This is a genomic window from Alterotamlana spongicola, from assembly GCF_035818475.1.
In the GTDB taxonomy this organism is placed as follows: domain Bacteria; phylum Bacteroidota; class Bacteroidia; order Flavobacteriales; family Flavobacteriaceae; genus Cognatitamlana.
In genome coordinates this window covers 57672-115342 of the sequence record NZ_JAYMGV010000003.1, presented here as the reverse complement: position 1 = coordinate 115342, position 57671 = coordinate 57672, and the positions used below count along the sequence as shown (strand labels likewise).

Sequence of the window (57671 nt, the reverse complement as noted above, 5' to 3'; positions counted from 1 at the left end):
TGTTTTAAAAATTCACACAAAAGAAAATATTGGACACGCTTCATCAAAAAAGATAATGGTAAACTTTAAAGATATTTCAAGTATCATTTCTACGAGTGGCAGTGATGTTTATTCAACAAATACTATTACAGCTGATCATTTGGATTTGAAATCCACCAGCGGAAGTGATATGAGGCTTGCCGTAAACACAACATCTTTAAATTGTAAATCAACCAGTGGGAGTGATTTAAGATTATCTGGAGAGACCTCTAAATTAATTGCGCAAGCTACAAGTGGTAGTGATATTAAAGCTGCTGACCTAATGGCCGAATCCAGCCAGGTTAAAGCTAGCAGTGGTGCAGATATTACTGTTAATACTTCAAAGGAATTGACGGCGAGTGCTAGTAGTGGTGGAGACATTAAATATTATGGAAATCCTGAAAAAGTAGAAAAAAATGATAGCCCTTCAGGAAGCATAAAGCAAAAATAAACCTGGCATACAACAAACAACAACCAACTGAAAATTAAGTCGTTTCAAGTTTTTACCAATTTGAAATGGCTTTTTTTATATATGTTTGTAATATTAATTAATTCACCATTATAAGAATGAAAAGCGTATTTTCCCTTATTACATGCCTTTTGTTTACCTGTTTTTTGGGTTTTTCTCAAAACCTTGAAAAAATAAAAGGTAACAGAAATGTCACTATAGTAGAAACTCAAATTCCTTCTTTTAATACTATAGCCCTTGATGAAGATTTTAACATCGAAATCATTTTTAACAGCACGCCTTCAGTTGAAATAGAAACAGATGAAAACCTCCATGATTTTATTAAATTTGAGGTTATTGACAGTGTACTCACCTTTAATAAAACTGCCAGAATAACCTCTAAGAAAAGACTAAATATAAAAGTGAAATATGACCGGTTTCTAGAGCGAATTGAAGCTACAGATAATTCTGAAATATTATCTCTTACTACCATGGATCCTAAAGTATTTAGCTTAAAAGCCAGTGGAGCTTCTAAAGTGGGATTAACCATTAAATCTGATCATTTTAGTCTTGAAGGCAATGATAAATCCAGGATAAAGCTCAATTTAACCAGCAAAAACTGTACTACTACCTTGAGTGGAAGCAGTAAACTGGAAGCACTTATAAACGCCTCTCAATTCTCAGCTACTATTTTTCAGCGTGCCACAATGACTATTGAAGGCTCCAGTGATACCAGTACTTTAGATCTAGACAACAATGCCCGGTTTGATGGTAGAAACTTTACAATAAACACCTGTAATGTGATCTGTGAAATTAATAGTGATGCCTATCTTGAAGTATTAGAAAACATCACCATAGAAGCTTCAGGAACCAGTACGGTTTACTTATATGAAAATCCAAAAATTACAATCAATAAATTTACTGATACGTCCAGACTTCTTAAAAAAGTAAAGTGAATTTTACACCTACTCGCTGATAACTTTATAGCGGATTTTAATTAGTTTTTTCATTATTTCATAGATATTCCCTGAATAGCCTTTCCTCCCAAAAGCATCATGTAACTCACTATAAAGTTCAAAGAGTTGCTTATAAATATACGTTTCATTTATGTTGGGAGTGTATACTTTTTCTGAAACTACAGAAAGCTGCTCTACTATGTCATTTGTGTTTAAATGCCCTTTAGCTTTCTTTTCTACAGCAATAGCAGCCATTATAGCAGCTCCAACAGCTACTGTTTGCGGGTTTTCAACTAATTTCACAGGAACCCCGAGAACATCTGCATAAATTTGCATGAACATTTCATTCTTGTGACCAATACCTCCGGTAACTATTATTTCATTGATTTCTACTCCGTGACTTTCAACTAAACGAATTATTTTCAAAGCTCCAAAAGCTGTTGCCTCTATTAACGCTCTATAAATTTCATAATCTTCTGTTGCTAATGTCTGCCCTATTATTAATCCTGACAATTGTTGATCGCTCAAAATATTCCGGTTCCCATTATTCCAATCAAGTGATAATAATCCACTTTCACCGGCTTTAAGTCTGGAAGCTGCTTTTGTAAGTACATCATGATATGAACTATCTTGCTTCAATACATGTTGAACCCACCAATTAAGCAAGTCCCCTACAGCCGCTTGTCCAGCCTCAATACCAACATATCCGGGTAATACAGATCCATTAACAATGCCGGCCACTCCAGTAATATTATCCGGAGACTTTTCCGGAGGAAACACCATAATATCACAGGTAGAGGTTCCAACTATCTTCACAAACTTTCCATTTCCTACACCTGCACCTATGGCTCCTACATGAGCATCCAAGGCTCCTACTGCAATGGGTATCCCCTCTGGAATACCTAACAATTCAGCCCAATACCCTGATAAATACCCTATAATTTCATCAAAAGTATAAGCCTTATCATATAAATTATCTCTTAACTCTGCCAATGCCGGGTTCAATGTGGCTAAAAATTCTTTGTCGGGCAACCCACCCCATATATCAGAACACATAGCCTTATGGCCTGCAGCGCAAATATTACGCTTTACCTTTTTAACATCATCAATACCGGCCAAAGTAGCTGGAATAAAATCTGACTGTTCTATCCAGCTATGTGCAGCAAAAAATACTTCCGGATCTATATTTAGGCAGTGCCACACTTTAGCCCAAAACCACTCGGATGAATACGTACCTCCACACTTTGCTATATATTCTGGCCTATTTTCCTTAGCCTGTCGTGTAATCTCTAATGCTTCCTTAACAGAAGTGTGATCCTTCCAAAGCCATGCATAAGCATTTAAGTTATTCTCAAATTCGGGAAGTGATGCTAACGGTTGCATTTTTTCATTTACCGGTATTGGAGTAGAACCGGTTGCATCTACTCCAATTCCAATAATATCATTTACCGAATATCCACCGGCAACAAAATCACTTACCGCACTTTTTACCGCAATTTCCAAGGCTCTCATATACCCCATTGGAGATTGTCTAGCAACTAACGGATTGTTGTCATCCGTAAAAACTCCATTAGTTCCTCCTTCATAACCACAAACAGCTGTAGCAATAACCTGTCCTGAACGGACATCTAATATACAGGCTCTACCTGAGCTCGTTCCAAAATCCAGTCCAAGTGTATATTCCATTTTTTCTATATTTACCAGATTATTTTTAAATATAAGAGAGCTTCAAATCTCCCTTAATTATTACGTTTCATCTTAGCTTGATCTTCTCCTCCATTAATTACGTACAATAACGGTATAGGCCTATCTACCCCCTCTTCAAACACAGGTTTTGCTGCCCATGGTGTTACCGAAAGCACATTTGCCATATCCATCCAAAACTGTAGTCGCGACCTTTTAAGGTTCCAGGTCATATGAAAATGGTTTGCAGGAGCATAATGCTTATACTCTTCCATAGTAGCATATTTGGGCATCACAAAAGTATGCGGCCAGGTAGGATTAGCGGTTTCACATACAGCCTTAGCTAATTTTTCCGGCGGAAGTACCGTTTCTGTTTCATCCCATACCATTGAGAACATTCCTGATAAAGAACTATAGGCTAAACGGGCAGCAATTCCTTTAATGCCACTGGGAGAAATAAAATGAACCGAATTACCTAAATAAGAGAAATACTCTACCGCTTTGGGGAACGTGATTTTCTTCAATATCTCATTAGGAGGTGTTCCGGGAAGTGCTGCCCAATCAAAGGATGCAGATCCGGAATTAACACCATCTACAAAGCCTTTTTCCTCCCAGGCTGTATCCCCATTTAGTTCTATTCCTTTTGCTGTGGCAAATTCATTAATTTCCTCCGGAGCCCAAACTTTTCTAAAATCCATAAATAAAGGTGGGTTGCCTCCCGATAACCATGTCATAAACAACTGGGTTAATAACGCCTGAACATCAGCTTCTGTAGCATATGGAATAACGGCTTTAGGCCCATTGTGATCAAATGTGGAGTTGAATAACGATTCCATAATATCTGCAACGGGTAAAGGAATACCTCTTGCATCTGACCCCCATTCTAATTGACTCATAAATCCCCCTCCTACAGCATTCAGGTCCTTCATTAAATCCCGGACAATTAAATATAAAGCCAGACTTTTGTCTAAATTATCATTATCAATTCCTTCTGGAAGTTCAATACCTGCAGAGCCTTCTTCCAGCCAACCTCTAAGTTGTTTTAACTCGTCTTTATCATAGGCTTCCTTTTGTAAGAGGTCCGCCAGTAGTTTCATATCAAGACGGGTAATTTCTATTCCAAATTGGTTTCTCGTGGCACCAACATGAGGTAGTGCTGTCTCCATCCCCATTGAATCATGACCAAAAACTACCACGCGTTTACCTTTGAGACCTTGAATTGTTGCAGCTGAATAACACCAATCTATTAAAGCATTTTTTGTGTTGTCTGTCATTTCCGGGTTAAGCCCGGTATCTTCCCAACTTCCAACATTTATATGTACCAGTCTTCCGGATTGTGCCAGAGCCCCGTTAGTGGCATGTGTAAATACCACTCCCGGTCTTGGCCCACTATTCCCAGTAGTAAAATTAAAAGGTGTATCCTTGGGAAAATGACTTAATAAAGATAAGACAGTTAATTGAGGAAAGGCCCAGGTATCCGGAACGCAAACAATTATATTAACCCCTGCTCTTTTAAATTGTGAAGCTACTATATCTGCCTGTTTTTCTCCATCTACTAAAACATCGGTATAAACCACTGCTATTTTTTCTTTATTCCCGGTGAGAACTTTACCAGAAACTTGGTTTGCGGTCATTTTTACAATATTAATAGCCCGGGTTCGGGAATCCTGATCAATTCTCGGATCACATGTAGCAAATACCCCAATCACAGGAAGCCCTGTATTTTGGTCAATATCATTGTTTAATTTTAAAGCTGCCATATCATTTCTTATATTTTATATTATGATTAAAATCTATTTTAAATTTTCAGTAAGACGGTGATGCTCAAACGGCAGAAGCCCTTTCATCCTTAACTTTTCGTTTCATTGATCTATAACTATATAAACCAACTACAACCAAACAAATCAAAGGCAGTATAAACGAAAAATTAACCTCCGGAATGAACCCTAAAATTTTAATATCACTAAGTCCGGTTCCTCCAACATCAATAATACGCCCTTGTAACGGAGGCATTAAAGCTCCTCCAACAATACCTAAAATCAGTCCGGCAGATCCCAATTTAGCTTCATCTCCCATGCCTTTCAGAGCAATTCCATAAATAGTGGGAAACATAAGAGACATAGCAAAAGAAACGCCCACTAAACAATATAGACCTGCAATCCCGTTAATTAATATAGCACCGGAGCAGAATGCCACACCCATAACTGCAAAAATCAGCATCAGTTTTGCAGAATCTATATACCTTATTAAAAAGGTACATACCCATCTTGCCGTTAAGAACAATATGGTTGATGCAGCTACATAAACTACTGCGTTTAACTGTTCATCTTCTCCTCTGGAAGCATTCAAGTTTGTAACATATTGATAAATAAAGGTCCATACCATAATTTGAGCGGCAACGTAAAAAAATTGAGCTAAAACACCTTCGTAATATGCTTTATTTGAAAAAAGCTTTCTAAAGGTCGTCTTTAAGCTTAGTTTTTCAACCGTTTTATTTTTGCTATCAATCTTCATAAAGAGAAATAACACCATAATAACTAATACGACCGCTCCCAAAATTATGTAAGGTGTACTGATGATGCTAAAATCATGTTCAATAATCTGTTGCTTTTGAACTTCAGATAAAACTTGAGTTTTATCGCTATCTGCCCCTATTTTTGTTTCTAACCTGTCTACAACAAAAAAACGTGCTACTAACTGCCCGGTTAGAGCTCCCATAGGATTGAATGCCTGAGAAAGGTTTAATCGTTGGGTTGCCGTTCTTGAATCTCCTAATTCCAGAATCATTGGATTAGCTGTTGTTTCCAAAAAAGCCAACCCAAATGTCAAAATATAAAGGGATACCAAAAATAGATTATAATTTACCAGAGTAGCGGAAGGGTACATCATAAATGCACCAATCATAAACAGAAAAAGTCCAAAAATAATTCCTGATTTATATGTATATTTTCTAATAAATAAAGCAGCAGGTATAGCCATAGTTCCATACCCTCCATAAAATGCCAATTGAACATACGAGGCTTTTACATTTGAAATATTCAATACATTCTTAAAAACCTCTACCATAGGATTTGTGAGATCATTAGGAAATCCCCACAGAAAAAAAAGTGATGTTACGGCTATAAAAGGTAATAACAAACTAGCCTCTATTAATTTAGGCCCATCTTCTTTTTTGATTTTCATAGATTAACTTTCAAATTTTATTAAACCTTATAAATCTTTTATATACAAAAGACTTTCTTGCAGATATCAGATAAAAAAACATTCTGTATTTTACAAAGTAATGAAACCGTAATGTTTTTTGAAATGTCAAGTTTCCGTAATTTTGTGTATATTTTCAAAAAATGCTTATAACCAATAAAATATCAAATAGTGGAGATCCTTCATTAGATATCCAAAAATTTAATCGGTTAAAACCAACTATTCTCTGTTGCCGGTATTGGTGGTTTGAGATCTGGAAAGGGCAGCAAATGTCCTTCCCTTTTTGGAGGTTATACTGGAATAAAAATACCGGAGCCTATATCGTTTATAAGAAAAAGATCTTTTTGGTTCCAAATCAAATTTATTTAATCCCTCCGCATACGTCATATTCTACAGGCATAATTGATCAAAAGCAAATTCCTAAGTCTGATTATTTTTTCAAGTGTTCCAGAATAGAATCCAAACAGGATGAAAAAATCCAAATGGAACGTCAGAACATTTTACATTTCTTTTTACATTTTACATTAGGAACAGATTATGACAATATTGAACCGGGAGTTTATTCGTTCGATTTGAACTCTGATCACCAGAAAATGCTCACTCAAATAATAGAGTCGCTATTGGAAAACCCTAAAGAGTTTTCACTAAATACCAGCTTTACTATTTATAGCTTAATCCTTACTGCGGTTAATAAAATTACTCCAGAGATAAAACCATCCAAAGTTCTACACGATAAAACCTACTTAGCTATAGACTTTATTGATAAAAACTTAGGTAATAAAATTACAGATACTATAATAGCTGACGTATTGGGAGTTTCTTCAACTTTTCTTTACAATTTATTTAAAAAGGATATGCGTTTAAGCCCCAGTAAATATGTGGCTAAAATTAGAATTGAAAAGGCCGGAAACCTTTTACTGTATTCTGATTACAGTATTGAAAAAATTGCAGGCCTATGTGGTTTTTCTGATCGTTATCACTTAACCAAAATTTTTAAAAAGGTAAAAGGTACTCCTCCTGCTGCTTTTAGAAAAACTTATGGATATTTCTAACAACTATTAAATTAAGCGACATTCTGTATCAGCCCCCTTTCACTCAATATTTATACGACACACCTAATAAAACTTAACTAAGCGTATGCTGCTAACCCATATAAAATTACCGGAGTTTGATCATCTGGTTTAGAAAAAACCACAGTCAGAGTATCTGTTACCAAAGGCTCTTCAAAGTTTATAATATTGACAGCTTGATGATTATTTTCTTTTTTATAGATTGCGTTATTATCTCCATCAAAAACCTCATAATGATTTACTACAAAAGGGGTTACTGCATTTGGATGTTGCATCAAAACTGACTCCAAAGCATTATCAAAATCTGCATCAAAAGATAATCTTAGTGTTTTAATCTTCTTCGGAGCTTCCCATCTGCACATTACTTTAGGCTGTTTATCTTCTATACTGGCAGTCCAGGCATTAACATCTCCGTTTGATGTTGGCCGCTCCTCTAAATTAATTATGTTTTTTAAACTGAATTTTTGTATTGGAGGCATTATTTGCATTGCAATATTTTCACCTCCGGGTTTACGTTCCGGAGTCCAGAAGTCAAAAGCATCTATCCCAACATTATCAGGCGGATCCTGCCTTCCAAAATTAGAAACAGCTTTATTAACTTTTTGTTGAACCGACATTACCCCCGGGTAAAGTTCATCTGATAATGGTATTTGAACAGCTTCATTTTTCATAAAGCACAAATAGACATAACAATCCTCATCAAAGGGTTTATTCAAAGTAAACGTAATATCCTGAGTTCCTTTTTCTAATTTAAAGTCATTTGACTGCAGATCAACATCGGGCGTAAAGTGTTTTTTAGAACTACTTCTTTTTAATATGAGTGATAATGTAGTTGCTTTTGAAGCTTTAACCATAATTGTTACACTATACGTTTGATCAGCTATAAGCGGTAATAATTGTGCCGTATTTGTATCTAATGTTTTCCATGCTCCGGAAGCAGATAGTGTACTAAGTTTTAATTCTGATGAAGCTGTTATTTTTGCTTTTGCAATAAGGTTCTTGTCATCAGTTAAAGCTAACCTTGGAATCCCTTGCCCATCTCTATTCAAAGTTAATTGTAATTGCTGAATGTTTTCTTCTCTGGCTAATTTTCGGGGTTGCCAATGATTTTTAATGCATAAAGCAGCAGCTTTTCCTACTACCTGTCCTCCATGAGCACAGGTTAACATGACACGAGATGAGCCAAAAGCAACATGTGAAGCGCTTATAATTCTTCCGGCTAAAAACAGGTTTTCAATATCTTTACTGTAATAGCATCTAAAAGGAATAGAATACACCCCCTTACCATGCCACTGAGTACAAGAATTATGCTTGCTATATACTCCATCAGCAGGGTGCAAGTCCATAGCCCATCCTCCAAAAGCCACACGATCATAATAATCTCTTTGCTCTACAATATCTTTTTGAGATAACATAAAATCACCCTCAAACCTTCGGCTTTCTCTTTTTCCTGGAATAGTTCCCACCCATTCTAATGTTAGACTTTCGGCTTCCGGGTATTTTCCGCTATTTTTAATATAGTCCCATATCCCATACACTACTTTCCATAATTCAAATTTAATATCTTCAGATTGATGAATAGTATCAAGCCTTCCTCCATACTCTACCCACCAAAGTTTACAGCCATGGTCTCCAAGTTGATAATTTTTAATTCTGGGCAAATCTGCTGCATTATCAATAGCAAATGATGGCGCTTTATAGCTTACCGGTTTACCTACATCTTTAGTGTAGAAATAAAGGGAATGCCCTAACAAATTACCATAGTCTTCAATATTAGGAGCAAAACCTTCATCAAACTCATCTGAGGGCTCTGCCCCCATTCTAAAGGATGCTCCAGACTGAAAAGCCACAATACCATCACCAGAAGCATCACAAAAATAAGGTGCTTCTAAGCGATATGTTGTTGAATTTTGACTACAAAATGCCATAACGCTTTTTATAGTTTTATCACTTGATTTTTGTGTCTCATATACAGCTGTATTTAACAACAAAGTAATATTGTCTTCTTCGTATACTTTTTCTAAAAGAACAGTATCAAAAAGAAGCGGATTCCCTTCTTTATTTCGATTTAAATTATCCAAAAGGATTTCATTGATTAAACCACCTTCTCTGGACCATCTGTTATTATTTCCCATATGAGATGTAGCTCCTAAAGCCCACAATCTGACTTCACTAGACGCATTTCCTCCTAACACAGGCCTGTCCTGCACTAATACTACTTTTAAATTTTCTCTGGCTGCCGTCACGGCTGCACATACTCCTGCTAATCCGCCCCCTATTACAACAAGGTCAGTATTAAGTGTTACAAGTTTGTTTGCTCTTACTCTATTAAATTCACTTTTAATCATTATACTTTCAATAGGTTTTATACCCTTAGCGCTCCACGCATCAGGCCGTATTCTTTATTTGGTTAAATCAAAGATCATTTCTTATTCTTTTGATACTCTAAAGGGTAATTTTGTTTTAATTTCCGGATGAATTATCAATGCCATTAATAAAACAATACTTCCCATTATTAAGACAATTCCACTGGAGTCTTTTGCTATGATTCCTAAAATCAGTATTAAAATCCCTACTGCAATTAGGGTCATTGCCAAAACTTTAATTCCAAATGTATTTTGCTCAACTGTTTCGGTTTCTTCTTCTTCACCGGCATTTAATAACGTGCTTTCCTGATAATTTTTATAGTCCTCACTTTCTTCTATCGTTTTAAATTTAGCGTACAGTTCATATGTAAATAATAAAGCAAAAGGCAGTATCGCTCCTAAAAGCATTTCATTGGCCCGGGATAAGTTTTCACCTAGTACAGGTTCTGCAAAAAACTTAAACATTAAATTAATGGCAAGGCTTAACAGGGTGATTCTCAAAATAGATTTCCCTGTATGTCTTTTAGAAAATAGTGCCCATATTGGCGGACCATATAGTGAGCATCCTGTGACAGCTCCTATACTTAAAACCATATTCACAATACCTCCGGCTGCCGGAACCAATAATGCAACCACAATGGTTCCTAAACCAAATAAAAGTGTAGAAAGCTTAGCTACATTCATGGTTTGTTTTAAACTTGCCTGTGGCTTTAAAACTTTAAAAATATCATTGGTTATAACTGAGGCTGCTAAGTTTAAAGTCGTATTAACAGAGCTGGCCGTTGCAAATACCATACCTCCTAACATAAGCCCTAGCATACCCAACGGTAATACTTCTTTACAAACTAATAAATAGGCCCCTTCATTATCCAATCCTCCTAATGTTGGATTCAAAACCTTGTAAATCATTGGTGGCAGCATCCAAATAAACGGACTTAGCAAGTATAACCACCCAAAAGTCAACCCTACCTTTTTGGCACTTTTAGCATCTTTTACACTGGTATATCGTTGTACATACGCCCAATTACCTCCAATAAAAATGGTATTATAAATAGCAAAGGCCACGATAAACCACCAGGAGTATTCGGCAGTTGCCCAATCAAAGAAATTCTCAGGAGCTTTATCAATAAAAGCACTTAGCCCCCCTACTTCTTGTAAAGCCAGATACACCACAATACATACTGCAGCTGTTAAGATTACAAATTGTAATACATCAGTAATAATTACAGCCCATAAGCCTCCTACCACAGTATACAATAAAATGAGTAGCCCTAAAGCTATAACACATGCATTGATGGAAAACCCGGTAGACACATTAATGATTTTAGCTACAGGGTATAAAAACGCTCCGGAATACCCTAGGGAAAGAATAAGTATTAAGTAGGTATAAAACTTTTGGGTTCTGTCTCCCAATCTGTTCCTTACAAATTCTGCTGCAGTCAGGCTATTTGTATTACGCCATTTTGGAGCGATTAAGTATGCAACCAAAAAGCCTCCTAAGCACATGCCTAACTGAATAGTAATAGCTACCCAACCTAACTCATAAGCAATAGACCCCCATACCACAAAAGTCCCTGCTGAAAAGAAGCTCATAAACAATGACAGCCCACTCATTGACCATGGCACAGCACCCCCTGCCGCAAAATACGACTTCATATCACCGCCTCTTTTTCTAAAGGACAAGCCAGCCAGTACTATTAGTAAGGAAAAAGCCAATATGGTTATGTAATCTATATTACTCATAATTTATAAGTTTAAATATTGTTCCTGATACTATTTTATTTAGGCATTGCCTTGTTCATTATTATTGATGTGCTCTTCTCAAAATATCCTAAACCATAGCTTGCATGTACAGTATCATTCTTTTTTATTTGTAAAATATTATCTCTTATTCTACTTTTTTCATATTCATATTCTACAGTTCCCTTTAAATATTTAGAATAAGGACCTTCTTCAGTAAGTGTAGTCATTACTGTATCTCCTCCCGAAGACAGCACTTTAATAGCTAATGCTGTCACTTTATCTTCATCAAAATTTAAAGGGACTTTCAACCTTATTTCAATGGTTTTATTCTCTTTTTGTGTCAGACTAATTTTAGTATCACTATGGGCTAAATATGCCATACTCACATTAAATGCCGTATTGTGCTGCACCCAACCTTCTGTCCATCCTAGGTTTCCAATTTCAGGATGGTTAGGATAGTGATTTGTTTTTGGTGAGCCATCAAACACAAAAGGCACTTCTTCTAGTAAACCCACCCCTCCGTGATGAAAAGAATACCATCCTAAATCTACACCCTCTATTTCTCTGGGACCATCATAAGAAAAGTGACGTCCTGTAGGATTTCTGCCAAAGGCATTATCAAAATGGGACCATATAATTCTATCTAACTCTTTCTTTAAAACCTCATCTTTAATCATGCTTTTTGCTGCTAATGCACTGGCAGGAAAACCTAAAACATTGCCTGTTTCATTCCATCCATTAGGAACCCAATCCCCATCATCAGTATACTTTCTAAAATCCCACATATTGTTTGAGCGGTTTATCATAATTTTAGCCCATGCTTTGACCTTTTGCTCCAGTCCTTTTGGTGCTTTATCCGGATATTGATGATAGAAATAGGCAAAAGCACGCAGAGTAATATGCTCTGACATCCGTTGTCCTTTTGTTGTCAACGGATCTCTCCAATCCAAATTAGCAATCATCCACTCCATTTGGTTGTATGCAGCTTCAAAATATTTATTAGCGTCTTCTCCCCCGTGGTTTTTAACAACTTCATACAGCATTAAGTTAGGTATAACGGAATACCCCGGAGGCAATTCTCCTTTGGTTGTTCCCATTTTTGTTTTTAACGCCAACAAATTGTGCTCCGGGCTTTGATCATACCTTGTAGACCCATTAGATACTGATGGTTTTTCCCAGTTCTCTACCGCATATTTATAAACAACATCAAAATTTTGTTGTGGTAACCAGTCTTTTAGATACTGGAAAGCATAGAGAAAATGCGCCAGTTCTGCCTTTTGCATTTCGTGGTCTAACTGTTGTGAAATTTTCACATCTGCATCCCAATGAATCAATTTTACAATATCTGGGGCATTCTCTTTATAAGGTTCTAATTTTCCCCACTTACCGTTATATTCTTTTGAAAAACTGTCATTAGGTACATATTCTATTTTATTCGGTAAACGTTTATAAGCTTCTGGATTGGAAAGGTATTGCGCCACTAAAGTTTGCATGGACCAATTAAAAAAATCGCCATCTCGCCATGCCCATGAAAGACTTCTAATTTTATCTGTCGTACCGGTATAATGCCTGACTCCTGTCATAAAATCTATTATATTCTGATAAGTGACACGCTCCAGCCAATAAGGTGCTACCCTAAAGGAATAGGAAACCAATGAATCAACAACTACCTCATATTCATCAGAGGTCAAAGGATTAAACGCTGAAAAGTCCCCTATGTGATTTACAACCTTACCCTGAAACTCCGGTTTTGAGGTTCTTATATTTTTTATGTAAAAAGTAGTATGATCTGGTATTTTAGGCGCTGTAAACCGTTTTGGTTTTTCTAAGTTATACCCACTTTGATTGACCACTATTTTTTTAACCGGCGTAGCATCTTTTGAAACATACTCTTCTCCATAAATTTCAAACTCGTTTACCTTTACCTGCCCTGTATCATGGATCGCTAATCGAATTCTATCAGTTAAAACCGGTTTTTTAAACGCTATTGATATTATTTTCTCCTGGTTATCAGTAGTTTTTTTTAAATCATTATAGTACCCATTAATAAACGTTTGAACAGCATAAGCTTCTATTGCTTCTCCTTTCCCGTTCTCCATATTTAATACAACTTTGACAACTTCAGTTGCTCCCGGTAAGGTTACCAAAATCCACTTAAGCTCATCTGTCTCATTACTCATCCAACCTGTTTTATGGTTACCATCTATACTAAGTTTAGAACTAACATCTTTTTTTCCATTACCAGATATTGCTTTTCCAGTAAGTGATAAATTGTTTTGGGAGCTCACAACATTGCAAAACAGCACCAGTACTATCAGGGCAGTTATAGTTATAGATTGATTTGTAATTTTTATTATCATTTATAATTCTTTATCAAAGTTGTTGCTTACTTTTCCAGGTTCACCAATGACATATGGACATTTACAGTTTCTCCATTATACATAGCTGCACAGTATAACATCTTTGGACTTCCATCTTCTAAAAGAATTTGTGGACGCTCTAAACGGTTTAGCTTTTGAAGCGTTCCATCTTCCCATTCAATTTGAATTTTAGAAACCAATGCATTTTCTGCCGGCTGCCAGTCAAATCCATCATTTGATTTAAATAGCGCTAAAGAGGTTCCTGCATTGGTAAACGCCCCTTCCATATCTTTAACAATAGCATAATATTGATCTGCACTCTCCTGATACCATATATAGGGATCCTCTGCCGGAAACTTTTCGCCTTCTTTATAAAAAATGGGGGCTTCAAACTTTTTAAATGTTCCGAGCGGATTATCTGAAACAGATGCCAAATGTGTTACCGGACCTCCAAAAGGTAATGGGTTATGCCTGGCAACAGCTTTGTATATTAATAAAATTCTGCCATCCTTCATTTTTGTTACGGAAGGATTACTCACCATTAACGCATCATAAGCCTGTGGATCTTCCGAAACATCAATGACTGGCTTGTCAAAACGATTCCATGGACCATTAGGACTATTAGCCCATGCCACTCCGATTCTTTGGTTATTCCTATGTATAAAGTTTAACGTTGGCATTACTTTACCATCACCTGTGGTTCCCATATAATACAGGTAATATTTACCTTCAAACTTATAAACTGTAGGATTGTGAGTTGTTAACCCATCCCAATATGTTTTTCCTCTTGCTTGTAAAGCCACATCTACAAAGGTGAAAGGGCCTTCTGGTGTTTTTGATATGGCATGAGCAATTTCTGAGTGGGTCACCCAAGCTTCAAAACCATAGCTTTTTAACCACCTGGAATATAACATATGATAAAACCCATCATCTCCTTTTACAACAGATCCTCCCCATACATAATATCCTTCTTGTGCAAGTATTGATTGCTTAGGCACTCTTTTTAATAGCTTTGAAAAATCATCTATAGACTGAGTTTTAATTTTATTTTTGTCAACACTCGCGTTTTGAGCTTGCTTGCATGTTGTGAATAGTAGTATTAAAGCTAAAAAGAGTACTCTCATAGTTACCAGATTTATTTATTCAGCTATTTGATAGTTATGATTCGGCCTTATTTCAAAACTTATACTACCACTGGCAGCATCATAGTCATAAGCTATCTCCTTGTTATCTGTAATATCTTTAACTTTAAGAGTATTAATTGACCCCCAACCATTATAGGTAATTATATTTACGCCCTTATTATCCGGGTAAATAAACTTATAGATTTGAGATGATCGTGATACTGGGTAAACTTTTGCTTTTAAGGGCATGTTATCAGATGTTCTTTCTATAACGATTCCTTTACCCCCTATAAAAACCGGTGTTTTATCCAAGGGGATTTTATAGTCATTCAACACTTGCTTCCCGTTATATTTTTTCCCGGTCTCATAGTCAAACCAAACACCTTCAGGAAGGTATACATCCATTTTTCCTGTTTGATAGTTCTTTAATAATGGCGTTGCCAGAATAGATTCTCCTATCATCCATTGAAAATTATTAAGTTCTGAGACCTTAGAATCATTTGAATATGCTATGGTTAAAGGAGTTAATGTAGTTGGGTAGCCGGACTCATAGCCTTTTAATGCTTCGCTGTACATATAGGGTGCTATTGCATAATGAAAATCAATTGCCTTTTTGAACACTTTTTGCTTTTCTTCCGGCCACTTGTCAGGGAAAGCTCCAACCGCCAACCCCGATGTTAATGAAAGCAACCAGGCATGCCTAATATTAGCATCTACAGATCTTATATTGTGTATATTATGCACTCCTGCTACATCTGAATACACATTTGGAAATCCACAGGCAGCATATTGCATATAATTAATTGGTATTCTTTTTGTCAGCTCACCAACACCGGTATCATTAATTCTTAAAAGTGTTCCCGGGGCAACAAACTCTCCATTACGCGCCATTACGTTTGCCCCTTTATCTGCTATTTCACGCATGGGTTTATTGTATATATTTGTTAAGGTATCAAGATTCATCATAGTATCTTCCTTAATACCATCAACATCCCATTTGGCATATTGTTCTTGAAACCATGCTGCGGCTCCTATAGCATCACCATTTATTAAATAAGCAGGTACAATAGGAAAAATATCAGAGGTAATTGTCAATATTTGATTGTTTGTATCACGAACTAAAATATCTTTTTTCTTTGCTTCGGTCGTTAACGCATTGCCATAAAACGTTTTAACTTTTAAGTTTTTATCTCTCTTCTTTGTTTTTGGATAATAGGGACCTCCTTCCGGAATAAGATTAGTACGTAACCCTATCATCCAGGCCATATCATTTTTATTCATCCATGATTTAAATGTAGTAGCATCCGAGAATTTCTCACCCCATCTTCCAAAACTGGTTGTTGTACCACCCTCATCCCAAAACCCGGAACCGGTAACTACCCAACGGATAGGGTAGTTATTATCATGAAACTTCTGAAGTATGTCCTGTACCGTAACCTGATTTGTATTCCACCCCAAAGCATCCCATGATTCCCAGCCTAGTTCAAACAACCTGAACTTTGGCTTTACACTTTTATAACCATGTGCCTCCCTTACCTTTTTATAATTGGAATACATCGTTTTAGGGTTTCCAAGAAAATAATAAAATGTTGCATTATTTGCTTTGGTTAGATTCATGCCATATTGATTCTTATCAATAATGACCGTTTTTTTTCCTTTATCGAAAAATACTCCTGCAAAATTATTTTGCGGAAAAATTGAAAATGTACTTACCCACCGTCTACCACCGCCATCATTTTTAATAACATAAGTGTTTTTGGCATTTTCAACTATATTAAATGATTCTTCAAAAGCAGCTACATCACCCAGACCATGCGCTACCGGCATACCTCCTAATTGTAGCGCTATGTCTCCATCTTTTTCCTGTTTGAAGTTTACTGTAAACCGGGCAATACCTCCCTGAAAAACAATTTCCACTTCAGCATTTTCGCCATTCTCATTGGACACTATAAAACTCTTCTCGGAATCAGACGCTTTCAGGATATTTGTTTGAACTATCGGTTTACCATTCAAAAGAAGCCCTGTGTTTTTATTTTGAGGCACTACAATGTTCCCTTCTTTATTTTCAAATCTGAATTGAAATGATTCCGGATTAATTATTAGTTTATAATCATGATCTACAATTTCAATTTCCTTAGTATTTGTATTTTTTACCCCAGTACACCCTACAACAAATAATAAAATTAAAAACCTGTATAAATTTCTCATGATCATCTATTTATTTTTTAGAATTGGAACCTTGGATTTCTTCATCTAATTCATCATTCCAATATAATGGTGCTATTCTAAAGTCTCTACATTGTCTCCCGGTTGAAAGCGTCATATACCACTGCCCATCCAAATCCTCTACAAGCTCTGCTGCATGCCATGGATTAACCCGTTGAACATGATCTTTTGCATCCCACTTATAGGGTGTGGTGCTTCTAAAAACATCTTCCCCTCCAATTTCCCAGGGCCTTGCTGACAAAAAAAGATAGTAGTACTTCCCTCTTTTAACAACAAAGGGAGATTCTACGGCCGGTGATGTAGTATGTTCATCAAAACAAATCTTCATTTTTGTCCATTCTCTTAAATCTTTACTTGTGCTATAGCCTACCACCCAATGTTTTTCATCTTTCATAACACTGTAATACATGATCCATTGCGCTTCCTTTTCATCCCAAAACACCATAGGGTCTTTGTTTTTCAAATTTTCCGAAAATTCATTTTTCTGCGCCAGAATTGGAGTTTCTGATGTGGTCCAATTATATAAATCCAATGATACTACATGGTGTAATTCTCTTGGAACACCAATTTGAGTATAAAACATATGATACACACCTTCATGAAAAATTATATGTGGTGCCCAAATAGCTGACCCGTCAGTTGAAAAGTCTTTTTCTCTTTTCCATTCTCGCTGATTTAAAGAATCGGCTGTTAAGTGAATGAACACATTATGGGGGTTTACAATCCCATATAAATGCCACTTTTTTTCATTAGCATTATAAATTATTGAGTGATCATTAAAATAAGGGATTTCATAAGCTGTAAAGATCTCCCCCAACTCAAATAGTTCTTTTCCAATGGTATATCTATCTTCCATAGCAATATTACATGAGTCTATAGTATATTGAGCAACCTCTTTAAGCGTTTTCTGTTTTTGAGCACTCATAACCACTGAAAAACATCCCGTTGTAACACAAGCCATATATTTCACAAGAAACTTTATCATTCACTATATTTTTTTAGAGAAGAATCTTAATTGACTCCCCCTCTTTAATTTCTAATTTCTTTTTATACTTTCTTAGCGTATCTCCTTTCAAGGTAAAACAATTCAATTGAATATCACCTTTTAAAACAGTGAGCTTTACTTTCTTTTCAATTTCAGACCCTGAAATTTCTACTGTACCATATTGATAACCATTTGACCAAAAGAACTTCCCTTTTTGATCCTTAAACTTCATCGTTCTTTCTACAGCAGAATATTCAAAACCCGTGTAAGCTAATATTCCGGACCAAGCGGCCATTGAGCGCGCATAGCGATGACCATATTCAATTTCATCAAAAGGATTACGGTTAGAACCATTATAGCGCCCACGAACCGCCTCAAATATTTTAAGTCCGTTTTTTATTTGCCCTTCATAAATCATGTGTGCTGCAGTACTATACTCAACACCACTCCAAACTTCAGTGTAATAAGGTGTTGGCGAATCTAACAAAGCGCCTTCTATCGGGTAAGTTAAAATCTGCAACCCTTTTTCGTCGCCAATAGCATAAGTTCTAAAAGACGTATAGTGGTCATGAAAGTTTTCTTTAAAATTATACTTCATCACACTATTTAAGGTAGTCTTAATATTGTTCTCATCTAAAACATACCCTAATCCTGCTGTATGGGCTAGATATTGCCCTACCAACTGGTCTGCTAAACAGCCCCTACCAATTTGTGCTACTTTTGACTTGCCTGGGGTAATGTGATGCTCATAAAATTCTTTATTAAATAAATTAGCATCCACCCATTTACTTCCTGACTCAAATAAAGTATTACATTCTTTTGCAAACTTTTTATCACCTACATGCTTAGCCATCTTTCCTCCTGCTTTTAAGGCTGCCAAATACCATGATGCCATTTGAGGGTTTGGCCCCTCATAATTTACATCAGCAGTATTGTGTTGTGACCCTTCCATCACACCATCTTTGTTGGCATCCCAATACCCAGTCCATGCAAAAGCCAATGATTTTTTAATATTAGGCCACAAATACTTTAACATGTCGTCATCACCAGACATATTCCATTCCCGGTACATTTTAACAATGGTTCCCATTTGGCCATCAGCCGCTTCACTTCTCATTTTTGTAGCATTAGTTGCTAGCGGCAAACCAACTCTATGTGACTGAGCACCATTTTTTCTCATCATATGCATGAATTCAACTTCACGGAATCGTTTTGCTATATCACCATACAGAAAAGGCACAGTACTTTCATAATTCCAAACGTGCGTTAATGATCCAAATCCCCATCCTGCAGTTTTTTGTTCACCAATCACAGTTCCACCAATACTTCCAGTTCCTTCCCAACCAAAAGGACGTCCATCTTCAGTAACAAACAATGTTTGAGAACGCATAATAGACGCATTAAACAACCCTGCTTCTACAAGAATTTCAGGAATATCACTATCAACTAAAGCTTTTACATATTTAACCGTTTCATCTTCAAGATAATTCAGCTTGTTAGTTACTTGTTCTGCAACATCCCAGGCATCTTTATAAACAGTACAATAATGATTCCCCATATGACTACCATCACCCTGGCACCAATGCCCGGGAACTCCGGTTTCCCATGCTTTTCGGTTTGGAAAACGCCATGTTAACATAAATGTAAACGCTTTGGTCTCATTTGGTGCTAGTGTTTGTTTTAAAGACAATGTTGCTGGAGGGGTTTTTACTTTCCCGTTGGAATTAGAGTGATCAACTAAGTTTCCATCATTTAAAAAATCATCATAAAATTCGCGAAAATTCCAATTCCAGATTTCTTGCCCCCAAGCTGTACGGTAACTTACTTCTCCGCTAGAAACAGTTGTTAACGCCATAGTACCATAGCTATGATCATCTTTAGGAACATCTTTAGATTGCATATACAACCCTCTTATCCCGTTTACTTCTTTGTATATATTGAAATTGCCTTCCGGGCTTCCACTCCAGCCATCATAACCGATAAAGTTAGGCACCATCCCTGCTACGGAAATATCAAGAGGCTCATTACTAGTGTTCTTTACAACATAACGTAATACAGCCACAGGAATCGAGCTATTAGCCTCATCTCCCGGAATCATGGGGTTAAAAGCTTCCAAACGCACTTCAAATGGCAAATTATCATTTTTAAAACTCACCTGCGCCAACGGATAAGCTGCTGCAAATGTTGTTTCTTTGAATCTTGGAAAACCACTGTTTACTTCTTCTGCTCCCCAATCGCCAATATATTTTTTTTGATCTATTGACCCCTGTAATGCTTTTATCCTGGGAACTTGTCCTTCTTGCGCATATCTTATAGCAAAAAACGGCCCCATAGCGGTGGCTGGTTTTGAAAACCTGAAAGCCGGAAGAAATCCCATAGCACCACGGTTCATAATTTCCCAGTCTTGCAAGGCTCCTTTTCCACTTATACCAACTGTTCCCGTTCCTATCCCTCCTATTGGCATTGAAACTTCATTTATATTTTCTCCGGAATATGTTTTAACAACAGACCACTGTTCATTCCATTGTTGTCCATGTGCCACATACACTATTAAAAACCCAGTTATTATTGAATATATATATTTCATTATTTTTAAAATATCATAATAATTACTTAATTCCATCATTCCAATAAAAAGGAGCCAGTCTAAAATCACTCTCATTCCCTGAAGAACGTGACAAATACCACTTCCCATCTAAATCCTGTATTATTTCAGCTGCATGCCAGGGATAAATGCTTTTTACCAAGTCTTTTACTTCCCACTTAAGTGGGCTTTTGCTTTTAAAGAACTCCTGAGCTCCGTGTGGCCATGTATTTCTTGCTGATAAGGTTAAATAATAATACTCACCTCTTTTTACCACAAAAGGAGATTCTACTCCCGGTGATTCCGTATTTTCATCAAAGCAAATTTTATACTCCGACCAATTCTTCAAATCTTTACTCACCGTATAGCCAACCGCCCAATGCTTATCATCTTTCATCATAGTAACATACATTATCCACTGATTGTTAACGTTATCCCTGAACACCATTGGATCTTTGTTCTTCAAATTGTGGTTAGCAGCATTACTCCAAGCAAATAATGGCTCTTTTGAAAAATGCTCCCATTCAAACAAGTCTTTTGATATTGATAAGCGTATTTCTCGTGGCACACCTATATTGGTGTAAAACATGTAATACAGCCCCTCATGTTCTAAAATATGCGGCGCCCAAATTTCCTCATCCTGATAAGTGAACGGCTTGTGCTTTTCCCAGCCTTCCTGAGTTAAGGAATCTGCTGTTAAATGAATGAATGATTTATTGCCTGCTTCAATACCATATAAATGCCATTTTTTATCAACACTGCTATAAATAATAGTGTGGTCATAAGCATATGGAAGCTTATATATGGTGAACATTTCACCAATAGAAATTGAGTCAGGAATCTTACTTCGGGCGTTATCCTCTACTGAAATATTTTCATTGGTTTTCTCTTCTCCTTTTGTTTTGCATTGGATTAACATCATAATTAATGAGACCACAAAAGATAGTTTTATTATATATGCTTTCATTGGAAAATATTTCAATTATCATTAAACGGTTCAGGTCATAAGTTTTAGTTAAAGGAAACTGATTGCTTACTAAGAAAGAGCAATTAATTAATTGCTCTTTCTTTAACTAAACAAAAACTAACTAATACAAAGCAATTTAATCTTTTTAATAACCCGGATTTTGTTCCAGAGTAACACCGGATTGATTAAATAAATTTATTTCTTTTAACGGAATTGGTAATAAATAATCCCTGGGCGCAGTAAAACCTCTATTTAAAAAGTTTGTCCAAAAAATGTTCTGCCAATTACCATCACCCGTCGTACCGTCTACTCTAATGTATTCGTGTAGATTAGGATCGTTTATAGGATTTCCATTACTATCTATAGCCTGATTACTGCCAAAAGAAGCAACTCTCACCCCAAAGCTTCCGTCATAAAAAAGATCTGGATCTGTGTTCCCCGTATAAATTGTAACCCCATCATTGTCTATCACAGGTACAGTAGCTACACCTGCACTAGGAAGATCTAAAACCCTCCCTTTTAAAGGTTCGTTTCTCACTTTTTCTGTGGCTTGCCATCTATTCAAATCTACCAATCTAAAGCCTTCTAAGGCTAATTCTATTCTTCGTTCAATTCGCAATAAACGTCTCATTTCCGCTTGAGATGCAACTTGTACAACAGGAGCCGGAACACCTGAACCAATATAAGCCCTGTCTCTTAACTGTTGCAATGCGTTTGCCGCTGCCTGTAAATCGCCTCCGGATTCAATTTCTGCTTCGGCACGAATTAACAGAATCTCTGCATAACGCATTAAATGATAATCTACGAACGTATCGGTGATACCATCTGTAATTAGCGGTTCATCTGAATATTTCTTCCAGGCATACCCCATACCTCCAAGAATACGATTAAAAGAAGGGCATTGTCTATTCGCAATTCGTTCTCCATTAACATCAAAGGTATTTAAACTATCTAAATGAGATTCATAAACCACACCGTAGCGCGAATCGCCTGGAGTTAAAATAGTAGCCTTTAATCTGGGATCTCTATTTTCCCATGGGGTTGTAGGATCATAAGCAGGATCCTCATCTATTGTTAATCCATTTATCGTTGGATAAGCGTCTACTAAATTTTGTGAAGGATGGCATTGGAAAAACCCTCTAAATTGCCCTCTAAAGGCTGTACGTAAAGCTATTTGATGTGACCTGAAATCCGGTTCAAACGGCATGGTTAACATCACCTCTCGTACAGCACCGCCCACTATACCTTTTTCTCCGGCTTCCTGAAACATATTATAGTAGTTAGACGATAAACCATAAATTCCAGCTGAGGCATCCATAGCATCTTTAGCTGCCTGAGCAGCTACAGCAAACATACTTGAGTTATGTTGTCCTTCATAAAGCGCTACTCTTGCCTTTAAACCTAAAGCTACAGCCTTTGTTATACGGTTGTGTTCTCTAGGTGAGGCATTCAATAAACCTGCCGCTCTATCCAGTTCTGCTAAAATTTTATCTACTACTTCTGCTCTGGGGCTCCTAGAGATAAATCCATCTGCAGGATCAATAATAAACTTATCTATATAAGTTATGTCACCAAAATACTGTACCAGCATACTATGATAATACGCCCTAAGCACTAAAGCCTGCCCCAATAGATTGCCATATCTATCAGCTTCAATCAAATCCTGATTAGCTTCCATATTATCTATAACAAAGTTAGCACGCCCTAAACCTCTATACAGTGGAGAATAATATGGATTCACATCATCATTAGCCTCATTAGTTCCTAAGCTAATCTGTTCAATCTGACCTGCATTTCTATCTCCTCCGGAAAATCTGTAATAACCATTATCTGTAAGTGTTACTTCTTCATAAAATTTTTGCGGCATACCATCTCCTCCCATAAGAAATAAAGACCTATACGCCCCTGTTAATGCTACTTCAGCCTCATCTGCATTGTTAAAGAACGCACTTGTATTGGGTTGATCTAAAGATTCTAAGTTCAATACCTTATCTTCACAAGAAGCTAACCCCAACACTAGGATTAAAAAGCTAATTTTGAAAATACTGTTAGATTTAAATATATTTTTCATGTTTAACATTTTTTTTAATTAAAAAGATATGTTTAACCCAAAAACAAACTTTTGCGTTAAAGGATAATACGTTCCATTTGTTCCATTAGGCGCTGTAGGGTTTACACCTTCCGGAAGGTTTTTATCAAACTTAATGGTAAACAAATTCTGTGCAGACACATACATTCTAAATTTATTTATAAAGATATTATCCAAAAAGCTATCAGGTAATGAGTATCCTAATGTAGCATTCCTCAACCTAAAGTAACCACCGTCATAAACGTAATGCGAACTGGTTTGTCCGTTATTATCTCCTAAAGAGGTTACCTGTACACGTGGATAGTAAGCTCCGGTGTTTTCAGGGGTCCATGCATTATCTAAATGAAACTTTTTAACATTACCTGCAAAGAACAAAGGATACACTAACCCTTCTGTTAAACGAAAATCTCTATTAGCAACTCCTTGACCGGAAAATGCTAAATCAAAGCCTTTGTATTCTAAACCAATATTTAAAGCAAAGGATTGATTTGGGAACGGGTTACCTATAATGGTTCTATCTGCATTATTAACCACACCATCCGGCACGCCTTCTATTATATTACCATCATCATCAAAACTGTTTATGTCAGCATATCTAATGTCTCCCGGTTGTGGTGAAAAATTAAATTGAGGTGGTGCATTATCAATTTCTTCCTGAGTTTGAAACAACCCTTCAGATACTAAGCCCCAAATGGAACCAAATGGGTCTCCAACGCGGTTAATCGAAGCTCCTGTTCCTCCTCCTAAGAACTCCAGGCCTTCTCCTAAACTTAACACTTCGTTTTTAAGTGTTGAAAAATTACCTGAAATACTATATTTTAATTCTCCTATTGCATCAGTCCACCCAATACTAAGATCTATTCCGGAATTCCTCATACTTCCAACATTGGCATCTCCTACACTCAAACCTACTGTAAAAGGCACCAAATCTTGTCTGGGGCCAATCAGATCTTTGGTATCTCTTCTGTAATATTCAATTTCAGCATTTAACCTATTATCAAAAAGCCTTAAGTCCAAACCTATATTTGATGATTCAGATGTTTCCCAGGATATTAACGGGTTTGGTAATACATCCACACCAGCTCCAACAAACAAGTCGTTTCCAAATATAAAATTGGTATTTCCTCCAATTAGGAGGTTAGACGTATATGGGAAATTAATAGTATTCCCATCACCGTCTCTTAAATCTTGGTTTCCTAATTGCCCCCATGAACCTCTTAGTTTTAAGAAATCTATAAAACCAACATTGTCAAAAAATGATTCTTTAGACACTACCCAACCTGCAGAAATTGAAGGAAAATATCCTGTTCGCTCGCCTGGAGCAAAACGCGAAGTCTGATCAACACGCAACACCCCTTCTAATAAATACTTGCCTTTATAATCATAATTTATTCTGGAGAAATAAGACTGTAATCCTCTCTGTGTAGCACTGTTACTTATATTATCATTATCTAAATTGGCATTACTGAATGCAGCAAATTGATCTGTTACAAAATCATACACACGTGCACTTAACGATTTAGATGTATATTTTACATACTCAAAACCTACTAGGGCAGTTATATTGTGATCACCAAAACTCCTATCATAATTAGCAGTGGCAGTAAATGTTTGATTAAAACCTCTTGAGTTTGATTGAGAAAGCTCAACCTGACTATCTGTACCGTAACTCCATAACACGGGAGTGTCACTATCCACTTCAGGATATTGTAACCATTGCTTAGAAAACACCTGTCTAAAAGAATCTAAATACTGTGGAGAATATAATGCAGAAAGTGTCAAGCCTTCTACGGGTTTAAAATTAACTTTTAATCGCCCGGTAAAAAAATTAGATTCCGTTTCATCATTACCAGCTTCAGATAAACGAGAAATTGGGTTACCTCCATTAAAGGCATTGGACCAAAGTCCGTTGCTATACTGTGCCGCATATATGGATGGGATAGCATAAGCATCCTTCACAATTTCAGCTAAACCAGCTCTGGATGCATATGAATTACTACGTCTAAAATTAACATCTAATATAATATTAAATCTATCATTTACCTTAACATCCGTATTAATTCGGCCATTAATTCTATCAATCCCAAAACCTTTTATATTACCTTGCTCTTCCTGATAAGAGAGTGAAGATGCGACCCTAACCGTTTCATTACCAGAAGTTATCCCTATTTGCTGGTAATTCAATAGCCCGGGCTCAGAGAATATGAGGTCTACCCAATCAGTATTAGGAAATCTATCCGGGTCTACAGCATTATTAGCTCTGTATTCAGCTATTGCATCCGCATCTGACCCCGTAGCTTCTAAATATTGAAACGCGTCTGCATTTTCAATTTTATCCGTAGTTCTATTAAATCCTATAAAAGAATTATATGTAAACTCTGTTTTCCCCTCTTTACCTCTTTTTGTAGTTACTAAAATCACACCATTAGACCCTCGATTACCGTAAATAGCAGCAGCCCCGGCATCTTTTAATACTGAAAAGCTCTCAATATCATTTGGGTCTATACCGTTTAAACTTGATTCTACACCATCCACAATAACCAAAGGGCTATTATTAGAAGAGTATGAACCAACTCCACGAATTCTTAAAGTTGCACCGGCACCAGGTTGCCCGCTACTTTCAATAGCTGTTAAGCCCGGAGCCAAACCTACAAGTGCTGTAGACGTTTGTACAATAGGCTGTTTAGCTATTTCTTGTGATTCAATTATAGTAACAGAAGCCGTTAAACTTTCTTTCTTTTGCGCTCCATAGCCAACAACAACAACCTCTTCTAATTGCGCCGTATCTTCTTCAAGCAACACATTTATTTCTTGCTGGCTGACTACTACAACAGTTTTTGTTTTGAAACCCAAATAAGAAAAAACCAATGTTTGTCCTTGACTTACCGATATTGAGTAATTACCATCAAAATTAGTTTGTGTTCCTGATGTTGTACCCTGAACCAAAATATTAACCCCTGCTAAAGGCATACTTTGGCTATCAGCAACATTTCCAGTAATTCTTTGTTGTTGACCCCATGAAAACAAGGTACTAACCAAAAGAATTAATAATAGATAATTTTTTTTCATTTAGTTTATTTTATAGTTAATTATATCCAAATGTATATTTCAATTTGATACAAAAAGCAAATAAACCCGCAATAATTACCGAGAACGATACCGGAAACGTTGTCATTTTACGGAAACGTTCTCGGTAATTATTATTTTTTTACTGAAAACTTTTTCGAAAAAGCATTATATTTATGAATATTTTTTATGCCTCATCTACTATCAAAAGATTAAAACCCTTTTCAAAACAATCTTATCAACATGAAACATGTCACAATAAAAGATATCGCCAACAAACTAAATTTATCCATTTCATCTGTTTCGAGAGCCTTTAATGACAAATACGATATAAAAAAGGAGACTAAAGAACTTGTTTTAAAAACAGCAGAAGAAATGGGTTACATCCCCAATCCTATTGCTAAAAAATTAAGTCAAAATAAAACATTCAATATTGGTGTTGTTGTACCGGAATTTATAAATGAGTTTTACTCTGAAGTTTTAATTGCCATACAGGATATATTGGTTCCAAAGGGCTATCAAATTCTTATAATGCAATCTGATGAAGATCCTGAACAGGAATTAAAAAATGTAAAAACCCTAATAAACAATATGGTAGATGGCCTGATAATTGCTCCAACTACCGGAAATCATGAAATCAATATGGATTTCTACTTAAAACGCTATAATAACGGACATCCAACAGTATTTATGAGTCGTATTGACGAGTCTATTCATGTTCCCAAGGTTTTATTTGATAATAAAAAATGGAGCTTTTTTGCAACCGAACACTTAATCAGACAAGGTTATAAAAAAATATACTATCTATCTGGCTACAAAAGTTTAGGAGTTTGTCAAAACCGAATAAATGGTTTTCTCAAGGCTATGAATAAAAACAAAATAAAACCGGAAAACTACAAGGTAATTGAGACCGGTCTTTTTGCTAACGAAGGCATGAATGTCATGGAAGATTTAATTTACAAACATGATATTCCCGAAGCTTTGTTTTGTTTCAATGACTGGGTTGCCATTGGCGCCATTAAAGCGCTTAAAAAAAATGCCTTTAATGTCCCGGAAGACGTAGCTGTTATGGGATTTACTGAAACCCGAATGGCTGGGCTTATCACTCCTCAATTGAGCAGTGTAAAGCAACCTACCAGAGAATACGGGATAAAATCTGCTGAGATTTTATTGAATCAAATTGAAAATAATATTTTTGATAATGAGACTACCATTTTAAACGGAGTACTAAATAATAGAGAATCTACTCCTTCAAAAAACAAGTAATATAAACTAATTAAATAGTGCAAAGAGAGTATAAGCATTTGCCTTTTTAATGGTAGTAGTTGAGACAAATAACATTTATTTTCGTCTCAATAAGTAGTCAACCTAGCTAATTCATAACCTTTTTCTTTTGAAAAGACATATCAAATGGAAATCAATAACTCAAAAATACAGGAATAAAAGATTTATACCAATACACTTTGATGATTAAAAAGTTGATAAAAAAAACGCTAAAACAAACATATTTCACTTTAAACAAAAAAAATGAGACAATTAATTATTTTACTTTTCTGCGCTTTATGCTTTTCTTGTAGCAATAAGTACAAAAATGCAAAAAATGCTCCTCAAGATTACGCTATTATTCCCAAACCTGTTCAAATGGAAATTCTGGATGGAAAATTTTTAATAGATTCAAAAACTATGGTTTCCGGAAGCGACCTTTTAAAAAACGAAGGAGCCTTTTTAGCAAATATACTCAGTACAGCTACAGGAGAGACTATTGCTTTTTCTTCAAAAGAAGAGGGCAATATTACCCTTAAAATAAATGAAGCCATTGAAAATGATGAAGGCTACCAATTAAATGTGTCTTACAATAAAATTGAAATTTCCGGTAAAAATGCAAAAGGTATATTTTATGGTATACAAACGTTAAATCAATTAATGCCTACAAACAGCAACACCGGCCTTACTGAAGAGTTAACCATTCCGGCTGTAAATATTAATGATCACCCCGGGTATAGTTACAGAGGTATGCATTTGGATGTAGCACGTCATTTCTTTCCTGTTGAATTTATTAAAACGTATATCGATTTAATTGCCATGCATAAAATGAATACTTTTCATTGGCATTTAACCGAAGATCAAGGGTGGCGTATAGAAATAAAAAAATACCCTAAACTTACAGAGGTTGGAGCATGGCGTAGTGGCACTATAGTTGGACATCATCCAGGTACTGAAAATGATCAAAAACATTATGGTGGATTTTACACCCAGGAAGATATTAAAGAAGTTGTAGCTTATGCTACTTCAAAACACATTACTGTTATACCGGAAATTGAATTACCGGGACATAGTAGCGCTGCAATTGCCTCTTATCCTGATTTAAGCTGTTTTCCGGAGGAACCTACAATTGTTACCAATAACATGATCTCTGACAAAGGCAAAGAAATACAAGCTGCTGGCACTCCTAAAATTGTGCAAGAAACATGGGGCGTATTTGATGATGTGTATTGCGCTGGTAAAGATGAAACATTTGCCTTTTTACAAGATGTTTTAGATGAAGTTATAACCTTATTCCCGGCAAAGTACATTCACATTGGTGGTGATGAATGTCCAAAAGCTAATTGGAAACGCTGTCCGAATTGCCAGTCCAGAATAAAAGCTGAAGGGTTACATGATGAGCACGAATTACAAAGTTATTTTATTCAACGTATTGAAAAGTATCTAAACAGTAAAGGAAAACAAATTATTGGGTGGGATGAAATCTTAGAAGGTGGTTTAGCTCCAAATGCTACTGTAATGTCATGGCGAGGAACAAAAGGAGGTATAGAAGCCGCTAAACAAAAGCATGATGTAATCATGACGCCTGGGCATTCTTGTTATTTTGATCATTATCAGGTAAAAACTAAAGAAGATAAAGCCAAAGAACCTCTAGCTATAGGAGGTAATACGAGCGTTGAAGATGTTTATGCTTATAACCCAATGCCTGAAGAATTAACGTCTGAAGAGCAAAAATATATTTTGGGAGCTCAAGGTAATGTCTGGACTGAATACATGAAAACTACCGACTATGTTGAATATATGATTCTTCCCAGGATGACCGCACTTTCTGAAGTTGTTTGGACAAATAAAGAATCAAAAGACTGGAGCGATTTTAGCAACCGTTTAAAAATTATGAAAAACCGTTATGATGCCATGAAGCTCAATTACGCAACGCATACATTTGAAAGTGACTCTAAATAAATAATTTAACACATAGTAAATCCAATTCGTAAAATTTTTACGAATTGGATTTATGAAACCATGCTTATTAATAAAAAAATGAAAAAAAAGCAGATAGAAATTGATACCAGATATCCATCTATTGATGATCTAAGAAAAAAGGCTAAAAAAAGAATACCAAAATTTGCCTTTGAATATTTAGACGGCGGCTGTAACGAAGATGTGAATTTACACAAAAACACCTCTGAAATCAGAGCTGTAGAATTATTGCCTCAATATCTTAGTAAGCATACAGGTTCTAGTATGCAAACAGAATTATTTGGCCATACTTATGATGCGCCTTTTGGAATTGCACCTGTTGGACTTCAAGGGCTTATGTGGCCAAACTCACCGGAAATTTTGGCTAAGTCGGCTTTTGAGCATAATATTCCTTTTATATTAAGTACGGTAACCACCAGTAGTATAGAACGTATTGCCGAAATCACCGAAGGAAGAGCATGGTTTCAGTTATATCACCCCGCAGAAAATAGTTTACGCGATGATATTTTAAAAAGATGTGATGAATCCGGATATGACACCTTGGTCATCCTTTGTGATGTACCTACCTTTGGTTTTAGACCCAGAGATATTCGTAACGGACTGGCAATGCCTCCAAAAATGTCAATAAAAAACATTTTACAAATTTTAGGAAAACCTAAATGGGCTTTAAACACCTTAAAATATGGACAACCAAATTTTGAAACATTAAAACCATATATGCCTAAAAATCTTGATTTAAAGCAACTAGGTAAATTTATGGACCAAACATTTTCTGGCAGGTTAAATGAAGAAAAAATAAAGCCTATTAGAGATCTGTGGAAAGGCAAATTGGTATTGAAAGGTGTTGCCAACGAGCTGGATGCCGAACGCGCCATTAAGTTAGGGCTTGACGGTATAATTGTATCTAATCATGGAGGCAGGCAGCTTGATGCCGGGGAATCCACTATTAAACCTTTAACCAGAATTGCTGAAAAATATAGTAAAGACATAAAAATAATGATGGATAGCGGCTTGCGGTCTGGCCCTGATATTGCGAGAACTATGGCCAGTGGAGCCGAATTCACCTTTATGGGGCGCTCTTTTATGTACGGTGCCGCTGCACTAGGAAAAAAAGGAGGTGATCACACCATTTCACTTTTAAAAACTGAGTTGCAACAGGTCATGGAGCAAATTTGTTGTGAAAATGTAAAAGATTTTCCGAATCATTTGATTTTAAAAAAGTAATATTTATTAACTACAATATTCCTTAATTATACTTTTTGCTATATTCTGAAGGCGAAACATTTTTTATATTTCTAAATTGTCTATTAAAATTAGAAATATTATTAAATCCGCTATCATAGCATATTTCTGATATATTTAATACATCTTCCTGAAGTAGTTTACAGGCATACCCTATTCTTAATTCATTAACATATCTGGAAACTGTTTTTTTATTAACTTTCTTAAAATATCTACAAAACGCAGAATTATTCATATTAGCTATTGAGGCCAATTCTTTTAACTCAATATTCTTTCGAAAATTGCCATATATATAATCATAAACCTTAACCATTCTATGATGGCGCCCTTCCCGGTAAGTATCACTAAAAGCCGGACTACTCATAATAATATAATTCTTTTTATCATCTGCTAAAACCTGAAACATACGCAACAAAGCAATTATTTTTTCATAGTCTGGTTTACCAAACAACTCTCCAAAAATATTTTTTATCATCAAAGCTGATTTCTTACTAAATTTTATCCCCAGCTTCGCATCATTTAAAAATGGTTTTAGTTTTGCCGTTTCCGGCAAGTCAAATAAATTATTATTCATAAATTCTTTATCCAGATGAATAACCCATGCTTCAGCTATCAATTCAGAATCTCCATCAAAATACTCTTCATCATTCAAAAGCAAATGTGGGATATTACTACCTATCAAAAACAAATCTCCCGGTTTAAAACGCTCCATTTGATCTCCAATAAAAAAAGTCCCCGTGCTCTTTCTTATTAGAACCAATTCTGTTTCAGGATGAAAATGCCATACTTTAAAAAAATAAGGATATGAGTTTATTTTATCAGAAAAAGTTTGATATAAATTATTCGATCTATTTACAAGCTGAGGTTTCATCCTTAAGTATTCTTAAAAATCATTAATGAATTGAAAGTAACTATGTCAAATTTAAAAAAAAACTGAATATTACAACCTAACTAGATCATCTTCTTAGAGAATTAATTTGTAAACCCAAGCTTTGAATAACACGAAATTATTGATTTGCCTGTATTTCAATAATTATGAAGTTTTGCGCCTGGATTTAAATGCATCAAACCGGATTAATTTTTTATAAAAATTACACCTCTTCAAGAAATTGATATGCAAATATGTCCAATTTAAAGTTTTAGACTACTGACTTCCAACCCTTCTGAAAAAGCTGTTATTAAAATATCGTCAGCACCCGCTTTTAATTTTAATAAAATACTTGCTATACCTGCTTCAGCCTTAATAGGGTTCTCTCCTATTAATTCTGCATTCCCTTGTACTTTAAACTGTATTTTGTTTGTTGATACTGGCACATAATTTCCTGTCTCATCTACAATCCTTGCATAAATAAATACGACATCATTCTTATTAGCTTCAACCGGAACATTAAATTCATCTATAGCAATTTCTATTTTTTTAGGAGATCTTGGTGTTACCCGTATAGCTTCCTCAACCAACTTACCGTTATAAAACCCTTTAGCAACCAGCTTGCCTTGTTTATACTTAACATTTTGAAATGTAAATGGCGGGTGTAATAAATTAGTAGAATTTTTATCTGTATCCGGTTTTCTTCTCTCAATTAATTCATCATTTAACCATAACTCTACTTCTTCACAATTACTATAAACCTTAACTGTATTGAACATTGGATCATTCCAATAGTTAGCAATAAACAATACGGGATTATCTCTATCAAATTCTTTTTGACTGCTATAAAAGTAGTATGCAAATTTTGGAAGCCTGAATATATCCATTACACCTGAACTTTCAATATCTGGCGCATACCCCCTATTATAATCAAACATTAACCAATTGGCATCTCCGGCCGATTTATTGTATAAATTATCATTATGAGATTCCTGATAATTTAAGGCTTGTTGTGCTAAACGAACCTGTCCGTTCCCGCGTAACTGTCTGGAAGTACGTTCTTCCTGTTTCAAGTTTTCATATGCCTTCTGGTTAAATCCTGCATTTTGTGCATAATACTCCCAATCTCCATATTCAGCTATAAATATTGGTCTGGCCTTATTATATTTCTTCCAATAATCTGGTGCTTTTGCATGTTGTCTTGCGGGAATAAAAACATCATAGGCGTAATCTATCCAACCACAGGTATATACCCCTACTCCAGGAAATTCTTCATGCACTATATTATGAGCTTTATCCATAAATTCTTCTGTCATCCCAGACTCATTTAAAGAGGCCTCCCATAAAATTACTGAAGGATGATTTCTATCTCTACGTACCATTTGCCGAATATCGTTATAGCAATTTTCCTGAAATTCCTTATCTCCAAAGAATTGCCAACCCGGAATAGCATCCATTACCAATATCCCTAATTCGTCACAAGCATTCATAAACGATTCTGAATGCGGATAATGAGATAATCTTATAAAATTAAATCCTGCTTCTTTTATTTTATGCGCATCACGGTATTGCGCATTATCCGGTAAGGCGTAACCAATATACGGGTATTCCTGGTGGCGGTTAGTTCCTCTTATTTTATAAGGTTTCCCGTTTAAATAAAACCCGTCTTCTTCAAATTTTATTGAACGCACTCCAAACTTTACACTTTCATTATCAATAACCACCTTGTTTTTTACAAGTTCAATTTTGATTTCGTATAAATTTGGAGTTTCCGGACTCCAAAGCATCGGCTTTTTTAATATTATTTGATCTTCAAACTTTTCTACACTTTGTTTGTTTACAGTCTTCAATGGACTTTCAGATTGTGCCACTAAATCTCCTGAGACATCATAAACAGAGGTTTTAACTACTAAAAATGCCTCGGTTTCTGAACCATTTAAAACATCTGTTTTAATTTCAAGTTCTGCTTCTTCGTTATTAACACTTAGGGTATTTACAAAAACACCTCCACCGGCAATTATATCGGTTTGAATGGAATTAGTTATGTGCACCTTATCTTTTGCAATCAAATGAACGTTACGATACAAACCACCATAATAATTAAAATCCAGCCCAGCTATTGGTTTTCCTGGAGGCACTTGTTTATCGTCTTTGTTACTTAATTTTATTGTAATAATATTCTCTTTATCAAAGTATATATCATTTGTTAATTCTATATAAAATGGCAGGTACCCTCCTTTATGCTTCTTTACTTTTTTCTCATTAACCCATACTTCTGCTGTATGCATCGCTCCTTCAAAATACAGTGCCAAGTGTTTGTCTTTAAACTTTTTGGGTAAAGTGAACTTTTTGCGGTACCAACATACTCCCTGCCATTGTTGGCCTGTAATTAATGGCTCTACATTTGCTGTGTGCGGGAGCGATACGTCTTCCCAATTAGAATCGTTTATCTCTTTAGAATAAAACAGTGGTGTTTCAATGGAATCTTGCTTAATAAATTTCCAATCTTTATTAAAGTTAGAAATGATTCTTTCTTGATTTGGTTCATTCTTACTGTTTGAACAATTAAAAAACAGAAGTCCAAGCAGTAATATCCTTATGTTAATCTTCAAAATTGTGTTTAATTTTAAATGATTTATTCTTAGCTCTTCCTTATTATTCATAGTACATCAAAAAATTAGCTCTTGGAATTTTAATTCCTTTCAGATGAAATTAACCATTGAGAACACATACATCAGATCACACTTAAAATAACAATAGTGCTTATCTCCCACTCTATCTATTTTAAGCTAATATTTAGAACAGTCCCATTTACTAACGCTTTATGGGTTATAAAATAACTTTTCAACAGATTATCATTGATACGTATTTTATCAATATATTTTTTATTGTTCTCATTATTTTCTGATATGTTGGAAATGATTTCCAATGTATCATTTTTATAATATCTTTTATCTAAATGAATTGTTATTTTATTAAAAGCAGGTTTAGTAATAGCATATATGGGCTCTGCCGGAGAAACAGGATAAATACCCATCATACTATATATTAACCATGCAGACATGGTTCCCGTATCATCATTCCCCGGCAAACCATCTGGAGTATTTTTAAAATATTGATTTATTAACTGACTCACTCTATCTTGTGTTTTCCTCTCATAGCCTTTCGCATAATTATATAAGAACGGATAGTTTATATCGGGTTCATTAGCCATATCATATTGCCCAATTTCAAAAACCTTATCCAGTTGGTTAACAAAGGCTTTTTTCCCTCCCATAAGCTTCATAAGTGTTTTCACATCGTGTGACACCATAAAGGTGTATTGCCATGAGTTTCCTTCTATAAACCCCAGGTTTTTTTCAAAATTCGCACCTTTATCCGGATTAAAAGGCATATACCAGGATCCATCGTGGTTTTTAGGCCGTAACAGGTTAAATGTTTTATCAAATAGGTTTCTATAGGATACAGAGCGTTTAGAAAACATATTATAGTCCTCTTTTTTATTCAGTTGTTTTGCCAGTTGTGCAATAGCAAAATCTGTGATATTATATTCTTGTGTTGTAGAAACGGAACCACTCTTAGTAGTGGTGGTTGTCAGATACCCTTTATCTATATAATCCTTAATACCTGGTCGCAGCGGATTATCTTCTAACTGAAGTGCACTTTTTCGCATCGCCTCATATGCTTTTTCAATATCAAAATCCTGGATTCCCCTCAAATAAGTATCGGCCAATATTACTCCTGCAGGATCTCCAACCATAGTTGTCGTTTCAGTAGCATTCAATTCCCACTTTGGCAACCATCCACTTTCGTCATAGATATTAAGCATACTCTTTACCATATCAGACTGCTGCTTGGGATAAATCAACGACATAAGAGCATGCAAATTTCTATAGGTATCCCAAAGCGAAAACACAGTATAGCGTGTATCTTCTGTTTTCATGGTTTCACGCTTTGCCATACTTGGATATTCGCCATTAATGTCGTTTAAAATATTGGGATGGATCAAAGTATGATATAAGGCTGTATAAAAAATAGTCTTATCATCTCTGGTACCGCCTTCTACTTCAACTTTTGATAGTAAATCATTCCAGCGGGAAGCCGTATTTTCATGAATAGTCTCAAACGAATGTGATTGCGTTTCTTTTTCCAGGTTTTCTCTGGCATTCTCAATACTCACATAAGATATACCTACTTTCATTTCTACCTGGGTCGGCTCTTTAAAATGGTAAGTAAAATAGCTTCCTATACTATCACCAATGACTTCTCTTTTATAGCCCTTAAACAATCTGGTCTTCCCATTGTAAGACATCCATTGTGCTTCCACTCCCTTGCTTTTCTCCGGGGTTTTCCATATACCAAATTCATCAGCCGGGTGGCTGAATTTTGCCACAAAATATACCGGATAAGCTTCTTCTGGTTTGTAATAACAAAACGACCCAACGTTTCGTATCCCTTCAATTTCTGTAGGTGACACCACTTTTATCATAGCCCCCGATTCATTGGTTAAGCCTAATCCTAAATTAATAAGGATGTTAGATTGCCCTTTAGGAAATGTGTAACGACTTATCCCCACACGCTCTGTTGCTGTTACCTCTGCCTTTACCTTATATTTATCAAGCGCTACGGAATAATATCCTGGCCTGGCTATTTCATTTTTATATGTAGACCCGTATTTCAAATGATTTGTTTGGAGGTCTCCGGTGGTAGGCATAGCTAAAATAACGCCTAAATCCGGACAACCAACACCACTCAAATTCACATGAGAAAAACCTGTAAGAAAAGTGTTTTCATGTACATACGGATTAGATAACCATCTACTGTCTTTTTCATGTGGTAAGTTTTGTGGCCCTGCTACGTTAAAAGGGGATACACTAGCCATACCTCTTGGAGCTATAGCACCAGGGTTGGTTGCACCAAAATTAGAGGTTCCTACAAATGGATTTACATAATCTATAAGCTCCTGGGCACATATAAGATTAGATGTAATTACAATTACGGTAAATACAAGCTGCTTGATTGCTTTTTTTAATATCAACATAAAAACACTTAATTAATGACCTTATTATACATCCCTTCACTTGTTGTATTGATTAAGTGAGAGACTATAGCTTTTATTTTTTAATGCTGTAACTTTAAAAGTCCATGCATCTTTTTAAAAGTTTCTTATTTTGAATTTTATTTTTTCCTAAAAAAGCTGAAATTCATTCATATTTGATGACTCTTATTTCTTTATAGGTTTGCCATAGCTCTCAAAAAGTGTCTCTTCTGACAAATTTCAATTCATTTTAGACAAAACAGTTCATATATAAATATTTTAGGTTGCCATACAACAACCTAAAACTAATATTATGCCCTAAAATAAGTCTTTTTTTAAAAAGATCAATGTTCTTTTTATTTGGAATACGCTTTTGCCACTTGTTTGGAAATTCCAAGGCCTTCAACACCTAATTCCATAACATCACCGGGTTTCAAATATTTAGGAGGATTAAACCCTAACCCTACACCAAAAGGAGTCCCTGTAGATATAATATCTCCCGGAAGTAAAGTCATAAACTGGCTAATATATGAGACTACTTTTTGTACATTAAAAATAAAATCGGAAGTTGATGAATATTGTAATCGTTCCCCATTAAGTTCCAGCCATAGCTCTAGATTATTTGGATCTGCAATTTCATCTTTGGTTGCAATAAAAGGTCCTACCGGTGCAAATGTATCACAACCTTTCCCTTTACACCACTGCCCATCTTTTTCAATTTGGAAAGCACGTTCAGAAATATCATTGTGCAATACATATCCTGCTATATGATCAAAAGCTTCGGCTTCTTCAACATAAGATGCTTTTTTTCCAATAACTATAGCTAATTCCACTTCCCAGTCTGTTTTTTCAGAGCCTTTAGGGATAATTACGTCATCATTTGGTCCACATAAAGCTGTTGTAGATTTAAAAAACAAAACAGGTTCATTTGGGATTGCCATTCCAGATTCTTCTGCATGCTTTGCATAATTTAAACCAACACATACAATTTTTGAAGGACGGCATAATGGCGCTCCAAGCCTAATGTCATTACCAATTTCCGGGCAATCACTTTCATTAGATTTTAACCATTCTTCAAGCCTTTCAACACCATCTGTCCCAAAAAAAGCTTCATTGTAATCTTCGCCAAATGCAGAAACATCTATTCTTTTATCATTTATCTGCACCCCTGGTCTTTCATTATTCGGCTCACCAAACCTAATTAATTTCATTTTCTTATAATTTTTATAATTAATTAATCAATTCGTCTTTCCAAATTTTCCCATCCGGAAAAGAATAATCGTTTAAACTTTGTTCTTTAATTTCTATGCTATACCCCGGTTCTTTTGGTGGCATATACGCTCCGTTCTTAATAACTACCGGCTCTAAAAAGTGTTCATGTAAATGATCTACAAACTCGATAATCCTATCATCCAATGAAGCACTTATTGAAATATAATCAATCATAGAAAGGTGCTGTACATACTCACACAAACCAACTCCTCCTGCATGCGGACAAACCGGTATCTTAAATTTTGCTGCCATCAATAGCACGGCTAATATTTCATTGACTCCACCAATTCTACAACTATCTATTTGACAAATTTCAATTGCTCCGGCCTGCATTAATTGCTTAAAGACTACTCTATTTTGGCAATGTTCTCCTGTTGCTACTTTAATAGGAGCTACAGCTTTTGCTATTTTGGCATGCCCTAAAATATCATCAGGGCTTGTAGGTTCTTCAATCCACCATGGATTAAATTTAGCCAATTCAGACATATTACTTATAGCTTCATCTACATCCCATTTTTGATTAGCATCCATCATTAGTCGCAAATCATCTCCAATTTCCTCCCTGATAATTGCAGCTCTTCGTAAATCATCTTGTAGATCAGATCCAACTTTTATTTTCATATGTTTAAATCCTTGCACCTTGGCCTCTCTGCACAAACGCCTCATCTTCTCATCAGAATAGCCTAACCAGCCTGCTGATGTGGTATAAGCCGGGTAACCATTTTTAAGCAAAAAATCTATTCGTTCTTTTTTGGTATGCTCTACTTTTTTAAGCAGCTCTATAGCCTCTTCTTTAGTAATAGCATCCGTAATATAAGTAAAGTCTATACATGAAACAAGCTCTTCAGGAGACATCTCACCAATTAAACGCCATAAAGGCTTGCCTTCACTCTTGGCATACAAATCCCAAACGGCATTGACAACAGCTCCTGTTGCTAAATGGATTACTCCTTTTTCAGGCCCCAGCCATCTCAACTGACTATCACCGGTTATATGCCTCCAAAATCCGGCCATATCTTTTGTAAAAGATTCCAGAGTTCTACCTTTTATCAAATAAGATAGGGCTTCAATAGCTGCAACACACAGCTCATTACCTCTACCAATGGTAAATGTTAGGCCATGTCCTTCTAACTCTGGTTTATTGGTTTTAAGGATTACATATGCGGCTGAATAATCTGGATCCGGATTCATAGCATCTGATCCGTCCAATGATTTGCTCGTAGGAAAACGAACATCCTTTATTAAAATATCTGTAATTATTATTGACATTGGCTTTATAAAACTATCTATTAGTATATAAACAAAAATAGGATTTAGCTCTAAAGTTAACCGACACTACATAAACAAAATATACTATCATATTTGCAAGAAATCCTATTGCTCTTAGGCATACTAACAAACCTTAACAGGTTACTATCTTGAACATATCGCATTAAAACTTTTTTGGACAAACAGGAATGTAATTGTTAAGCATAAAAAAGAATAAAGACAGACCTGTTCTTTATAAATTTTATAGTTTAGTTCTTAATTTATTTAAAACATTCACTGGAGCTTTAAATACCGTTCCATGTCGGGTTCCTTCAGGAAAACTTATATCCTGTATGTCTTCCCAATGTTTCCAGTCTTTGGTTTTTTTAGCTCCCATACGGCCTTTTCTATACTTGTCAAAATACACAATCCATTCATTATTATACTTTACAATAGAAGGCCCTTCTGCCCAATATTCTTCTGTAATTGTAAATGGTTCTAATGGCTTACTGTATGGCCCTTCTGCTTCATTTGCTCTTGCTACTCTAAGGTTTTTAGCCGGAGACCACCTTGTTTCATCCTTAACAACCATTAGATAAGTATCCTTGTTTTTAATAATTGTACCGTCTATAACATTAAAACCTTTATCATAAAATAATTTGGTCTTGGTCAAAGTTTTAAAATCTTTCGTAGTTGTATAATACATACGATGGTTATAACCATCATCTCCAGTCTGATCGGTTTCAGGAAAACGCCCAGGAATGGTAGTTGACCAGCAGATTATATACTGTTCCTTTTGGTCATCATAAAACAACTCTGGTGCCCAACAGTTTTTAGCTTCTGCTTCATGCTCCATAACGGGGAGGTATTGTTGCTTAGACCAATTGATAAGGTCTTTGGAAGAAGCATAACCAATTCCTTTTTCTCCCCAACTTATTGTCCACACCATATGAAACATTTTGTCCGGACCAACTATTATACAAGGATCTCGCATAAGTTTATCTTGTCCTATTAAGGGAGCTAAAAAAGGTTTATCATTATTTAATGCCTGCCATTTTAAGCCATCTTCACTATAAGCAAGATGTAAACCATCTTCCCCATTTCCCTTAAAATAAGAAAACAATAAAATCTCCTTTTCATTGTTACAACTCAAAAACAGGTATAAAAACAATAATAACAGAACGTTTTTCATCTATTTTTTATTAAATCTGAAATAAAACATATAAAAACATTATCATCCTACACACCTATAGAACTGCTTCTCTAAATAGATAAAGGGTATATAAATACCACACAATTAATTGCTTAATGGTATTTATTTTTCTGGTAATGTATGATCTATTTTGCTTCCTTTTTTCAATACCGGACGCATTACAAAGTTGTAATGATACTCCTGGGCTGGTAAACGGAATGGCACATGAGGAACGGCCGCCATAGACCAGCTATCATCTCCACCTACACCCATTTGTTTATGATCTATATTAAGTGTAATAAAATCACGGTCCGGTAAATCGGCAATATGCCCTCTACGTTCTGAAAGATCTTCGGTACTGTATGGCCAAGCACTAATACTTAATGGTTCTGCACTTACAACCTCAATCCCCTTTCCTTTAGTATTTGTCAGGGAAGCCCAACGCACCCCTGTGTAATTATTACTTTCCTGAGGACGTACATAATGGAAGAAATCATTTTTTACAGATTTTTGGTAACGTCCAAATGCCGCACTTGTAAGCCTATCTGAGTAATTTTCATGTGATCCTCTACCAATCCATTGCATAGTATCATAAGCCTCATCTAATTGTAATTGCATTCCAAAGCGAGGTAAATCAGGAAGTTTTCCAACTGGATCTATATGACTGCTCACTGCAATCTCTCCACTTCCGTAAACCGTATAATTCACCTTAACTGTTCCCGCTTTTTCCCCATTATTATCAGGCAGATTATATTCTGCCAATATACTTACATAGGTATCTGTTTGTTCTTCTATTTGAAATATCTTTAATGTCGACTCATTAGTTGCTATTTTCCAATACCCTTGTCTTTTGGGCATCTTTGAACCTACATCATTATCTGTTGGTGGTCTCCAAAAATTAGATTGTAAAGCCTGCTTTAAAACTTCGCTTCCTGCCACCTTTAAAGAGACAAGATTCCCCGATGACTTATCAAAAACAACTGTAGCTTTTTTAGTGGTAATACGAACTGTCTTGTCACTATCCGATAATTGAAGTTTTGCTAACTTATTTGATTTTTTTGTATCAGGTTCTTCAAAATAAGGTAATTCAAATTGCTCCCAGGCTACTTCATGGCCAGCTTCAGCCCATAAAAACGTTTTATTTAATTTGAAACTAATTGTTATATAATACTTGGCTCCCGGCCTGATTCTTGGTCGTTTAAAGTCTATCTTAATGTCACCGCTTTCCATAGGTGCCAACTCAGGTGCGGTAATCTGCCCTTCCTGCACTGTTTTACCATCTTCCTGTAGTTGCCAAAACACATCATATCTACTTAAATCTGCAAAATGATGCCTGTTTAGAACAGAGAACGTACCTTCCTCAATATTACTTATACTAACTTCTATAGGTTGGTGAACTTTTTTGGCTTCCCAGGTGGCTGGTTTTGGTGTCTGATCGGGTGATATTACACCGTTGTTATTAAAGTTACCACTATGAATTGGTTCTCCAAAGTCCCCTCCATAGGCCCAATACTCTTTTCCATCTTTATTTTTGGTAATCAATCCACCATCTGTCCAATCCCATATAAAAGCACCAATAAATCGTTTATTAGCCTTAATAGCTTTCCAGAACGACTGAAAATCCCCTAGGGAATTCCCCATAGCATGCGCATACTCACAATAAATAACCGGGCGCGTATCATTGGGATCATTAGCCAGCTTTACCATATAATCAAGCTTGTTATACATCCTGCTTTTTACATCCACATATAAAGGGTCTTTCCCACTAATTTTATTCCAATGGTCATTTTGAGCACCTTCATAATGTATAAACCGTGTAGGATCATAATCTTTCATCCAACCAGACATAGCGGCATGATTTGGTCCCATACCACTTTCGTTGCCTAATGACCAAAATACTATGGATGGATGGTTTTTATCACGTTCTACCATACGTATAGCTCGCTCTAGATGGGAATGGTTCCACAACGGGTTATTGGTCAGCTTCCCTGTAATACCGTGTGTTTCTAAATTTGTTTCATCAATAACATAAATACCATATTCATCACATAACTCATACCAATACGGATTATTTGGATAATGAGAGGTACGCACTGCATTAAAATTGAATTGTTTCATTAAAAGGGCATCTTTCAGCATTTCTTCTTTTGAAACAACTTTACCCGTATGTTGGCTATGGTCATGCCTGTTCACCCCATATAGAATTACGGGTTTTCCGTTTACAAAAAATTCACCATCTCGAATTTCAGTTTCTCTAAAGCCTATTTTAGAGCTTCTTGTTTCTATTACTTTACCATTATCATCTTTAAGATATAAGACTAAAGTGTACAAATTAGGGAATTCAGCCGACCACTTTTTTGGGTTTTCTACCTGAGCCTCCAGCAATCCGAATTTTACTGTACCTCGTTGCGGATAGCCTTCATTAACTATCTTACCAACATTTTCACTTAATTTTTCACTCAAAACAGCTTCCCCGTTGTTATCAAAAAGTTGCGCTTCAAGTGTCCAGTCTTTAATAACTTTTTTATCTTCGGCATGTATCTTAGGGCGAATACTCAAAGTGGTATTTTTATAATCTTCGTCTAAACTTGTACGTACAAAAAAATCATAAATGAATGCCTGACGTGGCACAGCTTCCAGATAGACATCTCTGTGAATACCACTTAAACGCCAATGATCCTGATCTTCTAAATAAGAACCATCACTCCAACGGAATACTTTTGCTGCTAATACATTCTCTCCCTCTTTTAGGTATGGTGTAATATCAAATTCAGCAGGTAATCGACTTCCCTGACTATAACCTACTTTTTGGCCATTGATCCACAAGTAGAAAGCAGAACTCACACCTCCAAGGTGAATAATAACTTTACTGTCTTCCCAAGCCTCAGGTATGGTAAAAGTAGTACGATAAGAACCTACAGGGCTATCGTCTTTTGGGATATAGGGCGGATTTACCGGTACAAAAGGATACGTAACATTTGTATAAATGGCCTGTCCGTAACCATGTAACTCCCAATTTGCTGGCACAGGAATTTCATCCCAACCGGACACATCAAATTTTGGACTTTCAAACCCCTGAACACTTTGTTCTATTATTGGTGCAAAACTAAATTTCCAATTACCATTCAAACTTTTATATCTAGGGCTTTCTGAACGCTCTGAATTAAGAGCCATTACTTCATCGGGAAAAGACATAGACGTTGCTCTGGCCGGAAGTTTATTGATACCTACTACCAGAGGGTTTTCCCAATCATTAATTGATTGAGCTGATACTGTATATATCCCAAACAGTACACTACATACAAAAGTAATTATCACTCTCACATTTTTCATTTTTAAAAAATTTCAGTTTTTATTAATTTATCTAATTTCATTGTCTTTTTTAAAGCCCCAAACCTCGGTTAGAAGCTATTTGATCTTTCTCAAAATAAACTGCTTTCCAATACGCTTTCTCTTATAACCTTTTTTAATATTACAAGTATTAAAAAGACACTTGTAATATTAAATAAATGTACAATTAAAACAGCTCATTTTATAATATTCAGGGTCTTTGTTTCTTTTAGCGAAATATACACCGGTTTCACCATCAAAAACCAGTACTTCTTTTACAAATCATTGTAGTTATTTAACCACTTGGCTTTGTCTATTTTGTTCCCTCATTTTCATAGTCTAGAACAATCACTTTTGAGTCACTTATAATAAGCTTTTTCACAACAAAAATGATGTCCTATTTATAGATAGATTCTCTCTTTAAATTGTAACACTCTATGAGTTCTATTCAAAATATTATATTAGTAACTTTTAAACAGCATAAGATTAAGTTGAAACACATGAAAAAGTATACCGTTGTAAAAATCAAAGAAGAGACCTTAAAGATTGATGGCACAGGAACAAACTCCATTTGGGAAAAAGCTAAAGTTTTGGATGATTTTTGCTCACCATGGGATCCTGACACTATAAAAAAAATTGAATTTAAAGCGCTCTGGGATTCAGAAAACCTGTATTTCAATTTTAAGGTATATGACAATAAGGTTCACCTTATTACCAAAGATAATTCTAATGATTCTATTGATAATTCAGATAGAGTTGAGCTTTTTTTCAGATCTAATCATAAAATGACCCCGTACTATTGTTTAGAAATTGATCCCAAGCCCAGACTAATGGATTTTAAAGCACTTCCCGGTAAAGTATTTGACTTTGATTGGAATTGGCCTTCAGAAGATATTAAAGTTAAATCGCTTATCAGAGAAACAGACTTTTGTGTTGAAGGCACTATAAGTTTAAAATCTCTCACCAAATACAACTTATTAAAACACGGTATTATTGAAACCGGTGTGTATCGTGCAAAATATAATCAAATAAGTAGAAACCATTATGAACCTATCTGGATAACATGGGTGAATCCTAAAACAGAAACCCCTAATTTCCACACACCTTCTTCATTTGGTGAATTTATTCTGGAAGGCTATTAGTAGATCATATGGCCGCTAATCAATATATTTTCAATTATGAAAATTGTAATAATTTTTCAAAAAAATTGTCAACTGCTGCATTTCTGAATCGGAAAGTGGCCTGTCATATATTAAAAAACGTGTTATTTCACCATCAAAAGATTCAAATCCAGGATGATTAGTAGCATCCCTTTCTTGTCCTATTGCCATTTTGGAGGCATTGACGTTTTTAGTTACAAAATAGTATTTCCTGGCTCTAAGTTCACCATTTAAAAACAGTTCTATAGGCACCTCGATATTTGACCCGGATTGCATTCTTCCTGATACGATATAATATCTCTCGGTTTTAATAGGAATAGTATCTAAAACACAAGGATTATATCATCCCAACGTCCTATGGTTATGGCATTTCTGGAACCTGCCCACAATCTGTTATCATCTGTAAGCCCTCCCCAAAACCCTTCATACATGTCTCCATTCTTTAAGTTTCCAAAGAATGAGTTCACATCTTTTAATCCACCATCCTGCTGCTCATACACACTCATAACACTTACCCATGTATATCCGTTTCCTGTAATAAGATGATCAAACGCATCTTCATTATGATTTACCAATTCCTGGTGCCTGAATACTAAAGCGCTATGATTGTTAATCTCTGGGTTTTTAAATTATTTTTTTTACTTAAAAACTTATTTAAATACATTTTTTATTTCTTCCAAAGAAACTCCTAAAGTTGCTTCTGATATTTGATTTAATGCGGTCTCATTACCTTCAAAATGGAATGTATATTGTGTATGTGTAATAGCTTCATCGGGTTGCAATGCAGCAGCTGGTGAAGAGGTCTCTAACTCATAAAAAGGCCCTAATGGTTCACCACTTGGTGTTGGTCCATCATTATATGAGTTTACGGCATCTCCTCCATATGGGAATTCCTGTAATTCCCACTTAGAGTTCACATAATCTGATACGCCATCCGGCTTATTATATTTAACAATGGTAAGCACTCCGTTTTGAGCATCATAACTCCCTGCTATATCTTTAGCTCTTTCAGGTGAAAGCCCTATCTTACTTCGATGTTTTCCGTCTCCTTTAAAGTATATCACACCTTCTTTTGCTATTAATCGTTCTTCATCTAGTGCTCCAAAAGATTCATATATATTTACAGGCTTCCCTAAATCATTATCATTACCCGTTTTATATGGCATAACTACCGTGGTTGTTTCAGAATGTTTATACATTCCTAACATCCAGATAGAAAGTAATCCATTATCTTTTGTCCAGGCCTTATCATCAATATTTTTTAAAGTGTTCTCTGTTTTATAACCCACAGCTTTAACATCTCCAATACTTGCAACTCCTAATTGAGATACTATAGTATTATTAGAAATAATAGTCACATCTCTATTGATTTGAAAATTAAATGTAAACCCGGCATAATTTGTTAAAGCTGCTGATTTTGTAAAAGACACTTTATCGGTAGTCTGTTCTAAAACGTCAAATGGTTCTAAATCTATAAGTTTAGGGGTAGCCCAGTTTTCAAAAGTAAAATCTTTTCCTTTTTTAAAATATATGGAATACTGTCCGCCTTCCGGGCCTAACCAAAAACGTTCCTCTCCTCCATAAACATTAATTTGAGGGTTAATTTCTCCTGATTTATAATGCACCTTGTTTATCCAACCGTAGCTGGCACCGGCCATTCCATCTGAAGAACTTGTCATAACACGACCTTGTAACCTGGGAGCCACTGCAATCATACTTTTTCCTGATTGTAGTACAATAAGGTCTTTTTCATATTGTTTCATAAAATCAACATCTTCCTTAAAAGGCCCTGTAATTACTTCTTTTTGATCAGCCTGAGAAGGCTCTTTTTTATTGTCTTTACACCCTTCAAGTAGTACAGTAAAAAGTAATGCCACAAATGCTGTTCTTTGCTTTGTTTTAAACGTTAATTTCATCATTGTTGGTTTATGTTATTTATAGATTAGATTTCCTTTTCTTTTTTATAAAATCAGCTTTACTCTGGTTTTATCCATTTTCCTGAACCCGGTTGAGCAAACTCCATAGGCGCAAAATAGATGTTTTTATTTTTCCATATTTCCAATAAATTCTCAAGAGCTGATTTAAAAGTCTGTTGTTAACTTGTCATTATCAATCGTAAAAAAAGCATCTGACAACCATTTTTCTTTACTTACTACTTTTAACTATGACAAGTCATTGAGTTACAAGGGCAAATTTATAGTTTAAATCCTCTAACAATTAATAATAAAACAACAAAAAACAATACTATTTTTGCTAATCAGCTACCTCTGACTCTTCTATAAACAACTTATTTAAAATGGCTTAAAGCATTTACACTCCAGCATTTGGATATTTTACTTATCTAATTCCCCTCCTCCTTATTATATGTTTAAGAGGTTGCTAATTTTGAAGATTTTAATAATATAATTATTGTTTACAATGGTACTTAACAAAGGGATGTGAGGTTTGTTTTCTCAGAGTTAAACTCATCTCATAAATTTTTCTCATTACTCTTCTATCAAGCTGTAAATAAGATTTACCAATAGTCTGGCAGCCACAGGATCTTTATCTCCCATATTCACCTCCATTTCAGAGGCAATAAGGGTGCCCTGATTTTCCTTTACCTGAAGCAGAGGTGTACCTCTCATTTCATAATAAGTTTCTTCTCTAACACCACTAAGTCCCGTATGTGGCCTCAGGTAAGTACACAGGCTCGTCATTCCGGGTTTATCTTTGAGTCGGTAAGACCTTCGGCATGCTCTTGGGCGTTCTTTTTCGTTTTGCTGCCACCAGGATAATTCCATAGGGTCAATGTCATCAAAAGCAGTATGCTCCGCAATATGCATATTAACTACCCGCCCTTTACGTTCGTAAGTAGATTGAATTTTATCATACATCAACCATTGCATGTGTTTACCCGGATGAATAAGCAATACATTGGTACCATTTCCCATTACTCTTCTTACATCTTCCCAGTTATAGGGTACTTCTTCATCCTGATCCAGATTCGCAACAATAAGCAGGTCAAAATCTTTCACCCTAATTTCTGTCAGGTCTTTCATCTTGTGGTAGTCAATTCCTATGAAATCCAACACCTTTGCTGTTTCTCCCGAAAGATCAAACACCCCTATTGTTTTCTGCTGAATACGTTCACTATGAAGCCAATGCTTATTGGAAACAAGAATATCATAGTCATTTTGGCTTATTGTTTTACCATTGGACACAAGACGCAGTACAAGCTTACAATTAGCTTTGTCCACAGGCACTTTTACCGGCAGTGTAATAGACACATCCAGAAGAGCTCTGTCATAGAAAGGAGTAACGGGTGCAGCTTGCTTTCCTGAATGAAGCACTTCTCCATTGTGAAGGATTTCCCATTCCAGTTGGCCTGACGGTATATCATTGGAATTACGGTCGTTATTGATAATAAACACACGCGGAGAAAATGTTTCACCTGCATAAAAGCTTCTTCCAAAAAGTTCGGCACTTATTAGTACGGGAGCATATGCTTTTTTTACTTGATAATTGATCAGATAAGGTTCAATACGTTCCGCATCATAAACATTTCTAAACCATGTAACATTAGCAAAGAGTTGTAGCCCTGCAGTTTCCGGGCTGGTTCTACGAATCGTTTCGATCAGCTCCTTGGTCATAAAAGCATGCCTTTTAGCTGTATAGGTAGGATCGTGATCTTCATAAGCCCAGTCGCCTACCCATGATTGTGGCACATAATTGTTGAATAAGTACTTTCTGTTAAAATGCCCGTCATCATTGTTGGTATAACCTGTTGACGTTTCCTGGCTAAAAAACGCCCGGTCTGGATTAGCTCCTGGTGACCAATAGATACGTTTCCCCCACTCCCCATTATATACCTGAAAGAAGTCCCGGTTGTACCAGTTGGGATAAAAATGACGATCATCAATATCTCCGTCGTCAATGTCATGAGGTTTCAGGTTTTTATCATAGTCTTCCTGTACACGTCCATAACCGGAATCTGCTGAAATTACCGTATTGGGAGATAGCTTCCGTATTTCCTTGATGACATCAGAAACAATTTTCCATTTTTTAAGGCGCACTTCGGGTGGGTCATTATGGTAGAACATAGTGAAATACATCTCGTTATTGATTGTCCAAATCAGTAATGATGGATGGTTTCTGTATTTTTTAACAAGTGATAGTGTTTCTTCCCTCCAGATATTGATCAATTCGTCGGAAGGCATTTCACCAATCATAAACCAGGGAAAAGGCCCTTCATAACTCACCCCAACACCTTGCTCATCAGAAGCTTGCATCCATACGGATGTGAAAGGGCTACCATGAGACCGTGTGACCAACTGGTTATTCTCATGCATAAACCCATAGAATTTGTTGGCTAATGCCCCATCATTGGGCGCAATACCTATAGGGGGATGATTGGCTCCACCCAACCAATAAGGGTTTCCATTGAGATAAAACTGCCCTTCTTTCACTTCAAAAGAACGGAAACCAATATCCATTGTTTTTTTGTCAATAATCTTACCGGATTGGTATACGGTAGTAGTCAGTGTATACATTTTTGGTGCATGCGGTGACCATACTTGTGGTGAGATGTTTCCTGTTTTGATTGTTAACTGCTTGCTTGCTCCGGCAGGAACAATAGCCTCGGTATTCGTTGATTTAAAAAGTGTTTTTCCATTTTGCTTATCCCTGATAACAATACCAACCTGGGTTTTCTCGGAAAGATCAGCATCATTTTGCAGGGTAATGTCAAAATCCCCGCCATTGCTTCTAACTCCTGCATAAATATCGGTGATATGTACTTTTTCTGTAATTTCCAGTTTTACCGGTTGCCAGATTCCTCCTTCGGTATTAGTAAACATACCATGAGGAAGTGAATTGAGCATATCATTATTAATATCTACTGAAACAGCTCTTGTAACATGCTCATCAGCATCTGCTGCTTTCTGAAACTGACGCACTTTTACATGAACCGCAATACTATTTTCACCTGGTTTTACATGATTGGTAATATCGAAATTAAAATCACCAAACATTCCTATATGCCCTCCCACATGGTTACCATTGACGTAAACATCCGCTACTTTGGATACCGCATCAAAGTGAAGGTTGATTTTTCTCCCCTCCAATTGATTTGGAAGTTCAACATGATGTCTATACCATGCACCGGTAGTTTTTCTAAAGTCAAAGGTATACCCTTCACATCGGGCATATTCTTTTTCCCGATAATTATCTGAAATACCACTACCTCTATGGGGGAGTCCGGAATCCTGTAAGTGAAGCCAATTACCTGCCGGGTTCCAGAAATCCGGAACATGCATTACATGCCATGATTGATCATCCAAGTCTTCAGCAAAGGGAGAAATCGACTCTATACTATATTCAGGCATAAAAAGCCAGTTTCCATCTAACGAGAATTCATTCCTTCCGACTTTTAACCTTTTAATCTTTAAAGGAGAATATTTTTTACGTTGTTGCTGTCGTAATGTTTCTTTTTCTCCGCCTGATAACTGCACTACATATTTTTGATCATCCTGAGCATAGAAGGTCTCTTTTCCATTAAGGTCTTCAATCTGCAGATCAGCATATTCTGTTTTTATCCAACCCCCTCCAAGTATTGCTGTTCCATGCGAAAGAGGCGCCTCATCTTTTACAACTATTCGAGGCGTTTCTTCATCATTGACATATACTCGAATGTTGCCTTCCCAGTATACTATTTTGAATGTGTACCACTGACCTGGTTGAGGATTAAAATCTAAAGACTCTAAGGCTAGCATTTTGTTTTTAGCCTGTGATTGGTACCTACAGAGATACAGGTCATTATTATTGCCTCCCCGTAACCCTAGTGCATAGCGGTTTTCCCGGTCACTAAATCCAAAACCCGACCAGATCTGAACTTGTTCTGCACTCTCGGGAGTACGTGCCTTAAAAGTAATGACATAGGCTTTAGACTGCTGCTCCTTAAGTGAAATAAAACAGTCTTTCATAGAAACAACATCCGCTGTCCATTCTATTTCTCCGCGACCAGTAACCTCCCAGTAATCTTTATTGAATACCAGCTCCTGCCCGTAGACAAGTGGAGAACAGAAAATTGCTAATAATACTATAACAAGGGGCTTTATCTGGAAATTTTTTTTGCGCATATGGCTAAACAATAATCTATTAATTTTAAAATCAGAATAAGTATAATAAAGGTATTTTTACTATCAATTACTTTCAATGACCTGACCATCTTCCCTATAGAGATCGATTTTGCCTTTTAACTGTACAGCGACTACAGTCATCTGATCATCCAACTCTCCCTCGGGCAGGTTAATGTAAGTAAGCCCGGGCACACTACTCCAATACTGTTTACTCAAAATTTGATGGCTCAACTTGGTACCGGTTCCTACCACACGAATCCGGTTGATCTTATTTTTTAATCCCTTGATGATCAATGGTCCATTGGGTCTATGAGGAACAAACAGATATAGGGTTTGCAAATCTTTGGAAAGGGTTGTGGGGCCGTAATAATGCCCAAAAGGTAACCCTGCATTGGATGCATAAATAGCCTCTTTGTGCTTATGGGTCCATCTGCCAAATTCCTCTAGGATCTTCACCTGTTCTTCCGGGATAGTTCCATCTGCTTTGGGTCCAATATCAAGTAACAGATTACCCCCCAGATTTAAACAGTCTACAAAAATACGGATCAACTGATTAGCTGTTTTGTAATTTTTGTCATTGTGCTGATATCCCCAGGAATCATTCATTGTCATACATAATTCCCAGTATTCACTTTTAGGCCTTGCAATAGGCACCCCTTGTTCTGGTGTATCGTAATCGCCATGTCCCCTCAAACGGGAATTGATAATAACATTCGGCTGATAATGATGTAACAAATCACGTGTTTCCTTAGCCTTCCATTCTTCTCCACTATGCTCCCAGTCTCCATCAAACCATATCAGGTCAGGTTTATAAGAACTCATAAGCTCTGTCAACTGTCCCTGATAATAATTAACAAAACGGTTCCAACGTTCAGGCTCATTTTTTATATCATACCGCCTTTCGTTTCGGGTGAAATGCGTGTAATCATTGTAAGACCAGTCCGGTAACGAATAATAAAGCCCCACTTTCAACTTATTTTTTCGAAGTGCTTTGACAAATGGACTAAGCACATCACGTTTTGCTGCCGAGCTTTTTACTGCATTTAAATCCCCATATTTAGTGTTCCATAGCGCAAAACCATCATGATGCTTACTGGTTATAACAGCATATTTGGCACCACTTTTTTTGATGAGCCCGGCCCAGTAGTCCGGATCATAATTAGCGGCAGTAAACCGTTCGGTTTGCTTAAGATAATCCTTGTGTGAAATATAACCATTGTAAAAAGACCAGGACTCATCAATACCATTGACCGCATAAATGCCCCAATGAATAAAGATCCCGAGCTTGGCATCACCAAACCATTGGAATTTTTCACCATCTTGAGTTTGTTGCTTTTGGCCCTGGAGTAAAGTTGTGGCAATAAAAAAAGTTGCCAGGGCTATTATAATTTTTGAAAATCTGGTATTCATATTCTGTTTATATTTAATCTCATGATCTTAACCGGTAAGACCTTATAAAGGTAAATCTTTTATATCAAAATTTAAGGTTTCATCTTGAATCCTGAAAACGGGCATCTATCATAGCTTTTAACTCTGTAACTAATTCAGGGTTTTCTGTTGCTATATTGATACTCTCCTTTTCAGCTGTTGTATGATCATAGAGTTCCACATGACCATCCTTATGGACTATCAATCGATGCGTAGATGTTCTTACGGATGTAGCCTTACCATTATAAGATATGGCCGAATGCCCTGGAATATTTGGCTTTTCAAGTATTGGTTTTAGTGATTTACCCTGAACAAAACCGGGAATATCTATACCTGACAGTTCACATAATGTAGGGTAGATATCAACTGTTTCAACAATGGCTCTTGTCTTAGAGCCTTTAGAAGCTATATTGGGATACTTTATGACAAGCGGAGAATGTATGCCTTCCTCAAATAAGTTATGCTTCCCCCATATGGCATGTTCTCCTAAATTCCAACCATGATCCCCCCAAAGAATAATTATGGTGTTTTCATAGGCCCCGGTTTCTTTTAAACTTTCAATCAATTTTCCTACCTGTGCATCAGCATAACTTACACAAGCAGCATAATGACGCCTTACTTCTTCGGCAAATGCTTCATCTTCATTAGGATCCTTGCCCCATCTATTATATTTCATAAACTCATTTGAATCATGCCATGTTGTTTTTCCTTCAGGCTTTTTTGGGTGCTTAACAGGTGGCAAGGAGATATTTTTATACGTATCGAGATATTTCTTAGGTGCTCCAAAAGGTAAATGCGGTTTTAAAATACCCACAGCAAGAAAAAAAGGTTTTTGTGAATTACCAGCTAACAACTTTAGCTGTTTTAATCCTTCTTCAACAATTATACCATCCGGATAAATTGAATCGTCTCCTTCTACGCTTTGAAATACATCCATATCGCTCGGTTTTTTTCGAATTTCCCCATGAGCCAGACCATGCATAATTCCACGCGGATGTTGCCATTCGCCTACAGGAAGTAATTGCCTATCCCAAGCACCAGGCATTTCAATCATGTTATTATTATCCCAATCCTTACCGCCTCTTCCTCCCGGATGATGGGACACTTTCCCTACTGCAACTGTTGTATACCCATGCGCTTTAAACCACTCGGGCATACTGGGGTCTACCTTTTCCTGTCCCTGAGAAATCCGTTTTGATCGCATAAAAAGTGCATTGTTCCCCGCCGGACCGTATTGTCCCGTTAATAGTGTATATCGTGAGGGACCACAACTTGGAGAGTTCACATAGTGATTCAGGAATAAAATTCCATGTTCAGCAAGTTTGTCAATATTAGGCGATGAAATATATTCTACACCAAAACTTTTCAGTTCCGGACGAAGATCATCAACACAAATAAATAGAATATTGGGCTTTTCTGAAGAGTTAGTAGGGTTTGAGCACTGCATTAATAAAATCGTGCAAAAAAGTAATGTAAATACTGGAGTTAAGACTTTTAAGGAAGGTGTTTTTAGCGATAAATACATCATAATTAATTATTTCTATTCTTATTCAATACTATTGGAATCATTTTAATTCCCTTTTTAAGGTAGTATATGGCTACCTTGGGATTGCTTTTTACTTAACCTCTTTTAAAAGCAGAGTTGATATGATTGGCCTATGATCTGATACTAATTCATTATCAACCACTTCATAATCTAAAACAGTAAAGCGTTCAGGCTTATACATCAGTATATAATCTATTTTTACCCAGGGATCAATTCCAGGGTAAGTTGGGGTATAAGGTTCTTTATCACTTGGCTTCATAAATGACTTGAGGAACAAAAACCCCGGAAAATCAGGGTGAGAGTTCAAATCCCCTCCTAAAATCACCGGATGTGGGTGTGCTAATATTTGTTCTTTGATGTCTTTAACCTGTAGCAATCGCGTTTCAAAATCTATCGCTTCCCTTCCTGACTCCAAATGAGTAGTAACAACCGTAAGTGTATCTTTCCCAACTTTCAAAGCGACCCACAAGGCGGTTCTCTGTTCTGTTCCCTGTTTATACGGTAACAAAATGTTTTTTGATTTTACGATTGGAAATTTGGATAACACAGCTACACCATATTCTCCTCCGTTAAAATTAATTGCCTTACCAAATACATGTTCCATGCCTGTAAGTTTACCAAGTTCTGCCGCCTGATCTTTACCTTCTGACCGGCCTGTCTTGTTATCTACTTCCTGTAATAATACGATATTGGGCCCAGCATGTGTAATGGCTTCTGCTGTACGCTGCATGTTTAGCTTTCCGTCTTTATTAGTGCAATGCCGGATATTAAAAGACATTACTTTGAGTGTGTCTTTATCATTAGTGTTTTTATTTTTTTGTATTGCTCGCGCATGCTCTGATACAAAAAGAATGACAGCAAATACAAAAACTATTTTTTTTAGCTTCATATTAATTTTCCTTTTCTTAATATAAATCATTAATGAATCTATCTTACAGGTCATAATAGACAGGTATTATTTTAGTCATGATAAAAATACTTACATCCAGATTACATTGTTTCTGAATTAACTCCAAAATCAATCTTCTATATATGCTGGCTTTGGAAACTTCATGACATTACTATACCGTTTATAACTGTCAAAAATATCATGGTCCGGTCCTACAACCCGGGGGTCTTTTGTAAGTTTCAGTTCTTGAACAAGTGTTTCCTTTAAGTTCTTTGCTATGCCTTCATATTTTGATTGCCCTGAGAGATTACGTATACACCCGGGATCTTCTTTCAAATTGAATAATTCAAACTCAGGCCGCTTATCAAATGCTAATTTAAAATACGCTTCATGTTCAGGGCTGTTGTGATTTTCAATAAGAAATGTTCTTGAGGGCGAGGGTGCTGCGTCACGGAATATCTCTCCATAAACAAATTTTCCTTGCTTATTTAAACCATACATTGGCTGTAGCACTGTAGTATCTTTTCTACTAAATCTTTGTGGTGCTCCTACAGGCCATCGTTCAGGCTTCATATTCCATACAAGCAGATAATCTCCTTGTCTTATGGAACGTTGCGGATATCCCCAATTTTTATACCGTGCCGTAGTATGCCTTTCACGCCCCGTATACACCGCCCGGTTTAAGTCTTCATCAGAGGTTTGTAAAAAATTCCAGATACTCTTCCCTGTAATAGGCAGCATTTTTTTAGGTATGGTGCTGGTAGCTTCTAAAATTGTTGGTGCAAAATCCACAAAACCTACAGGGGTATGCTTTACGGTTCCTTTTTTGATTTTATCCGGATATCTAATGGCCAAAGGCACATGAATACCATAGTCATAAGCACTTGCTTTTGCCCGGGGAAAAGGCATACCATTGTCTGCAGTCACTATAACAATGGTGTTATCCAGTTCACCGATCTCATCAAGATAGTCAAGGATCTTTTCCAAGTGCAGATCAAACCATTCTATTTCCACCGCATAATCGGCTAAATCTCCACGAATGGTATTGTTATCGGGAAAAAATTCCGGCACATCAACATCCTTCAAATCCTTGTTCCTTTTTTTCCATGATCCCTCTTCGTATACCCTGTGTGGCTCATGACCTCCGTACCAAAAGAAAAAGGGCTTATCTTCCCTAACTTCTTGCATGAAGTATTTAAAATTCTCAAAATAATTATTGGTACTAATACCCTTTGCCGGCAGCTCCTCCTTGTTCTTATAAGTTACCGGTGTATAATCAGGTCCAGCAGCATTTTCTTTACGCCATAACGAGTCCTTCCCATTTCTGGCATATTGAAAGGGGTCCACCCCTTTACCTGTCCTGCCTACGGCATATCCATTATCCTTCAATTCGTCTACAAAAGGCACATGCTTTGTCATCCATGAACAATAATGCTGCCCTGATTGCTCGTTTTGCCAGTGATGCCTTCCGGTGATTAATGCACTTCTGGAAGGTGCACATCCTGGTGAACCGGCATAGCAATTTGAGAAATACATACCTTCTCTTGCTACCCTGTCAAATGCCGGTGTTTTGACAAAATTGCTTCCGGCAAAACTGGTGTGTAAGTAAGATTGATCATCACTGATTGCAAACAAAATATTGGGGCGTTTACTTGTCTCTTCATTTTTTTTATTGCTTTCTGATTTGCACCCAACGACCAACGCTGATATACAAACCAAAACAAAAAATAGTTTTAAGTTCATATTTTTTTGAATAAAATTGATGCCCCATTTCATAAGTACGTGATTTGCAGAAATTCAGTCTGTAGAAGCCACGTCATTTAATCTTGCCTTCTTGATTTAATATAATCCATTAACAGGTCTATCTCATCGGTCATGATAATTTCCATACCGTTATCTATCAGCCACCCCCAGTTTTCATCTGGATTTTCAGGCGCTTTTTCATCTGAACGTCCCGCAGATGAACCTCCGCTCCATAGCGTATGGCAATACAGTTTGATTCTCTTTTTTTGAGCATCCGGTACAACCGTCCATAAACTGTCTTGCTCTGTTTTAAAACGAAAGAATACTGTTTTCAGGTCATAATTATCTACCCAATTGTGGTAAGAACCTACCGGGTCTTTTTGATGTGAACCTATTTTAGGACATATAATGACTCCCGGGTATTTAGCTAGTGTATCTTTGACAACTTCATATTCGGCATTAAATAC

General features: G+C 36.2%; 36 protein-coding genes (2 of these 36 cut by a window edge). 7 read left to right on the top strand and 29 right to left on the bottom strand.

Annotated features, from left to right (window positions below; translation table 11 throughout):
• Both VOI54_RS14665 and VOI54_RS14660 read left to right on the top strand, forming a co-directional pair.
• On the top strand, positions 1–469 hold the 3' portion of the coding sequence (locus VOI54_RS14665) for a head GIN domain-containing protein (protein ID WP_326283682.1). It extends 260 nt beyond the left edge of the window; only the last 469 of its 729 coding nucleotides appear in the window; its start codon lies beyond the left edge, outside the window; its stop codon occupies positions 467–469.
• Positions 470–585: 116 nt separating this feature from the next.
• Positions 586–1422, top strand: a complete 837-nt coding sequence (locus tag VOI54_RS14660) for a GIN domain-containing protein (RefSeq protein WP_326283680.1) — start codon at positions 586–588, stop codon at positions 1420–1422.
• Between the two features lie 9 nt (positions 1423–1431).
• Here the strand turns inward: VOI54_RS14660 and VOI54_RS14655 are convergent, their stop codons facing one another.
• From VOI54_RS14655 to fucP, 3 genes are all read right to left on the bottom strand, one after another.
• Positions 1432–3108 (bottom strand): ribulokinase, encoded by a 1677-nt coding sequence (locus tag VOI54_RS14655; RefSeq protein WP_326283678.1) that lies wholly within the window; start codon positions 3106–3108, stop codon positions 1432–1434.
• A gap of 53 nt (positions 3109–3161) precedes the next feature.
• Positions 3162–4865, bottom strand: a complete 1704-nt coding sequence (locus VOI54_RS14650; RefSeq protein ID WP_326283676.1) for a hypothetical protein — start codon at positions 4863–4865, stop codon at positions 3162–3164.
• A 64-nt stretch (positions 4866–4929) separates the two neighbouring features.
• A complete protein-coding gene (gene fucP / locus VOI54_RS14645; protein WP_326283674.1) occupies positions 4930–6288 on the bottom strand; it encodes an L-fucose:H+ symporter permease in 1359 nt (452 codons plus the stop codon).
• Between the two features lie 161 nt (positions 6289–6449).
• Between fucP and VOI54_RS14640 the strand changes: the two genes are divergently transcribed.
• Entirely contained in the window at positions 6450–7358 is a 909-nt protein-coding gene (locus tag VOI54_RS14640; protein WP_326283672.1) for a helix-turn-helix domain-containing protein, read from the top strand.
• A 77-nt stretch (positions 7359–7435) separates the two neighbouring features.
• Here the strand turns inward: VOI54_RS14640 and VOI54_RS14635 are convergent, their stop codons facing one another.
• From VOI54_RS14635 to VOI54_RS14590, 10 genes are all read right to left on the bottom strand, one after another.
• Positions 7436–9724 carry an FAD-dependent oxidoreductase gene (locus VOI54_RS14635; RefSeq protein WP_326283670.1) on the bottom strand — a complete coding sequence of 763 codons (2289 nt, stop codon included), beginning with the start codon at positions 9722–9724 and terminating at the stop codon, positions 7436–7438.
• Positions 9725–9805: 81 nt separating this feature from the next.
• Entirely contained in the window at positions 9806–11485 is a 1680-nt protein-coding gene (locus tag VOI54_RS14630) for a sodium:solute symporter family protein (RefSeq protein WP_326283668.1), read from the bottom strand.
• Between the two features lie 35 nt (positions 11486–11520).
• On the bottom strand, positions 11521–13845 hold the full coding sequence (locus VOI54_RS14625) for a discoidin domain-containing protein (protein WP_326283666.1): 2325 nt from the start codon (positions 13843–13845) through the stop codon (positions 11521–11523).
• 26 nt (positions 13846–13871) lie between these two features.
• Entirely contained in the window at positions 13872–14969 is a 1098-nt protein-coding gene (locus VOI54_RS14620) for a glycoside hydrolase family protein (RefSeq protein WP_326283664.1), read from the bottom strand.
• Between the two features lie 15 nt (positions 14970–14984).
• Positions 14985–17177 (bottom strand): glycoside hydrolase family 31 family protein, encoded by a 2193-nt coding sequence (locus tag VOI54_RS14615; RefSeq protein ID WP_326283662.1) that lies wholly within the window; start codon positions 17175–17177, stop codon positions 14985–14987.
• Between the two features lie 10 nt (positions 17178–17187).
• Positions 17188–18180 carry a family 43 glycosylhydrolase gene (locus tag VOI54_RS14610; protein WP_326283661.1) on the bottom strand — a complete coding sequence of 331 codons (993 nt, stop codon included), beginning with the start codon at positions 18178–18180 and terminating at the stop codon, positions 17188–17190.
• 13 nt (positions 18181–18193) lie between these two features.
• Positions 18194–20767 (bottom strand): GH116 family glycosyl-hydrolase, encoded by a 2574-nt coding sequence (locus tag VOI54_RS14605; RefSeq protein ID WP_326283660.1) that lies wholly within the window; start codon positions 20765–20767, stop codon positions 18194–18196.
• Positions 20768–20789: 22 nt separating this feature from the next.
• Complete coding sequence (locus VOI54_RS14600; protein ID WP_326283658.1) at positions 20790–21731, bottom strand: family 43 glycosylhydrolase; 942 nt, start codon at positions 21729–21731, stop codon at positions 20790–20792.
• Positions 21732–21876: 145 nt separating this feature from the next.
• Positions 21877–23802, bottom strand: coding sequence for a RagB/SusD family nutrient uptake outer membrane protein (locus tag VOI54_RS14595; protein ID WP_326283656.1), 1926 nt, complete (start codon positions 23800–23802; stop codon positions 21877–21879).
• An 18-nt stretch (positions 23803–23820) separates the two neighbouring features.
• Entirely contained in the window at positions 23821–26889 is a 3069-nt protein-coding gene (locus VOI54_RS14590) for a SusC/RagA family TonB-linked outer membrane protein (protein WP_326283654.1), read from the bottom strand.
• A 240-nt stretch (positions 26890–27129) separates the two neighbouring features.
• On the opposite strand from VOI54_RS14590, the gene VOI54_RS14585 reads away from it, so the two are divergent.
• The 3 genes from VOI54_RS14585 to VOI54_RS14575 all read left to right on the top strand — a co-directional run bounded on the left by VOI54_RS14585 (position 27130) and on the right by VOI54_RS14575 (position 31353).
• Complete coding sequence (locus VOI54_RS14585) at positions 27130–28152, top strand: LacI family DNA-binding transcriptional regulator (protein WP_326283652.1); 1023 nt, start codon at positions 27130–27132, stop codon at positions 28150–28152.
• Positions 28153–28413: 261 nt separating this feature from the next.
• On the top strand, positions 28414–30111 hold the full coding sequence (locus VOI54_RS14580; protein ID WP_326283650.1) for a beta-N-acetylhexosaminidase: 1698 nt from the start codon (positions 28414–28416) through the stop codon (positions 30109–30111).
• A gap of 78 nt (positions 30112–30189) precedes the next feature.
• Positions 30190–31353: an alpha-hydroxy acid oxidase gene (locus VOI54_RS14575; RefSeq protein WP_326283648.1), complete on the top strand. Its 1164-nt coding sequence runs from the start codon at positions 30190–30192 to the stop codon at positions 31351–31353.
• Positions 31354–31375: 22 nt separating this feature from the next.
• On the opposite strand, the gene VOI54_RS14570 is transcribed toward VOI54_RS14575, so the two are convergent.
• From VOI54_RS14570 to lacZ, 7 genes are all read right to left on the bottom strand, one after another.
• A complete protein-coding gene (locus VOI54_RS14570) occupies positions 31376–32242 on the bottom strand; it encodes an AraC family transcriptional regulator (protein WP_326283647.1) in 867 nt (288 codons plus the stop codon).
• 260 nt (positions 32243–32502) lie between these two features.
• Positions 32503–34851, bottom strand: coding sequence for a glycoside hydrolase family 2 protein (locus tag VOI54_RS14565; protein WP_326283645.1), 2349 nt, complete (start codon positions 34849–34851; stop codon positions 32503–32505).
• A 167-nt stretch (positions 34852–35018) separates the two neighbouring features.
• Positions 35019–37280, bottom strand: coding sequence for a GH92 family glycosyl hydrolase (locus VOI54_RS14560; RefSeq protein ID WP_326283643.1), 2262 nt, complete (start codon positions 37278–37280; stop codon positions 35019–35021).
• Positions 37281–37633: 353 nt separating this feature from the next.
• Entirely contained in the window at positions 37634–38488 is an 855-nt protein-coding gene (locus tag VOI54_RS14555) for a fumarylacetoacetate hydrolase family protein (protein WP_326283642.1), read from the bottom strand.
• Positions 38489–38507: 19 nt separating this feature from the next.
• Positions 38508–39818, bottom strand: coding sequence for an L-fuconate dehydratase (locus tag VOI54_RS14550; protein ID WP_326283640.1), 1311 nt, complete (start codon positions 39816–39818; stop codon positions 38508–38510).
• A gap of 241 nt (positions 39819–40059) precedes the next feature.
• A complete protein-coding gene (locus VOI54_RS14545; protein ID WP_326283638.1) occupies positions 40060–40989 on the bottom strand; it encodes a glycoside hydrolase family 43 protein in 930 nt (309 codons plus the stop codon).
• Between the two features lie 123 nt (positions 40990–41112).
• Positions 41113–44313: a beta-galactosidase, LacZ type gene (gene lacZ, locus VOI54_RS14540; protein ID WP_326283636.1), complete on the bottom strand. Its 3201-nt coding sequence runs from the start codon at positions 44311–44313 to the stop codon at positions 41113–41115.
• 506 nt (positions 44314–44819) lie between these two features.
• Between lacZ and VOI54_RS14535 the strand changes: the two genes are divergently transcribed.
• Complete coding sequence (locus VOI54_RS14535) at positions 44820–45461, top strand: sugar-binding protein (RefSeq protein ID WP_326283635.1); 642 nt, start codon at positions 44820–44822, stop codon at positions 45459–45461.
• A 30-nt stretch (positions 45462–45491) separates the two neighbouring features.
• On the opposite strand, the gene VOI54_RS14530 is transcribed toward VOI54_RS14535, so the two are convergent.
• The 9 genes from VOI54_RS14530 to VOI54_RS14490 all read right to left on the bottom strand — a co-directional run.
• A complete protein-coding gene (locus VOI54_RS14530; RefSeq protein ID WP_326284065.1) occupies positions 45492–45791 on the bottom strand; it encodes a LamG-like jellyroll fold domain-containing protein in 300 nt (99 codons plus the stop codon).
• A gap of 11 nt (positions 45792–45802) precedes the next feature.
• Complete coding sequence (locus VOI54_RS14525) at positions 45803–46054, bottom strand: hypothetical protein (RefSeq protein ID WP_326283633.1); 252 nt, start codon at positions 46052–46054, stop codon at positions 45803–45805.
• A 75-nt stretch (positions 46055–46129) separates the two neighbouring features.
• Entirely contained in the window at positions 46130–47395 is a 1266-nt protein-coding gene (locus tag VOI54_RS14520; RefSeq protein WP_326283632.1) for a DUF6786 family protein, read from the bottom strand.
• A gap of 570 nt (positions 47396–47965) precedes the next feature.
• Positions 47966–51598, bottom strand: a complete 3633-nt coding sequence (locus VOI54_RS14515; RefSeq protein ID WP_326283631.1) for a glycoside hydrolase family 2 protein — start codon at positions 51596–51598, stop codon at positions 47966–47968.
• Positions 51599–51661: 63 nt separating this feature from the next.
• On the bottom strand, positions 51662–53008 hold the full coding sequence (locus VOI54_RS14510; protein ID WP_326283629.1) for an alpha-L-fucosidase: 1347 nt from the start codon (positions 53006–53008) through the stop codon (positions 51662–51664).
• A 79-nt stretch (positions 53009–53087) separates the two neighbouring features.
• Positions 53088–54473 (bottom strand): sulfatase, encoded by a 1386-nt coding sequence (locus tag VOI54_RS14505; RefSeq protein WP_326283627.1) that lies wholly within the window; start codon positions 54471–54473, stop codon positions 53088–53090.
• Between the two features lie 169 nt (positions 54474–54642).
• Positions 54643–55461, bottom strand: a complete 819-nt coding sequence (locus VOI54_RS14500) for an endonuclease/exonuclease/phosphatase family protein (protein ID WP_326283625.1) — start codon at positions 55459–55461, stop codon at positions 54643–54645.
• Positions 55462–55590: 129 nt separating this feature from the next.
• The gene (locus tag VOI54_RS14495) at positions 55591–57204 is read right to left on the bottom strand and encodes a sulfatase family protein (RefSeq protein WP_326283623.1); all 1614 of its coding nucleotides are present in this window, start codon (positions 57202–57204) and stop codon (positions 55591–55593) included.
• A gap of 77 nt (positions 57205–57281) precedes the next feature.
• On the bottom strand, positions 57282–57671 hold the 3' portion of the coding sequence (locus VOI54_RS14490; protein ID WP_326283621.1) for a glycerophosphodiester phosphodiesterase family protein. The gene runs 531 nt beyond the window's last position; the window shows 390 of its 921 coding nt (coding positions 532–921); the start codon falls outside the window, past its right edge — the gene reads right to left on this strand; it ends in the stop codon at positions 57282–57284.

Bases quoted from the DNA above. Each gene is read 5' to 3' on its own strand.
- VOI54_RS14660 (WP_326283680.1), top strand. From the start codon at position 586: ATGAAAAGCGTATTTTCCCTTATTACATGCCTTTTGTTTACCTGTTTT.
- VOI54_RS14655 (WP_326283678.1), bottom strand. From the start codon at position 3,108: ATGGAATATACACTTGGACTGGATTTTGGAACGAGCTCAGGTAGAGCC.
- VOI54_RS14650 (WP_326283676.1), bottom strand. From the start codon at position 4,865: ATGGCAGCTTTAAAATTAAACAATGATATTGACCAAAATACAGGGCTT.
- fucP (WP_326283674.1), bottom strand. From the start codon at position 6,288: ATGAAAATCAAAAAAGAAGATGGGCCTAAATTAATAGAGGCTAGTTTG.
- VOI54_RS14640 (WP_326283672.1), top strand. From the start codon at position 6,450: ATGCTTATAACCAATAAAATATCAAATAGTGGAGATCCTTCATTAGAT.
- VOI54_RS14635 (WP_326283670.1), bottom strand. From the start codon at position 9,724: ATGATTAAAAGTGAATTTAATAGAGTAAGAGCAAACAAACTTGTAACA.
- VOI54_RS14630 (WP_326283668.1), bottom strand. From the start codon at position 11,485: ATGAGTAATATAGATTACATAACCATATTGGCTTTTTCCTTACTAATA.
- VOI54_RS14625 (WP_326283666.1), bottom strand. From the start codon at position 13,845: ATGATAATAAAAATTACAAATCAATCTATAACTATAACTGCCCTGATA.
- VOI54_RS14620 (WP_326283664.1), bottom strand. From the start codon at position 14,969: ATGAGAGTACTCTTTTTAGCTTTAATACTACTATTCACAACATGCAAG.
- VOI54_RS14615 (WP_326283662.1), bottom strand. From the start codon at position 17,177: ATGAGAAATTTATACAGGTTTTTAATTTTATTATTTGTTGTAGGGTGT.
- VOI54_RS14610 (WP_326283661.1), bottom strand. From the start codon at position 18,180: ATGATAAAGTTTCTTGTGAAATATATGGCTTGTGTTACAACGGGATGT.
- VOI54_RS14605 (WP_326283660.1), bottom strand. From the start codon at position 20,767: ATGAAATATATATATTCAATAATAACTGGGTTTTTAATAGTGTATGTG.
- VOI54_RS14600 (WP_326283658.1), bottom strand. From the start codon at position 21,731: ATGAAAGCATATATAATAAAACTATCTTTTGTGGTCTCATTAATTATG.
- VOI54_RS14595 (WP_326283656.1), bottom strand. From the start codon at position 23,802: ATGAAAAATATATTTAAATCTAACAGTATTTTCAAAATTAGCTTTTTA.
- VOI54_RS14590 (WP_326283654.1), bottom strand. From the start codon at position 26,889: ATGAAAAAAAATTATCTATTATTAATTCTTTTGGTTAGTACCTTGTTT.
- VOI54_RS14585 (WP_326283652.1), top strand. From the start codon at position 27,130: ATGAAACATGTCACAATAAAAGATATCGCCAACAAACTAAATTTATCC.
- VOI54_RS14580 (WP_326283650.1), top strand. From the start codon at position 28,414: ATGAGACAATTAATTATTTTACTTTTCTGCGCTTTATGCTTTTCTTGT.
- VOI54_RS14575 (WP_326283648.1), top strand. From the start codon at position 30,190: ATGAAAAAAAAGCAGATAGAAATTGATACCAGATATCCATCTATTGAT.
- VOI54_RS14570 (WP_326283647.1), bottom strand. From the start codon at position 32,242: ATGAAACCTCAGCTTGTAAATAGATCGAATAATTTATATCAAACTTTT.
- VOI54_RS14560 (WP_326283643.1), bottom strand. From the start codon at position 37,280: ATGTTGATATTAAAAAAAGCAATCAAGCAGCTTGTATTTACCGTAATT.
- VOI54_RS14555 (WP_326283642.1), bottom strand. From the start codon at position 38,488: ATGAAATTAATTAGGTTTGGTGAGCCGAATAATGAAAGACCAGGGGTG.
- VOI54_RS14550 (WP_326283640.1), bottom strand. From the start codon at position 39,818: ATGTCAATAATAATTACAGATATTTTAATAAAGGATGTTCGTTTTCCT.
- VOI54_RS14545 (WP_326283638.1), bottom strand. From the start codon at position 40,989: ATGAAAAACGTTCTGTTATTATTGTTTTTATACCTGTTTTTGAGTTGT.
- VOI54_RS14535 (WP_326283635.1), top strand. From the start codon at position 44,820: ATGAAAAAGTATACCGTTGTAAAAATCAAAGAAGAGACCTTAAAGATT.
- VOI54_RS14520 (WP_326283632.1), bottom strand. From the start codon at position 47,395: ATGAAATTAACGTTTAAAACAAAGCAAAGAACAGCATTTGTGGCATTA.
- VOI54_RS14515 (WP_326283631.1), bottom strand. From the start codon at position 51,598: ATGCGCAAAAAAAATTTCCAGATAAAGCCCCTTGTTATAGTATTATTA.
- VOI54_RS14510 (WP_326283629.1), bottom strand. From the start codon at position 53,008: ATGAATACCAGATTTTCAAAAATTATAATAGCCCTGGCAACTTTTTTT.
- VOI54_RS14505 (WP_326283627.1), bottom strand. From the start codon at position 54,473: ATGCAGTGCTCAAACCCTACTAACTCTTCAGAAAAGCCCAATATTCTA.
- VOI54_RS14500 (WP_326283625.1), bottom strand. From the start codon at position 55,461: ATGAAGCTAAAAAAAATAGTTTTTGTATTTGCTGTCATTCTTTTTGTA.
- VOI54_RS14495 (WP_326283623.1), bottom strand. From the start codon at position 57,204: ATGAACTTAAAACTATTTTTTGTTTTGGTTTGTATATCAGCGTTGGTC.